This window comes from Terrabacter sp. Soil810 (genome assembly GCF_001429645.1).
In the GTDB taxonomy this organism is placed as follows: Bacteria; Actinomycetota; Actinomycetes; order Actinomycetales; family Dermatophilaceae; genus Terrabacter.
The window spans coordinates 1,797,618-1,855,288 of the sequence record NZ_LMSW01000011.1 but is presented as its reverse complement, the minus strand read 5'-3'; the positions used below and the strand labels follow the sequence as shown (position 1 = coordinate 1,855,288).

The window sequence follows — 57,671 nt, the reverse complement described above, 5'->3', positions numbered from 1 at the left end:
GCCGAGGTCACCGACTTCGACAAGCAGCTGCGCGTCCTCGTCAAGGACCTCGAGGACACCATGCTCGACGCGCCCGGCGCGGGCCTCGCGGCACCGCAGATCGGCGTCGGACTGCGGGTCTTCACCTACTGGGTCGACGGCGTGCTCGGTCACCTCGTCAACCCGGTGCTCGACCTCTCGACCGACGAGCAGGACGGGCCCGAGGGCTGCCTCTCGATCCCGGGTCTCGCGTTCGACACCAGACGCGCCCTGTCGGTCGTGGCGAAGGGTCAGGACATGTGGGGTGAGCCCGTCGTCCTCGAGGGCACGCAGCTGCTGGCGCGCTGTGTCCAGCACGAGACCGACCACCTCGACGGGATCCTCTTCCTCGACCGGCTCGACCCCGACGCCAGGCGGGAGGCGATGCGGGCCATCCGCGAGGCGGAGTGGTTCGCCGAGGACCCGCCTGAGGTGCGCATCAGCCCGCACTCGACCTTCGGCCGGGCGATGTGACATGAGAGTCGTCTTCGCAGGCACCCCCGAGGCGGCGGTGCCGAGTCTCGATGCCGTGGCGTCCTCGAGCCACGAGCTCGTCGGGGTCGTCACCCGGCCCGACGCACCCTCCGGACGCGGTCGCCGGCTCGAGGCCTCGCCCGTGCGACGCCGCGCCGAGGAGCTCGGGATCCCGGTGCTCACCCCGACGCGCGTCACGGACCCCGACTTCCTCGAGGCCCTCACGGCGCTCGCGCCGGACGCGTGCCCCGTCGTGGCCTACGGCAACCTCATCCCGCCCGCCGCGCTGACGATCCCGCGGCTCGGCTGGATCAACCTGCACTTCTCCCTGCTCCCCACGTGGCGCGGGGCGGCCCCGGTCCAGCACGCGATCATGGCCGGTGACGAGGTGACCGGTGCGTCGACGTTCGTCATCGAGCGCGGCCTCGACACCGGCCCCGTCCTGGGGGTCATGACCGAGACCATCCGAGCGACTGACACGGCGGGTGACCTGCTGGGTCGACTGTCGGCCGCCGGGGCGGGCCTGCTCGTCGCGACGCTCGACGGGCTCGAGTCCGGCGACCTCGTCGCTGTGCCGCAGCCGTCCGAGGGTGTCTCGCTCGCGCCGAAGATCGAGGTCGAGGACGCCCACATCGCCTGGACCCGACCGGCCACCGCGGTGGACCGGCTCGTGCGCGGCTGCACCCCGGCTCCCGGCGCGTGGACCACGTTCCGCGGGGAGCGCCTCAAGGTCTCGCCCGTGGCCCTCGTGCCGGTCGACGACGTCCCGGAGGGTGTCGCGCTGCGCGCCGGCGACCTCCGCGTCACGAAGAAGGCCGTGTTCGTCGGCACGGGCACCCAGCCCGTCCGCCTCGGCATCGTGCAGGCCCACGGCAAGAAGCCCATGTCGGCAGCCGACTGGGCGCGGGGCACGCGCATCGAGGCAGGGGAGCGGGTCGGCGATGAGTGACGAGCGACGAGGGCGCGGCCCGGGGGGCGAGGACCCCCGCGGCGACGGCGGACGCGGCGACGGCGGACGTGGCGACGGCGGTCGGGGAGACGGCGGTCGGGGAGACGGGCGACGCGGCGAACGCCAGCGCCCGCAGGCGCGCGAGCGCTCCGCCGGGCACCGTTCGGAGCAGCGTCCGTCGGAACGGGCCCGCCGCACCGACGCGCCGAGGCTGGCTGCCTACACCGCGATGCGAGAGATCGCCGACGGCGCCTACGCCAACCTCGCGCTGCCGAAGCTGCTGCGCGACAAGCGGATCAGTGGCCGCGACGCCGGCTTCGCGACCGAGCTCGTCTACGGCGCGACCCGGCTGTCCGGCCTCTACGACGCGGTCATCGCCTCGGCTGCGGGTCGGCCGGTCGACAAGATCGACGCCAACGTGCTCGACACACTGCGGCTCGGGGCCCACCAGCTGCTCGGCATGCGCGTGCCCAGCCACGCCGCCGTCGACGAGACCGTGGCCCTGGCCCGGCAGGTCAACGGCGCCGGGGCGGCGGGCTTCGTCAACGCCGTCATGCGTCGCATCAGCGAGCGGGAGCCGGACGCGTGGACCGACCTCGTGACCCACGACGTCGCCGACCCGGTCGAGCGGCTCGCCCTGCGCACCTCGCACCCGGTGTGGATCGCCAAGGCCCTTCGAGCTGCCCTGATCGGGCACGGCGCCGCCGGGCCCGGCGACGTCCAGGACTCCTTGACGGCCCTCCTCGAGAGCGACAACGCGGCCGCCAAGGTGTCGCTCGTCGCCCGACCCGGCCTCTGCTCGCTCGACGAGCTGGAGGACGCCGGGGCCGGGCGCTCCGGGCTCAGCCCGGTCGGGGCGACGCTGCCCGAGGGTGACCCCGGGGCCATCGCAGCGGTTCGGGACGGCCGGGCAGCCGTGCAGGACGAGGGCTCGCAGCTGCTCGTCCTCGCACTGGCCGGTGCCGGCGTCGAGGGTGAGGCCGCCCGGCACGAGCGGTGGCTCGACCTCTGTGCTGGCCCGGGCGGCAAGGCCGGGCTCCTGGCGGCCCTGGCCATCGAGCGACGGATCCCGTTCGTGGCCAACGAGATCAGCGAGCACCGCGCCGACCTCGTCTGGCAGACCCTTGCGGCCGCACGCGCCGAGGCCCGTGAGCTCGACACGAGCCTCAAGGTGCGTCACGGCGACGGTCGCGAGCTCGGTGAGCTGGAGCCTGGCGGCTTCAGCCGCGTCCTCATCGATGCGCCCTGCACGGGTCTCGGGGCCCTGCGACGACGCCCGGAGGCGCGCTGGCGTCGCGGTCCCGACGACGTGGCGGCCCTGGCCGGGCTGCAGCGTGAGCTCCTCGCGTCGGGCATCGAGGCCACCGCGACCGGCGGCCTCGTCGGCTACGCGACGTGCAGCCCGCACCTCAACGAGACGCGCTTCGTCGTCACGGACATCCTCAAGCGCCACGAGGACGTCGAGCTGGTCGACGCACGCCCGCTCTTCGTCGATGCGTCCGGTCGTCAGCTGCCGGGTCTCGGTGAAGGGCCCTACGTCCAGCTCTGGCCGCACGTCCACGGCACCGACGCGATGTTCTTCGCCCTGCTGCGCAAGCGGTAGGCGCCTGAAAACCGCTCGCGCGCGGACGGAGCGGTGGGCAGGGTGGGGCCGTGACGGCATACGCGATGGACGACCTCGAGCCCAACCCCTTCGACGAGCGCGTGGCTCCGACGTACGACGCGGGCTCGGCCCACATGTTCGAGCCGGCCGTCCTCGGACCGACCGTGGACGTGCTGTACGAGCTCGCCGGTGACGGTCGCGCGCTCGAGCTCGCGATCGGCACCGGTCGGGTGGCGCTGCCCCTGGCGGAGCGCGGTGTCGAGGTGCACGGCATCGACTTCTCCGAGGCCATGGTCGCGCAGCTGCGACGCAAGCCGGGTGGGGACCGGCTGCCGGTGACGATCGGTGACATGTCGACGACACGAGTCGGCAGCGGCTACCGCGTGGCGTACCTCGTCTACAACACGATCACCAACCTATTGACCCAGGACGAGCAGGTCGAGTGCTTCCGCACGGTGGCCGCCCAGCTCGCGCCGGGCGGGTCCTTCGTCGTCGAGGTGTTCGTGCCGCAGCTGCGGCGGATGCCGCCCGGGCAGACCGCGGTGCCCTTCCATGTCGGCAGGCGGCACGTCGGGTTCGACACCGTCGACGTCGTGACGCAGCGGTGCGTCTCACATCACTTCGTGCGGACGGAAGGGGACACCGACGCCGGCGGGAGGGGCGTCGCGACCTACTCCACCTCTGCGCACCGCTACGTCTGGCCGTCGGAGCTCGACCTCATGGCCCGGATCGCCGGCCTCACGCTGCGCGACCGCTGGGCGGACTGGACCCGAGCGCCGTTCACGGCGGACTCGTCGTCGCACGTGTCGGTCTGGACGAAGGCCGCTGCCTGACGGCGTCGCCACGCCCCTAGGCTGTGCGCGTGCAGATCTCACCGAGCATCCTCTCCGCCGATTTCGCGAACCTCGAGGCGGAGCTGGGGCGCATCGCGAACGCCGACTGGGCCCACGTCGACGTCATGGACGCCCACTTCGTCCCGAACCTCACGCTCGGCCTTCCCGTCGTCGAGGCGCTGCTGAAGGTGAGCCCGATCCCCATCGACGCGCACCTCATGATCGAGGACCCCGACCGGTGGGCGCCGAGCTACGCCGAGGCCGGGTGCCAGTCGGTGACGTTCCACGTCGAGGCCGCACGGGATCCGCGGGCGTTGGCCCGGACGCTGCGCGCCGCCGGCTCGCGCGCAGCGATGGCGCTCAAGCCCGGGACCGCGTTCGCGCCCTACGAGGACCTCCTGCCCGACCTCGACATGGTGCTCGTCATGACCGTCGAGCCCGGCTTCGGCGGCCAGTCGTTCATGGCCGACCAGATGCCCAAGGTGCGCCAGGTGCGCGAGGCCGTTCGCCGCCACGGCGGCGAGATCTGGATCCAGGTCGACGGTGGCGTCAGCGCCGACACCATCGAGCAGTGCGCCGACGCCGGGGCGGACGTCTTCGTCGCCGGATCGGCCGTCTACGGGGCCGAGGACGCCGCCGCAGCGGTCGACGAGCTCCGCACGCTGGCCCGGGGGCACGGGCACTGACCGCGCGGTCACGCCGAGCGGTCCACCGGTCGCTCGCGCTCCGGGCTCCGCCGTGTGGAGACGGAGTACGCCGAGAGCCCGGCAAGGAGGCCGGTGCACCCCTCGAGTGCCGCGAGCCACCAGTCACCCCGGGTCGCGGACAGGACGGCGTTGACGATGAAGACGAGCCCCGCGACGACCCACGGGAGGGGTTGTTCGGTCGCGGATCGTCCGAACCTCCTCGACCACGCCGCCCGCCCGGGTTCGCTCGGGTCGGGCCGACCGGTCTCATCGCGCATCATTGTTGCTCGCACGTGCCGGCGTAGTCGACGGTGAATCGGTAGCCGCAGCTGGCACCGAATGACTCGTACTCGGTTCCGGACGGGCTCACGGCATAGAGGACGTCGCAACTGAGACCGTCGCCGTCCGAGCACTCCAGGGTCAACTGGTCGAGGATCTGGATGCAGGCGCCGTCGTCGCCCTGCGCGCACGCGTCGACCAGTCCCTGGACGGGGTCGGCGCTCGGCAGGCTGTCCACGTCGTCGAGACGTAGCGAGCCCGCGGCCACCTGGGTGGCCCGGGGCGGCGGCGCTCCGCCGTCCATCCTGAGGTTGACGGTCAGCTGGGTCGGCGCGGGCGTGGGCACCGGCGAGGTCCCATCCCTGGACGCACCGACGTAGACGCCCCCGACCGCGGTGACCACGGCCGCAACCGCGGTCAGGATGCCGGGAACGGTCGAGAGGAACCCGACGAAGCCCCTCGACCGTCGCTGCTCTCCGCTCGCGCTGTCACTCACTGGACTGCCCCCTCGTTCTCGGTCGCCGGCCCGGCCTCGGCTCCCGCGCCGACTCGGTCTTGGAGCCGCCCCTGCGTCAGCCTGGTGACTCCTACGGGACGGAGTCGCGCATCGGGAGCCGTGATACGAGCACCGACGAGCAGCGACGGGCACCGACGGGCACCGACGGGTGGTGGCCGTCACGCGGGCGCGGCGTGCGCCCGGCGGCGACCCAGGTGCATACTGGCTGTACGTGCTCCGGGGTCGGTGTAATTCCGAGCCGGCGGTTACAGTCCGCGACCCGACCGCATCCAGCGGCCGGTTGACCTGGTGAAATTCCGGGACCGACGGTGAAAGTCCGGATGGGAGGCAGCACGAAACAGGCCGTCGTGGCCTGGGCCGTCGGCGTCGTCCGACCCGGCCCGGATCGCGTGGGCGTGTGGAGGTACCCCGGAGTTCGTCCGTGCCACGACGAACGACCAAGGACGAACACCACATGCAGGCACTTGCTCTGGCCGACGAGACGAAGAACGTCTTCCAACAGGCCATCGACGCGACCATCCCGATCGGCCAGTACCAGCTGCACTGGCTCGAGCTGATCGGCGTCCTCATCGGGCTCGCCTCCGCCTACCTCGGCATGCGCCGGTGGGTGTGGGCCTGGCCCGTGGGGATCCTTGCGAACATCATGCTGTTCTTCGTCTACCTGGGCGCCGTCTTCGGCGCCGACGAGCGCATCCCGCTCTTCGGGCAGGCAGGGCGGCAGGTCTTCTTCATCATCACGAGCATCTACGGCTGGTGGCGCTGGTCGCAGGTGCGCCGGCTCAACCACGCCGACGACTCGAGCGGTGTCGCGATCACCCCGCGCTGGGCCACGACCCGCGAGCGCGTCGCCGTCGTCGCCTTCTGGCTCGTCGCCACGGTCGTCGTGCACCAGGCGTTCGTCTGGCTGTGGAACCTCTCGCCGAACCCGTTCTTCACGCCCGAGTGGTGGTTCTACTGGTGCGACGCGTGGATCTTCGTCGGCTCGATCGTCGCGACCTACGCCATGGCGCGAGGCTGGAACGAGTTCTGGCTCGCCTGGATCGCCGTCGACCTCGTCGGCGTGCCCTTCGCCTTCGCGACCGACTACGTGCCGACCGGTGTGCTCTACACGTTCTACGGCCTCTTCGTGATCTACGGCTTCACCCAGTGGGTCAAGGCGTCTCGGGTCAGCGAGCGCGACGTCGAGCCGCAGCTGACCGGCGCGTCGAGCTGACCCATGGGTGACACGGCTGCCCCGGCCTGGATGCGACGAGCCCTCCAGCTCGCCGCGTCCGGGCCGTGGCCCGACCCCAACCCGAGGGTCGGCTGCGTCGTCGTGGCCGCCGACGGGACCGTCGTGGGCGAGGGGCACCACCACGGCGCCGGTACGCCGCACGCGGAGATCGAGGCCCTGCGCGCGGCAGGTGCCGGGGCCCGGGGAGCGACCGCCTACGTGACGCTCGAGCCGTGCTCGCACACGGGGCGCACCGGCCCCTGCGCCGAGGCGCTCGTCGTGGCCGGCGTGGCGCGGGTCGTCTTCGCGCAGTCGGATCCCAACCCGGATGCGGCGGGAGGCGCCGAGGTGCTGCACGCCGCCGGTATCCACGTGACCGGAGGTGTGCTCGCCGACGAGGCGGCCGCCCTCAACGACCGGTGGGCGCGCAGCGTGGCCCTCGGTCGCCCGCTCGTCACGTGGAAGCTCGCCACGACCCTCGACGGCAGGAGCGCGGCTGCCGACGGCAGCAGCCAGTGGATCACGGGAGAGGCGGCGCGAGCCGACGTCCACGCGCTGCGCGCGACCCGTGACGCCGTGCTCGTCGGGACCGGGACGGTCCTCGCGGACGACCCTCGCCTGACCGTGCGTATGCCGGGTGGCGCGCTCGCGCCGCACCAGCCTCTCCGCGTCGTGATGGGGGAGCGCGAGGTCCCGCCGGGTGCGCGACTCCACAGCGCCCCGGGCCCGGTCGTGCACCTGACCACGCGGGACCCCCGTGAGGCGTTGGACCTCCTGTGGCACCGGGGAGTCCGAGACGTGTGGCTCGAAGGAGGGCCCACGCTGGCCGCGGCGTTCCTGCGGGCCGGCCTCGTCGACGACGTGTACGCCTACGTCGCACCCGCCCTGCTGGGCGCGGGTCGGGCCGCGGTGGCCGACCTCGGTATCGCGTCCATCGACGACGTGCGCCGGCTCGACCTCGTCGACGCGAGGGTCGTCGGGGGCGACGTGCGCATCCACGCCGTCCCGACCGCTGTCGTACGGCCCACCGACATTCCGACCAGCGATGCCCGGACACCTGGCGTCCCGACCACTGATGCGCCGGACGGTTCCGGCGCGCGCGTGCACGCAGAACCCTGAGGAGACAGACATGTTCACCGGAATCGTCGAGGAGCTCGGCACCGTCGCCTCCGTCGAGCACGGCAGCGACTCTGCGGTGCTGCGCATCGACGGCCCGCTCGTCGTCAGCGACGCCACGCACGGGGCCTCCATCTGCGTCAACGGGGTCTGCCTCACGGTGACCGAGTTCGACGCCACGGGCTTCGCCGTCGACGTCATGGCCGAGACCCTCGACCGCAGCAGCCTCGGCGCCCTGGCACCCGGCGACCGCGTCAACCTCGAACGTGCCATGCCGGCCGACGGCCGGTTCGGCGGCCACGTCGTCCAAGGTCACGTCGACGGCACCGCCACGATCACGGCGCGCACGCCCGGGGACCGTTGGGAGACGGTCGACTTCACGCTCCCACCGGGCCTCGCGGCATACGTGGTCGAGAAGGGGTCCATCACGGTCGACGGCGTGTCGCTCACCGTCGCGCACGTCGGCGACGACGCGTTCGGCGTCTCGCTCATCCCCACGACGCTCGCGCTGACGACGTTGGGGCACAAGGGAGTCGGCGACGTCGTCAACCTCGAGGTGGACGTCATCGCCAAGTACGTCGAACGACTGCTCAGCCATCGGGGCACGGACCGGCAGGAGGTCGGCTCATGACCACCCTCTCGACGGTGGAGGCCGCGCTCGAGGCCCTCCAGGCGGGACGCCCGGTCCTCGTCCTCGACGACGAGGACCGCGAGAACGAGGGCGACCTGGTCCTCGCCGCCGAGACCGCCACCGAGGACTGGATGGCGTGGACCATCCGTCACTCGTCCGGCTACCTCTGCGCGCCGATGCCCGACGAGATCGCCGACCGGCTCGAGCTGCCCCTCATGGTGGCCGAGAACCGCGATCCGCTGCGCACCGCCTACACGGTCTCGGTCGACGCCGCCAGCGGTGTCACCACCGGGATCAGCGCCGCCGACCGCCTGCACACCGTCCGGGTGCTTGCGGACGTCGACTCGACGCCGGCCGACCTCATCCGCCCCGGGCACATCCTGCCGCTGCGCGCGCGCCACGGTGGCGTGCTGACCCGGCCCGGGCACACCGAGGCGGCGGTCGACCTGACGCGCCTCGCGGGCCTCTCACCCGTCGGCGTCATCGGCGAGCTCGTCCACGACGACGGGACGATGATGCGCTTCGACGCGGTCGTCGGCCTCGGGCGCGAGTACGGGCTGCCCGTCATCACCATCGAGCAGCTCATCGACCACCGCCAGCGGCTCGACCGGGTCGAGCGGCTCGCCACGACCCGCATCCCGACGGTGCACGGCACCTTCACCGCCCACGGCTATCGCGACACCCTGACCGGCGACGAGCACGTCGCCCTCGTGAGCCCGCGCGGGCTGCACGGGCGGAGCATCACCGGTCCCGTCCTCACCCGCCTGCACTCCGAGTGCCTGACGGGCGACGCCTTCGGCTCGCTGCGCTGCGACTGCGGGCCCCAGCTGCAGGCGTCCCTCTCGCGCGTCGGGAGCGAGGGCGGTGTCGTCGTCTACCTCGGCGGGCACGAGGGCCGAGGCGTCGGCCTCGTCGACAAGCTCCGCGCGTACTCCCAGCAGGACCTCGGCGCCGACACGGTCGACGCGCAGACGGCCCTGGGACTTCCCGTCGACGCACGGGAGTACGCCGCAGGAGCGGCGATCCTGCACGACCTCGGCGCGACCCAGGTCGTGCTCCTGACGAACAACCCCAACAAGGTCTCGGCGCTGCGTCACCTCGGCCTCGACGTCGTCGCGGTCGAGCGGCTGCACGGGCCGATGGGCGCGGACAACGAGCAGTACCTCATCACCAAGCGCGAGCGCATGGGCCACGACATCCCGGTCACGACCGACCGGCACGGCAAGGAGACGGCATGAAGGACGGCGCCCCCACCATCACGACCGACGGCAGCGGGCTGCGGGTCGCGGTCGTCGCCGCGAGCTGGCACGAGCAGGTCATGGGTGGCCTGCTCGACGGCGCCCGCCGCGGTCTCGCCGACGCCGGGGTCACGTCCGTCGACGTCGTCCGCGTGCCCGGGACGTTCGAGCTGCCCGTCGCGTGCGCGTCCCTCGCGGGGCGCTACGACGCCCTCGTCGCCCTCGGCGTCGTCATCCGCGGCGGCACCCCGCACTTCGACTACGTCTGCCAGGCCGCGACCGTCGGGATCACCGACGTCTCGGTCCGCACGGCGACGCCGATCGGCTTCGGGGTGCTCACGTGCGATGACGAGGCCCAGGCGCTCGACCGTGCCGGCCTGCCCGGGTCGGCCGAGGACAAGGGCCACGAGGCCGCGTCGGCGGCCGTCGCGACCGTCGTCGCCCTCCGTGGCGTCGCCACGACGTGAGCACCGTCCGGACCGCGGCCTAGCGGCCCGTAGGCTGGGGCACCGTGAAGAGCTTTGAGCAGCTGTACGCCGAGCTGGCCGAGAAGGCGCAGGCGCGACCCGAGGGATCGGGCACCGTCGCCCAGCTCGACGCCGGCGTCCACGCCATCGGCAAGAAGATCGTCGAGGAGGCGGCCGAGGTGTGGATGGCCGCCGAGTACCAGTCGAACGACGAGGCCGCCGAGGAGATCAGCCAGCTCCTCTACCATCTGCAGGTCCTCATGCTCGCCAAGGGCATCTCGCTCGACGACGTCTACTCCCACCTCTGAGGACCTCACTGCCCATGCTGCGAATCGCCGTGCCCAACAAGGGCTCCCTGTCCGACGCGACCGTCGACCTGCTGCGCGAGGCGGGCTACCGCACGCGCCGTGACACCAAGGAGCTCGTCGTCACCGACGTCGAGAACGACGTCGAGTTCTTCTACCTGCGCCCTCGCGACATCGCCGTCTACGTCGGGTCGGGCACCGTCGACGCCGGCGTCACCGGCCGCGACCTGCTGCTCGACTCGGGGTCCGACGCCGTCGAGGTCATGTCGCTCGGCTTCGGCGCCTCGACCTTCCGGTATGCCGGCAAGCCCGGTCACGTGGCCACCGTCGAGGACATCGCGGGCAAGCGCGTCGCGACGTCGTACGCCGGCCTCGTGCGCTCGGACCTCGCGGCCCGCGGGCTGTCGGCCGACGTCGTGCGGCTCGACGGCGCCGTCGAGACGGCCATCACGCTAGGGGTCGCGGACTGCATCGCCGACGTCGTCGAGACGGGCACGACGCTGCGGCAGCAGGGTCTCGAGGTCTTCGGTGAGCCGATCCTGCGCTCCGAGGCCGTCCTCATCCGCGGCGACCGCCCGGGCGAGGCCCAGGCCATCGAGGTGCTCCAGCGACGCATCGCCGGCGTCATCACGGCCCGCACCTACGTCATGCTCGACTACGACTGCCCGAAGGAGCTCGTCGACCGCGCCTGCGAGCTCACGCCGGGCCTCGAGTCCCCGACGGTCTCGCCGATGCAGGACGACGCGTGGGTCGCCGTGCGCGCCATGGTGCCCCGCATCGGCCGCAACCGGCTCATGGACGAGCTCTACGACCTCGGCGCGCGGGCGATCCTCGTGACCGACATCGCCGCCTGCCGGCTGTGAAGCACGACGGCGGACGACGGACGTGACCCGATGACGCAGCAGCCCCCGTCCCAGCCGGCACCCGATCCGTCCGCGGACTCGGCGGCGTGGGCGCCCTTCCGTCCCAAGCGTGGTCGGGCCGTTGCGCTCGGCGTGGTGTGGTCCTCGCTCGCCGTCTTCGGCGCCATCGCCGTCGTCATGCCGGCGCAGGTCGACGGTCGGTGGGGGCTGGGCGACCGCCTGATGTTCTTCGGGCTGGGCGTCGTGATCGCCTTCCTCGCCTGGCGGTACGCGTCGATCGCCGCCGTACCGAGCCGCGCCGGCCTCGTCGTGCGCAACCTCGTGCTCACCCGCACGCTCGAGTGGCCCGAGGTCGTCGGCATCCAGTTCGGTGGGGGAGAGCCCTGGGTCACCCTCGACCTCGAGGACGGCGACACCGTCGCGGTCATGGCGATCCAGAAGGCCGACGGTCCGCTCGCCGGTCGGGAGGCGTCCCGGCTCGCCGCGCTCGTCCAGGCGTTCGGCGAGGCGCGTGAGCCCGACCGTCCCCAGGACCTGACGTGACAGGCGAGCCGACCCCGGAGCGGATGCGCCACGCGCTCGGCCACTTCGCCACGGGCGTGACGATCGTGACCGGGTTCGCCGATGGCGGGCAGCCGGTCGGGTTCGCGTGCCAGTCCTTCGCGTCGGTGTCCCTGCACCCGCCGCTCGTGCTCTTCTGCGCCGACCACCGCGGTCGGTCATGGCCGCGGATGCGCGACGACGGTCGCTTCACCGTGAACGTGCTGCGGCACGACCAGCGTGACCTCATCGCTCGCTTCGGCTCGGCGGGTGGCGCGCGCTTCGACGCGCTGGACTGGGAGCCGTCGGTGCACGGTGGCCCGAGCCTGCCCGGCGTGCTCATGCGGGTGCACTGCTCGGTCGAGCAGGTCCACGTCGCCGGCGACCACGACGTGGTCGTCGGTCGGGTCCTCGACCTCGAGGACGGCGAGTCCGGCCGGCCGATGCTCTTCTACCGCGGACGCCTGACCGTGACCGAGCGGCGTACGTCGGCGGGGACCGACGAGGGCCCTGCGGCGATGGACGACTACTGGGGCTGAGGCCCCGTGCCCGCCGCCCGGTCGCACGCCTCGGGACGTCCAGGCCCCCAACACACCGAGTAGGTCACAACCCACCGGGATCGGATCGCGGTGGGTTGCGACCTACTCGGTGTGTTGCGAGGGACGGGAGTCGGTGCCGTCGACGAGGCCGTCCCACGACCAGCGCGGCACCGTCAGGCCGTCGGGCACCTGGTCGGCCGACCCGTGGTAGGTGCCCATGTAGCCGGTCGCCCAGGTGAAGTACGCGACGAGCGCGTCGCGTACGTCCGCGTCGCCGGAGAGGCCGGCGTCCTCCACGGCCCGCTCGAAGCACTCCACCGCCCGCGCGTCCATCTCCTGGTGCGGGCCGTTGCCCGAGTGCATCCGCACCACCTCCGACTCGCTCGCGACGGAGGTCGTGAAGGCCGGTGGCCCGCCGAGGGCCTCGGCCCAGTACGCGGCGAGCCGCTCGGTGTGGTCGGGGTGGTAGCCGTGCGAGAAGGCGTGCGACACGACCGGGTCGGCGAGCACCCGCTCGTGCCAGGCGTGCGCGAGGGAGACGAGCGCGGGCATCCCGCCGACGGCGTCGTAGATCGTCCGGGTCACCGTGGCAGGCTCCCACCCGGCGGACGGCGCGACAAGGCCTCGGGACCGACCGGGGTCCCGAGGCGTCGCCGTCAGCGGAAGTGGATGAAGTTCGACGGCCAGGAGTAGCTGCCCCGCTCGAGGATGCGGCGACCGCTCATCGAGGTGTAGGTCGCACCGAGGACCGTTCCGCCGTAACCGCTCTCGGAGATCGCGACGGTGTCGCCGTCGGCGCTGACCCAGTCCACGTACGCGACGTGGTTGGAGTTCCACTGGGCGATGTCGCCGACGCGGGGCTTCTGGTCGACGGCGAAGCCCTTGGCCCGGGCGTTCGTGTCCCAGCTGGTGGCGTTGCCGAGGTTGCCGGGGTTCTTCACGCCGTCACGGGAGAGCCGGTAGGCCGAGAAGTTCGTGCAGTTGTTTCCCCACGGGTCGACGGGGTAGCTCCACGCGCGCTGCCCGTAGTAGCCGAAGCGCTCGATGCAGTCCTGGGTGGCGCGCGAGTAGCACTTCCAGCTCGACGGGGCAGGACCGCCGGTGATCGCCCACGTCACGGTGGTGGACCGGTAGACGGCGACGTTGGCGTTGCCGAGCACGCGCACGACGGAGCCGCTCCCGCTGGTCCCGGTCGACCACAGCGTCACGCCGCGCGAGCTGCGCACGACGAGGTTGCCGTCGGTCTGCATCGTGGCCGTGCTGCCGGTCCCCGTCGTGAAGGTCGCCCACTGCCGCACGCCGGTGGACGACGTCAGCACGAGGTTGCCGTCGGTGCGCATCGTCAGCTGCCACGCCTTGCTCGTGGACAGGATCGACTCCCCGGCCCGCAGCACCTGGCCCGGCAGCATCCGGTCGTAGCGGTAGCCGCGGTGGTCCCACACCGTCGTCGTGCCCTGGCGGACCTGGAGCAGGCCGTCATTCGTCAGGGTGAGCAGGCCTCCCGTCCAGCCGCCGGTCCCGCTCGACCACGCGACCGTGCCGTTGGTGCGCAGCATGACGACGTTGCCGTCGGCCCGGACCTGGAGACGGTTGCCGGCGCCCGGCGTGCCGCTCGTCCAGCGGCGGACCCCGGCCGACGTCGTGACGACGAGGTTGCCGTCCGCCTGCATAGTGGCGACATAGGCCCCCGTGGACGACCGGAGCGCCGTCGCGGACGAGAGCCACTGGCCCGTCCGGAGCGTTGCCCCCGCGACGTAGGTGAAGCCGTCGGTGCGCACGACGGTGCCGGCGCGGGTGGTGACCCGGATCGGGATGCTGCCCGTGGCGATCCGAGCCGGCACGACCGCGGTCAGCTGCGTCGCGGAGACGCGGGTGAAGGACGTGGCGGCGACACCGTTGAAGAGCACCCCGCGGACGTCCGTGAAGGACGTGCCGCGCAGGGTGACCACGGTGCCGCCGGCCAGGGGCCCCGAGGCGGGAGAGACCGAGGCGACGACCGGTGCGTCCTGGAAGGTGAAGCGCCCGGCGGGGACCACGAGCGACGTGCCACCGGGCGTGGTCACGCGCACATCGACGTCGCCCTCCGCGTGGGCCGGCAGGGTGACGCGCAGCTGGCTGGCGGAGAGGCGGGTCACGGCCGTGGCGGCGACGCCGCCGAACGCCACCGACGACACCCGGTCGTATGCCGTCCCCGTCAGGGTGACCGTGCCGCCGCCCTTCGTGGGGGCGAGGGTGGGGGAGACGGCGGTGACGGTCGGGACGGCCTGGTAGGTGAACCGGGCGGCCGGCACGACCGGGGAGACGCCGCCGGGCGTCGTGACGCGGACGTCGACGGTGCCGACGGTCCGCGCGGGGGCGGTGATCCGCAGGGTCGTGTCGGAGACCCGGACGAGCCCGGTGCCGGGCACGCCGCCGAAGTCCACGCCGGTCGCCAGACCCAGACGTGTGCCCGTGACGGTCACGACGACGCCGCCGCGGAGCGGGCCTGCCAGGGTCGAGAGCGCGGACACGGCGGGCATGCCGACGTAGGTGAACCGGCCGGTCGCTGACTCGGGGCTGGTCCCGTTGGGGTTGGTGACGCGTACGGCCACGGTCCCCTCGGCCTGGGCGGGGGCGGTGACCCGGAGGGTGCCGTCCGACACGCGGACGAGCCCGATGGCGGCGACGGTCCCGAAGCGCACCGAGGTGGCGTCGGCGAGGTGCGCACCCGAGATCGTCACGACCGTGCCGCCGCGCAGCGGGCCGGCGGTGACGGACAGCCCGGTGACGACCGACGGCGATCCGTAGGCGAAGCGGGCGTCGGCTCCTGCGGCGGAGGTGCCGCCCGGCGACGTGACCTGGACGTCGACGGGGCCGGAGGCGTGGCGCGGCGTCGTGGCGCGCACCGTGGTCGCCGAGACCCGGACGACGTCGGTCGCGGCGACCGAGCCGAAACGGATGGCCGTGGCCCGTTCCAGACCCCTGCCGGTCAGGGTCACGACGGTGCCGCCGGCCGGCGGGCCCGTCTGGGGGGACAGCGACGTGATGGCCGGGACGGGGTCGAAGGCGAAGGTGCTCGACGAGTGCTCGGGGACGTGCCGTACGCGGTCGTGACGGTGACGGCGACGACCCCGGCCGTGTGAGCGGGCGCCGTGGCCCGGATGCTCGTGGCCGACAGGACGGTGAAGCGGGCTGCCATGGCGCCGAAGGCGACCCGGGTCGCGCCCGTGAACCGGGAGCCGGTCAGCGTGACGACCGTGCCGCCGCGCACCGGGCCGGCCGTCGTCGACAGGGACGTCACAGCGGGGAGCGCCTGGTAGCCGTAGCGGGCTCGTGAGGTGGCGGCCGAGATGCCACCCGGCGTCGTCACGCGCACGTCGACGGTGCCCACCGGACGTGCCGGGGTGGTGACGCGCAGCGTGCTCGCCGAGACCCGCACGACCTTGGTCGTCGTCGTGGAGCCGAACTGGGCGGCGGTCGCCCTGCCGAGGCCGGTGCCCGTCAGGGTCACGGTGGCCCCACCGGCCGTGGGACCCGAGGTGGACGAGATCCCGGTGAGGGTCGGGACTGCCTCGTAGGCGAAGGCGTTCGCGGAGTAGCCGAACGAGATGCCGGAGGCGGTCCGGACGCGCACGTTGACGAGTCCGGCCGGTCGGGCCGGCGACGTGACGCGCAGCTGGGTGCTCGACAGCACGGTGAACCGGGCCGCGGTCGCCCCGAAGGTGACCGTGGTGGCCCCCGTCAAGCGGGTCCCCGACACGACGACCGTCGTCCCGCCCCGCACCGGTCCTGCCGCGACGGAGAGGCCGGTGACCGTCGGTCGGGTGACGACGGGCGCGACCGTGTAGGTGAAGCGGGCGGCGGAGACCACCGGCGAGGTGCCGCCCGGCGTCGTGACCCGGACGTCGACGACCCCGGCGGTGTGCGCCGGGACGGTGACACGCAGCTGGGTCGCCGAGAGTCGGGTGAGGCCTGCGGCCGGGGTGCTGCCGAAGCGCACCGCGGTGGTGCGGTAGAGCCCGGTCCCGGTCAGCGTCACCACCGTGCCGCCGCCCGTCGTGGCGGTGCGGGACGACAGCGCCGTCACGGTCGGGACCGCGTCGAAGGCGAAGCTCGAGCGCGACGAGACGGGAGACGTGCCGGCCGGGGTGGTGACGCGGACGCTCGCCACTCCCGCCGGGTGGGCCGGGGTGAGCACGCGGACCCGGGTGCTCGAGACCTTCGTGATGCGGGTGACGGCGGCGGAGCCGAACCAGGCCGTCGTCGTGGCTCCCACGCCCGTCCCCGACAGATCGACGGTCGTGCCACCGCTGGTCGGGCCGGCGACGACCGACAGGCTGACCGCCGCCGTCGGCGCGGTCCCGGTGACGGCGGCGGTGGCCGGTGCGGCGGTGGCGAGCGACGGGGCCGCGGTCGCCGGCTGCGCCGTCGCGAGGCCGGGTACTCCGGCGAGGAGAGCCGCCACGACGAGGGCAGACCCCAGGCGCCCGGTCCTGCGTCGTTCGACGTCGCGGTCAGGCTCGGCCAGCGGGGTGGGGCGGGGCAGCATTCGTCCGTCTCCTTGCAGTCAGCACGTCCGGCGAGCATTCTGCACAGGCAAATCGTCCCTTGTACGCCGTTTCGCCCGAATTGGGTCGACCCAAGCGCACCACGAGCCCCAGCCGTGGGGTTCGGGACCCGTCAGTCGACGCGGCGCAGGTCGGGGCGCAGGCGCTGGACGACGAAGATCTGCACGACCCCGATCGCGGCGAGGATGCCCCAGACGAGAGACAGGCTGCCGGTGACGTCGCGCACCAGTCCCATCGCGATCGGTCCCATCGAGGCGAGGCCGTAGGAGATGAGGAACGCCATCCCGGTGAGACGTCCGCTCGCCTCCGGGGTCCGGGCGTAGCGCACGAGCAGGACGAGGGCGAGGGAGAACGCGGCCCCCTGGCCGAGCCCGGTGACGACCGCCCACACCCACGGCGCCGAGAGGGGTGCGACCCAGATCCCGACCGAGCCGGCGATCCCGAGCACCGCGGCCGGCCACAGGAGCCGCCTCATGTCGCGGGTGCGGTCGCTGACGACCGGACCGAGCAGGCCCGAGACGATCTGGGCCCCGCTGAAGACCGCCGCAAGATAGCCCGCCGACGCGCGGGACCAGCCGTGCTCGACGTAGGTCGGGGCGAGCCACGTGACGGCCGAGTAGAAGCACCACGACTGCAGGGTGAGGTAGCCGGCGACGAGCCAGGCCGTGCGGTGCCGCCACGGCAGCCGGCCCGGACCCTCCTCGTCTGGCGTGTGGTGCGGGTTGGCCCGCATGGTGAACGGCGCCCACGCGAGGGCCCCCACCAGGGCGACGACCGACCACGAACCGAGCGAGGCCTGCCAGCTGCCGAGTCGGTCGGCGAGGGGCACGGCGACCGCCGAGCTGAGGGCCGCGCCGCCCATCATCGCCAGCATGTAGAGGCCGGTGACGAGACCGGTGCGCTCGGGCGGGAAGAAGGTCTTGACGAGCCGGGGCAGCAGCGTGCCGGCCACGGCGATCCCGACTCCGCACAGGAACGTGCCTGCGTAGAGCACGACGACGTGCTCGCCGGCGAAACGGCTGGCCGTACCGACGACGATGCTGATGACCGCGCCCAGGACCGCGGCGGCCGCCCCGGTGCGGTGGGCGATCCGGCTCGCGACCGGGGCGAAGAGGCCCATGCAGAGGACGGGCAGTGTCGTGAGCGCCCCGGCCGCGGCGTGGCTCAGGCCGAGGTCCGCGGAGATCGCGTCGAGGAGCGGAGGGACGCTCGTGATCGCGATCCGGAGGTTGGCGGCGACCGCGACGAGAGCCAGGGCCATGACCCAGACGGGCGGCAGGGGGCGGAGCGGTCGGTCTCGTCGAAGCACCATCAGAGCCTAGATGTGTCGAGGACGAGGTCCGCGCGCTCCCTCGTCGCGTCGGCACTGAACAGCGCCGTCTCCTGGTCGGCCCACCGCTGCCACTGCGGTCGGTAGGCCTCTCCGTCGCGCTCGATGCCCCGGCGCATCCGGAGCGCGACGTCGGCGTCCACGAAGACGGCCACGGCGGCATACGGCCCGGCCGGCCCCACGCTGGAACCGCACCCCTCGACGACGAGGAAACGGCACGCGGGCACCTCGCGTGTGCCGCTCCACTCGTCGCGCACCCAGCTCCACAGCCGGTAGGTGGCCCGCCCACCGCGCGCGAGCGGCTCGAGGACCTGTTGCGTCAGCAGTCCGGGTGCCTGCGACAGGCCGTCCCAGCCCGGGTAGAGGTGGTCCATGTGCACGACGGCCACGGGACCCGTCGGCTCGAGCGCCAGCTCGATCCCGCGGGCCAGCGTCGTCTTGCCGGCGCCGCTGGGCCCGTCGAGGGCGACGACGACGACGTCGCCACACCGGGCGTCGGCGGTGAGCGCCAGGGACACGACGGCCGCGACGTGCTCCTCGCGCGGCGGCCGCGTCACCTCGTCCCACATGGGCGCGACCCTACCGATCCACGGCCCGCTCCCGGGCTGGCCTAGATTTGTCGCATGCCCGTCGCCACGAGAGTCATCGCCTGCCTCGACGTCGACGCCGGGCGCGTCGTCAAGGGCGTCAACTTCGAGAACCTCCGTGACGCCGGCGACCCCGTGGAGCTCGCGAAGCTGTACGACGACCAGGGCGTCGACGAGCTGACCTTCCTCGACGTCACGGCCAGCAGCGGTGACCGCGAGACCACCTACGACGTCGTGCGCCGGACCGCCGAGCAGGTCTTCATCCCCCTCACCGTCGGGGGTGGCGTGCGCACCGTCGACGACGTCGACCGCCTGCTGCGCGCCGGCGCCGACAAGGTCGGGGTCAACACCGCCGCCATCGCCAGGCCCGAGCTGATCTCCGAGATCGCGGCCCGGTTCGGCGCGCAGGTGCTCGTCCTGTCGGCCGACGTCCGCCGGCGCATCGGTGATGACGGGCGGCCCACCGACGACTTCGTCATGACGACGCACGGAGGGCGCACCCCGGTCGACCTCGATGCCGTCGAGTGGTGCGCCCGGGCCGCGGAGCTCGGGGCGGGCGAGATCCTGCTCAACTCGATGGACGCCGACGGCACGAAGGACGGCTTCGACCTCGAGCTGATCCGGCGCGTGCGGGCGGCGGTGTCCGTGCCCGTCATCGCGAGCGGCGGCGCCGGACGCGTCGAGCACTTCGCGCCCGCCGTCGCCGCCGGGGCGGACGCCGTGCTCGCCGCGAGCGTCTTCCACTTCCGCGAGCTCACCGTCGGCGACGTCAAGGACGCCATGCGGGCAGCCGGTGTGACGGTCCGCTGAGTGCGGGTCGGCCGCGGTCAGCTGATGCCGAGGTCGGTCTTCTGGAGCGCCGCGATGTCGTCGGCGTCGCCCTCGAACTCGACGCGCGCCACGCTCTTGCGGCCGTAGGCGTAGAGCACGAGCTCGGCGGGCGTCCCGCGGAGCACGACGGTGCCGTGCTCGTCGGGCAGCTTGGCGGCGTAGCGGCCCTGGCCCTCGGCGATGAGCACGATCCCCGTCGGCGCCTTCCGGAACATCAGGCGTGACGAGCGCTTGAGCGCCGACCAGAGCTTGCCCGACAGCTGGGGCGACAGCTCGCGCGGCTCCCATCCGGGCTGGGCGCGGCGGGCGTCCTCGTGGTGGACGAAGAACTCGATGAGGTTGGTCACCTCGTCGACCTTGGGGTGCGCCATGGGGTTCCACACCGGGGCGCCCCGGCGGACGCGGTCGACGAGCGCCGTGTAGTCGCCGTGCGCGATCTTGCCCTGCTCCTTCTCGAGGTGACCCGCGAGAAACGGGATGAAGCGACCGGCCGTCAGGTCGGGCCGGTGCTCGCGGACCAGCAGATGGGCTGCCAGGTCACGCGTGTCCCACCCCTCGCACATCGTCGGCTGGTCGGGTCCGAGCCGGTCGAGCTCGTCGCAGAGCAGGAGGCGTTCGGACTGGGCGTGGCGCGTCATGACGCCATCCTCTCAGGGCGTCGGCCACGACCGAATCTCGGTGGCCCGGGCGGAGGTCTGTGCCTAGGGTCGGACGGTGATCGAGCTCGTGCGCCCCACCGTCGACCTGTCCGACTCGTGGTGGGAGATGGTCGACGACTTCGCCGTCACGACGATCCACGGCTCGAGCTACCGCTCGGGCGACCGCGAGCTGCTGCGCGACCGCGAGGCCTTCGAGGAGTGGGTCGACTGGCTCGGCCGGATGGAGCGGTCCGACGAGGCCCTCCCGCAGGGCCGGGTGCCGTCGTCGAACCGGTGGATCGTCCGCGACGGTCGTGTCGTCGGCACCATCGCCGTGCGCCACGCGCTCACCCCGTCCCTCGTCGCCGAGGGTGGGCACATCGGGTATGCCGTGTCGCCGGCTGTCCGACGCCAGGGGATCGCCCGCGCCGCGCTGGGTCTCGCGCTCCGCCTCGCCGCGTCCCGCGGGATCGACCCCGTCCTCGTGACGTGCGACGCGACCAACACGGCCTCCGCGCGGACCATCACGTCGTGCGGCGGCGTCCTGGAGGACGAGCGGGAGGGCGTCCTGCGGCACTGGGTCCGGACCGACGCCCCGGCGCAGCCGATCGGCCGGGGACCGATCGAGACACGGGACGCGAGGCTCGTGCCGGTGACGTCCGAGGAGGCCGCGGCGATGCGCGCGGGGGAGCGGCGGGCCGACTGGGCGACGGGCTACCCGCGCGAGGACGACCTCGACGCCGTCGGGATGATGCCCTCCGGCCCCGACGCGTGGACCCCGCGCCACATCGTGCGCAGGAGCGACGGGCTCGTCGTCGGCTCGATCGGCTGCTTCGGGCCACCGGACCAGGGCGTCGTCGAGGTCGGCTACGGCCTTGTCGCGGACGCCCGGCGAGGAGGCCTGATGACCGACGTCCTGTCCGGCTTCGTGCGCTCGCTCGAGGCGGCCGGACTCTCCGTGGTCGCGCACACCGACCCCGACAACGTCGCGAGCCACCGCGTCCTGGCGCGCCTCGGCTTCCAGCGGCACGCAGCGCAGGACGCCGCCGACGGCGCCGAGTGGCTCTGGGTCAGAGGGACTGGTGGCGAGGGTGTCGCCGACGCGTGAGAGGCTGAGGGGTCGACCACAGAGCACGTCACCAGGGGAGCAGCACACCGTGAACGTCCCGCCCACCTCGACCCTTCGGGAGGGTCTCGCCGTCATCGGCCGGGGCATCAAGGGCCAGCCGCGCTGGTTCTCCCTCGCCGTGGTCGGCAGCGTCGTCTACGGCGTCATGACGAGCCTGACGGCGGCGGCCATCGGCTTCGTGGTCCAGCACGCCATCTCGCCCGCCATCGAGGCCGGATACGTCACCCCGTCCCAGCTGTGGTTCATCGGCGGTGTCATGGCCGCAGTCGTGCTCACGACGATCATCGGTGTCATCGGCCGCCGCATCGCCGGCGGCGTCGCGATGTACAACCTCGGCGCGATGTACCGCGGCCAGGTCACGCGCCAGTACCTCCGGCTCCCGCTCAGCTGGCACCACAAGCACCCGTCCGGTCAGCTGCTCTCCAACGCGAACGCCGACGTCGAGGCGACGTGGAACATCTTCGCGCCGCTGCCGATGGCCCTCGGTGTCGTCGTCATGCTCGTCTTCGGCATCGTCCAGATGGTCATCGTCGACCCCTGGCTCGCGCTCGTGGGGCTCACCGTCTTCCCGATGCTCTTCCTGGCCAACGTCGCCTTCCAGCGAGCCATGTCGCCGCGGGTCACGCGAGCGCAGCAGCTGCGCGCCGACGTCTCCGAGGTGGCCCACGAGAGCTTCGAGGCGGCGCTCATCGTCAAGTCGCTCGGCCGAGAGGACCACGAGGCCGAGCGCTTCCGCGTCGTCACCCACGAGCTGCGCGACGCCAACATCGAGGTCGGCCGCACGCGTGGCCGCTTCGACCCCGCCATCGAGGCCATCCCCACGATCGGGACGCTCGCCGTGCTCTTCGTCGGCACCCTCCGGGTGAGCAGCGGCCAGCTCACGGCCGGCCAGGTCGTCCAGATCGCCTACCTCTTCTCGATCCTCGCCTTCCCCGTGCGAGCCCTCGGGTGGGTCCTCGCCGAGCTGCCGCGCGCCGTCGTCGGGTGGAAGCGCGTCTCGGCCGTCCTGGACGCGACGGGCAGCATGACCTTCGGTGACCGTTCGCTGCCCCGGGGCACCGCGAGCCACCTGCAGGCCGAGCGACTCGCGTACGCCTATGAGATCGAGACCGAGACGGGCGAGGCCGACCGCAACCCGGCGGTCGTCGACGTCACCCTCGACGTCGCGCCCGGAGCGACGGTCGCGATCGTCGGGCCCACGGGCAGCGGCAAGTCGACGCTGACCAACCTCGTCATGCGGCTCGTCGACCCCGACTCGGGGGCGGTGCTCGTCGACGACGTCGACCTGCGCGAGGTGCGCCATGGCGGCATCAGCGACGTCGCTGCGCTCGTCGCGCAGCAGACCTTCATGTTCGACGACACCGTCCGCGGCAACATCACCCTCGGTGTCGAGCACGACGACGAGAGCGTCTGGCGCGCGCTGCACGTGGCGCAGGGCGCCGGCTTCGTCGAGAAGCTGCCCGACGGTCTCGAGACCCACGTCGGCGAGCGCGGCGCGAGCCTCTCCGGCGGACAGCGCCAGCGCATCGCCCTGGCCCGTGCCGTGATCCGTGAGCCGCAGCTGCTCATCCTCGACGACGCCACGTCGGCCGTCGACCCGAGCGTCGAGCAGGCCATCCTCGCCCGGCTCCGAGAGGCGAGCTCGGGCACCACCGTCCTCGTCGTCGCCTACCGCATGGCCACGATCCTGCTCGCCGACGAGGTCGTCTACCTCGAGGGCGGTCGGGTCGTCGACCACGGCTCCCACGACCAGCTCCTCGGCCGGTGCGTCGGCTACGAGCGGCTCGTCACGGCATACGCCCGCGAGGCCGCGGAGCGCGAGGCCATCGCGGCCGCCGAGGAGCGCGACGAGCCCGGGCTCGGCGCCGACGCGGCCGAGGAGGTCTCCCGATGAGCATGCGGTCGCAGGTCCTCGTCGAGCACCACGGTGTCGCCACGGGCAAGGAGATGACGACGTGGCAGACGCTGCGTCGTGGTGTCGAGCTCTCACCCGAGCTGCGCAAGGGCATCTGGGTGACGGTGCTGCTCGCCGTGCTCTCGACCCTCGGCCGGGTGCTCGTGCCGTTCGTCGTCCAGCGCATCACCGACAACGGTCTCCTCGCCGAGGGCGGTCCCGACACCCAGGTCGTGGCCGTCTACATCGGCGTCGCCCTCGTCGGCGTCGCCGTGACGGCGGTCTCCGCCTACTTCGTCAACATCCGCCTCTTCCGGTCGTCCGAGAACGGCCTGGCGACGTTGCGTCTCAGGGCTTTCCGGCACATCCACGACCTCGCGATGCTCACGCAGAACACCGAGCGGCGCGGGTCGCTCGTCTCCCGCGTCACGTCCGACGTCGACACGATCTCGATGTTCGTGCAGTTCGGCGGGCTCATGCTCATGATCAACATCGCGCAGATCTCGCTCGCGACGGTGCTCATGGTCGTCTACAGCCCGCTCCTCGGCCTCGTCGTGTGGCTGTGCTTCGTGCCGCTCTTCGTCATCATCCGCAAGTTCCAGGGCATCGTCGGCCGGGCCTACACGAAGGTGCGCGAACGCGTCGGCGACATGCTCGGAGCCATCTCCGAGGCCGTTGTCGGGGCGCAGGCCATCCGCGCCTACGGCGTCGAGGACCGCACCGCCGAGCGCATCGACGCCGCGGTCGAGGCGCACCGCAAGGCGGCCATCGGCGCCCAGGCCCGCTCGGTCGTGGCGTTCACGTCGGGGCAGCTCGTCTCCGGACTCACCACGGCAGTCGTCCTCGTCGTCGGCACCGTGCTCGCAGCCCGCGGCAGCCTGACGCTGGGAGAGCTGCTCGCCTTCCTCTTCCTCGTCAACCTCTTCACGCAGCCGGTCCAGCAGGCCACCGAGATCCTCAACGAGATGCAGAACGCCGTCGCCGGATGGCGCCGGGTCATCGGCATCATCGACACCCCCGCCGACGTCTCAGACCCGGGCGACTCCGGCGTCACCCTGCCGCGCGGACCGATCACCGTGCAGTTCAACGAGGTCGGCTTCGCCTACCCCGGTGGCGCGCCCGTGCTCCACGACATCGACCTGACGATCGCGCCGCGCAGCCGCGTCGCGATCGTCGGCGAGACCGGGTCGGGCAAGTCGACCCTCGCCAAGCTGCTCACCCGGCTCATGGACTCCAGCAGCGGTCAGGTGCTCCTCGACGGCGTCGACCTGCGCACGATCCGCTTCTCGTCACTGCGGTCCCGCGTCGTGCTCGTCCCCCAGGAGGGGTTCCTCTTCGACGGCACGCTGCTCGACAACATCCGCTTCGGCCGTCCAGAGGCGAGCGAGCAGGACGTGCGCCTCACCCTCACCGAGCTCGGTCTCGACCCGTGGGTCTCGACGCTCCCGCTGGGTCTGGCGACCGACGTGGGCCAGCGTGGCGAGTCGTTGTCGGCCGGCGAGCGCCAGCTCGTCGCACTGGCCCGGGCCTACCTCGCCGACCCCGACCTGCTCGTCCTCGACGAGGCGACGTCGGCCGTCGACCCGAGCACGGAGGTGCGGATCCAACGCGCCCTCGACTCGCTGACCCGCGGGCGCACCTCGATCGCGATCGCGCACCGGCTCTCGACGGCCCAGGCCGCCGACGAGGTGATCGTCGTCGATGCCGGTCGCATCGTCGAGCGCGGACACCACACCGAGCTCGTCCGACTCGGAGGCGTCTACTCCCGGCTCCACGAGTCCTGGGTCGCCCAGCAGCAGGCGGTCTGACGGCGAGACCGAGTGCCGGGTTCGGTCCGGGCGGCGGCAGAATGGGCGGGTGACCGACGCCCTCGACCCGACGCCAGCTGCCACGCCCGACCCCTCGACGCTCGACCCGCAGATCGCCGAGCTGCTCAAGCGCGACGAGCACGGCCTCGTGGCCGCCGTGGTGCAGCAGCACGACACGGGCGACGTCCTGATGGTCGGCTGGATGGACGACGAGGCCCTGCGCCGCACCCTCGGAGAGGGCCGGGTGACGTTCTGGTCGCGCAGCCGTCAGGAGTACTGGCGCAAGGGCGACACGAGCGGCCACGTGCAGTGGGTCAAGGGCGTGCGCCTCGACTGCGACGGCGACGCCCTCCTCGTGAGCGTCGACCAGGTCGGTGCGGCCTGCCACACGGGGGACCGCACCTGCTTCGACGCGCGCGTCCTCCCCGCCACCGTCGGCGAGCCCACCCCCACGGCCTGAACCCCGGCTCCAGTGTGCGCTCCGTCCCACTCGAGGGTGGTGGGGAGCGGCGGCCGCGTGTTCGACGGGTGAGGCGGGGCCACGGCATACGACGGCGTGGGCCAGAATGGCTCGGTGCCCGACTCGAACACCTCGCTCGCCGCCGCGCCCGCGCCACACGCCGACCTCGCGTGGGGCCGCACGTGGCCGAGCCTCGAGGTCTTCACCGAGCTCGCGCTCGAGCACCGTCGCGTCATCCCCGTCGTACGCCGTGTGCTGGCCGACGCCGAGACGCCCGTCGGCGTCTACCGCAAGCTCGCGAAGGACGCGCCGGGCACCTTCCTGCTCGAGTCCGCCGAGCACGGCGGCGTGTGGTCGCGCTACTCCATCGTCGGGGCCCGCAGTGCGGCGACGCTGACCGAGAAGGACGGCCGCGCGCACTGGATCGGCGAGCCGCCGGTCGGGCTGCCCACCGACGGAGACCCGACCGCGGCCGTCCGCGACACGGTCGCCGCCCTCGCGACGCCGCGGACGCCGGGGCTGCCGCCGCTCACGGGTGGTCTCGTCGGCGCCATCACCTACGACGCCGTCCGGCGCTGGGAGAAGGTGCCCGACGGCGGTCGCGACGAGCTCGACCTGCCTGAGGTGGCGATGATGCTCGCCACCGACCTCGCGGTCTTCGACCACAGCGACGGGTCGCTGCTGCTCATCGCCAACGCCGTCAACCACGACGCCACCGACGAGCGCATCGAGGACGCCTGGGCCGACGCCGTCAGCCGTCTCGACCGGATGACCGACGAGCTCGCAGCCCCCGCGCCGAGCACCGTGGCCACCATCGAGCCCATCGACAGCCATCCGACGAGCAGCCACACGCAGGCCGAGTACGAGGAGATGGTCGAGGAGGCCAAGGAGGCGATCCGGGCCGGCGAGGCCTTCCAGATCGTCGTCTCGCAGCGCTTCACCGTGCCGTGTCGTGCCGACGCCCTCGACGTCTACCGGGCGCTGCGGGTCAGCAACCCCAGCCCCTACATGTACCTCCTGCGGCTCCCGCACCCCGACGGCACGGCCTACGACATCGTCGGCTCGAGCCCCGAGGCCCTCATCAAGGTGACGGGACGCCAGGCGATCACCCACCCCATCGCCGGCTCGCGGCCCCGTGGCAAGAGCCCGGACCACGACGCGCACCTCGCCGAGGAGCTGCTCGGCGACGCGAAGGAGCGGGCCGAGCACCTCATGCTCGTCGACCTCGCCCGCAACGACCTCCAGCGCATCTGCCGCGCCGGCACCGTCGACACGGTCGACTTCATGTCGATCCGACGCTACAGCCACATCATGCACATCGAGTCGACGGTCGTCGGTGACCTGCGCGACGACCAGAGCGCCTACGACGCGCTCGTCGCGACGTTCCCCGCCGGCACGCTGAGCGGGGCGCCGAAGCCGCGCGCCATGGCGCTCATCGACGCCTACGAGGGGCTGCGCCGCGGTCTCTACGGCGGCGTCGTCGGCTACCTCGACTTCGCCGGCGACCTCGACATGGCCATCGCGATCCGCACCGCGCTCATCAAGGACGGGCGTGCCCACGTCCAGGCCGGCGCCGGCATCGTCGCCGACTCGGTGCCCCACCTCGAGTACGAGGAGACGGTCAACAAGGCGGCCGCCGCCCTGCGTGCCGTGGCCGCCGCCGCGGGCCTGCGTCCCCTGGGGGACCACCGCCCATGACCTCCCGCCTCCGTCCCGGCGCCCTCGACAAGAAGCGCGCGGCCCTCGTCGTCCTCGTCCCCGCGGCCCTGCTGCTCGGCCTCACGACCCGTGCGTGGGCGGTCGGTGAGTCCAGGGACGTCCTCAGCCAGGCGATCACCGAGGTGACCGGTGGCACCGCGGCACCGGGCGTCGTCGGCCTCACCGCCGTCTGCATGGTGGCCCTGCTCGGCCTCATGACGGGCGGCCGCGTCATCCGGGCCGTCGCCGCGGCCGTCATCGTGCTGGCCTCGCTGGGCGCGCTGGCGATGACCGTCCTCGTCGCCCTGCGGCCGGTCGACACGGTGGCCGACGCCGTCGCCCGCGAGCTCGCCCGCACGACCGCCCCGGCCGCCACGGGCTCGAGCACCGCGGGGGTGTGGCTCGCCGTCGTCGCGGCGGTGCTGCTGGCCGTCGGGTCCCTGCTCGCGGCCGTGTCGAGCCGCACCTGGGCCGGGCTCTCCGGCCGCTACGAGCGGGGCGGCAAGCCCGAGAGCGGCCCGCGCGGAGAGGTCCGCACGACCTGGGACGAGCTGTCCGAGGGGCGGGACCCGACCCTGCGCGACGCTCCTGACGAGACCTGACAGAATGAACCCCGTCGGCCCGCACGCGAGTGGAGCCGATCGGACCAGAGAGGACCCCATGGAAGAGCAGCACGAGGACCACGGTCACAGCACCGCCGCCTGGACCGGGGTCGGGATCATCCTGCTCGGCACGGCCATCGCGTCCGTCGCCGTCGTCATCCCCAGCCTGGTCCTCGGCATCATCGGTGCCGTCGTCATCGTGGCCGGTGTCGCCGCGGGCAAGACGATGTCCATGGCCGGCTACGGCAACGACGGGCACCACGCGCAGGCGGGCTCGATCGTCGACGCCCCCGACGAGACGGGCGCCGACACCGTCGGCAAGAGCTGAGCGCAGTGCCGACGGTTCTCGACGGGATCATCAGCGGCGTCCGCGAGGATCTCGGACGCCGTCGTGCCGCGCTGCCGCTCGCTGAGCTCGAGGCGCGGCTCGCGACCGTGGGCCCGGCGCTCGACCCGATGCCGGGCATCCGTTCCGCCGAGGGCGTCGCCGTCATCGCCGAGGTCAAGCGCTCGAGCCCGAGCAAGGGCGCGCTCGCCGAGATCCCCGAGCCCGGCCTGCTGGCGCGGTCGTATGCCGCCGGGGGAGCGAGTGCCATCAGCGTGCTCACCGAGGAGCGGCGGTTCTCAGGCAGCCTCGCCGACCTCGACGAGGTGCGCGCGGCGGTCCGGACCCCCTTGCTGCGCAAGGACTTCATGGTCGACGCCTACCAGGTGACCGAGGCCCGCGCCCACGGCGCCGACCTCGTCCTCCTCATCGTCGCAGCGCTCGACGACGCGCTCATGCGTGACCTGCACGACCAGGCGCTCGCGCTCGGCATGACCGCCCTGATCGAGGTGCACGACGCCGCCGAGCTCGACCGGGCCCTCGCCCTCGACCCCGTCCTCGTGGGCGTCAACGCCCGCAACCTCAAGACCCTCGAGGTCGACTCCCGCACCGTCACCGACCTGCTGCCGCGCGTGCCCGCGGGCGTCGTCGGGGTGGCCGAGTCCGGTGTCGGTGGTCCCGACGACGTGGCCGCCTACGTGCGCGCCGGCGCGGGTGCCGTGCTCGTCGGCGAGGCCCTCGTCAAGAACGGCGCCCCGGAGGCCGCGATCCGCGGCTTCATCGACGCCGCGACCGCGGTCCGGGCCCCGGCCCGCCCCGGCGCGGCAGGAGAGTGAGCATGACCACGACATCCAACGTGCCGGCATACGGCCGCTTCGGGGGTTTCGGCGGACGCTACGTCCCCGAGGCGCTCGTCCCCGCCCTCGAGCAGCTCGAGGAGGTCTGGCGCAAGGCCGTCGTCGACCCGGAGTTCGTCGGTGAGCTCGAGCGCCTCCAGCGCACCTACACGGGCCGGCCGAGCATCATCACCGAGGTGCCGCGCTTCGCCGAGCACTGCGGGGGTGCCCGCGTCATCCTCAAGCGCGAGGACCTCAACCACACCGGCTCGCACAAGATCAACAACGTGCTGGGCCAGGCCCTGCTGACCAAGCGGATGGGCAAGACGCGCGTCATCGCCGAGACCGGCGCCGGCCAGCACGGAGTCGCCACGGCGACCGCGGCCGCCCTGCTCGGGCTCGAGTGCGTCGTCTACATGGGCCGCAAGGACACCGAGCGCCAGGCGCTCAACGTCGCCCGGATGCGCCTGCTCGGCGCCGAGGTCGTCCCGGTCGACAACGGCAGCAAGACGCTCAAGGACGCCGTCAACGAGGCGTTCCGCGACTGGGTCGCCAACGTCGCGACGACGCACTACGTCCTCGGCACCGTGACCGGCCCGCACCCCTTCCCCGAGATGGTCCGCGACTTCCACCGCGTCATCGGGGTCGAGGCGCGCCAGCAGGTGCTCGACCTCGTCGGGCGCCTGCCCGACGCCGTGCTCGCCTGCGTCGGCGGCGGCTCCAACGCGATGGGCATCTTCCACCGCTTCATCGACGACGAGTCCGTCCGGCTCATCGGCTTCGAGGCGGGCGGCGAGGGCGTCGAGTCGGGCAAGCACGCCGCGCGCTTCTCCGCCGGCATCCCCGGGGTGCTCCACGGCGCCTTCACCTACGTCATGCAGGACGAGGACGGCCAGACCGTCGAGTCGCACAGCGTCTCGGCCGGTCTCGACTACCCCAGCGTCGGCCCCGAGCACGCCCACCTGCTCGAGTCGGGGCGGGCCGAGTACCGCCCCGTCACCGACGTCGAGGCGATGGAGGCGTTCTCGCTGCTGTCGCGCACCGAGGGCATCCTCCCCGCGATCGAGAGCGCGCACGCCCTCGCCGGTGCGATGAAGGTCGGGCGCGAGCTCGGCCCCGACGCCATCCTGCTCGTCAACCTGTCAGGGCGCGGCGACAAGGACGTCCACACGGCTGCCGAGTGGTTCGGCCTCATCGCTGACGACGGGTCGCCCCGGCTGCCGGACGACGACGGCGCCAAGGGCATGGGGGAGCAGCAGTGAGTGTCGGTCTCATCATCGAGAAGTGCCGCGCCGACAACCGCGCAGCCCTCATCGGCTACCTCCCCGTCGGCTTCCCGTCGGTCGAGGGGTCGATCACCGCGATGAAGGTCCTCGTCGAGTCCGGCGTCGACATCATCGAGATCGGGGTGCCCTACAGCGACCCCGTCATGGACGGCCCGGTCATCCAGGACGCCGCCGTGCGCGCCCTCGCCCGTGGTGTCCGCCTTGGCGACATCTTCACCGCCGCCCGCGAGGTCTCCGGCGCCGGAGCCGGTGCGCTCGTCATGACGTACTGGAACCCCGTCCTGCGCTACGGCGTCGAGCGTTTCGCCACCGACCTCGCGGCGGCCGGGGGAGCCGGGCTCATCACGCCCGACCTCATCCCCGACGAGGCCGGTGAGTGGATCGCCGCGGCAGACGCCCACGACCTCGACAAGGTCTTCCTCGTCGCGCCCAGCTCGACACCCGAGCGGCTCGCCGCCGTGACCTCCCAGTGCCGGGGTTTCGTCTACGCGACCGCCGTCATGGGCGTGACCGGTGCGCGGGCCAGCGTCGGCGAGGCGGCCGACGCGCTCGTCTCCCGCACCCGCGAGCACACCGACCTGCCGGTCTGCGTCGGGCTCGGTGTCTCGACCGGTGACCAGGCTGCCGAGGTCGGGCGCTACGCCGACGGCGTCATCGTCGGATCGGCGCTCGTGCGCTGCCTCACCGAGGCCGACTCCGAGGAGCAGGGGCTCGAGGCGCTCGGCGCCCTGGCCCGCGAGCTCGCCGACGGCGTCCGTCGGGGCCGGTCGTGAGCGTGCTCGCCGGCGTGCCGACCGCGCTGGGTGCCGCCCTCCCGGCCGACATCCCGTCGCCCAGCGTCGGCGTCTGGCACCTCGGTCCACTGCCGATCCGCGGCTACGCCATGTGCATCCTCGCCGGCATCGTCGTCGCCGTCTGGCTGACGCAGAAGCGCCTCGAGGCCCGAGGGCACCGCAAGGGCATCGCCATCGACATCTCCGCGTGGGCCGTGCCGTTCGGCATCGTCGGCGGACGCCTCTACCACCTCGTCACGACGCCGCAGCCGTACTTCGGCGAGAACGGCGACCCGTGGAAGGCGTTCGCCATCTACGAGGGTGGTCTCGGCATCTGGGGCGCCGTCGCGCTGGGAGCCGTCGGCGCGTGGATCGGCTGCCGCAAGAACGGCGTGGCCTTCCGTGACTTCGTCGACGCAGCGGCACCCGGGCTGGCGATCGCCCAGGCCATGGGTCGCTTCGGCAACTGGTTCAACAACGAGATCTACGGTGCGCCCACCGACCTGCCGTGGAGGCTGCGCATCTACGAGTGGGACACCTCCCTCGGCCGCGCCGTCGTCGACGCCCAGGGCAACCCGGTCGTCAAGGGCTACTTCCACCCGACGTTCCTCTACGAGGCGCTCTGGTGCCTGCTGCTCGCGGCCTTCCTCATCTGGCTCGGCCGCCACCGTCAGCTCAAGGCCGGCCAGGTCTTCGCCGCCTACGTCATGGGCTACCCCGTCGGCCGCATCGTCATCGAGAACATGCGCACCGACTCGGCCAACCTCATCCTCGGACAGCGCGTCAACACCTGGGTCTCGATCCTCGTGTTCCTGCTGGGCGTCTACCTGTGGCGGCACTTCGGCCGCATGGAGCAGCCCCCCGCACCGACCCCTCCGGACGACACGGTCGACGACGCGTCGGGCGAGCCGGACGAGCCGGACGAGGCCACCTCGGCCACCCAGGCGGGCGACACCGACGACGACGTCGTCGAAGATCCTTCGGCGGAGACCGTCGCAGACCGGCCGAACGACACCGTCCCCGGCGGCACGAAGGTGGACCGTCCGGCGCAGTCCTGATGCGTCCTTCCTCACGTCCCGACCGTCGACGTGAGCACGGCGTCTCACGATTCGGAATCCGCTGTATCAACAGGTAGGACGAGCGGTCCCTCCGATATCGTCGTCAGCAACGCCTGTGGCCAGTGCCGTCCACATGCCCTCAGTCATGTCGCGTGGCCCCGTCGCGGTCGCCCGCCTGGGACCCAGCAGAAGGACGGTGAAGATGCCGCCGCACACCCGCACCCGTGCCCTCTTCAGTGCACACCCGGAGAACTCCGGTCTCTACCGACGCGAGTTCGAGCACGACGCCTGCGGTGTCGCCCTCATCGCGACGATGCGGGGCACGGCGGGTCACGACATCGTCGACCACGCCCTCACGGCGCTGCGCAACCTCGACCACCGTGGCGCCACCGGCGCCGACCCGCTCGTCGGTGACGGCGCGGGCATCCTGACGCAGATCCCCGACGAGTTCTTCCGGTCCAGCGTCCCGTTCACGCTCCCCAACAACGGGGCGTATGCCGCGGGCATCGCCTTCCTGCCGCAGAACCCCATCGAGCGGGCCGCGGCCAAGGCCCGCATCGAGGAGATCGCGGTCGCCGAGAACCTCAAGGTGCTCGGCTGGCGCGAGGTCCCCGTCGAGGACGACCTCGTCGGCACCGTCGCGCGCGAGTGCATGCCGTTCTTCGAGCAGCTCTTCGTCAGCAGCTCGATCGGGCGGCAGGTGGCGCTCGGTCTCGACCGGCTCGCGTTCTGCCTGCGCAAGCGCGCCGAGCACGAGGTCGACGTCTACTTCGCCTCGCTCAGCTCCCGAACCATCGTCTACAAGGGCATGCTGACGACCGGCCAGCTCGAGCCGTTCTTCCCCGACCTGTCCGACCCGCGCTTCAAGAGCGAGCTCGCCCTCGTGCACTCGCGCTTCTCGACGAACACGTTCCCGTCGTGGCCCCTCGCGCACCCCTACCGCTTCATCGCCCACAACGGCGAGATCAACACCGTCAAGGGCAACCGCAACTGGATGCACGCCCGCGAGAGCCTGCTGACGTCCGACATCATCCCGGGCGACCTCGAGCGCATCTTCCCGGTCTGCACGCCGGAGGCGTCCGACTCGGCGAGCTTCGACGAGGTGCTCGAGCTGCTCCACCTCGGTGGGCGCTCGCTCCCGCACGCCGTGCTGATGATGATCCCGGAGGCGTGGGAGAACCACGCCACGATGGACCCGGCCCGCAAGGCGTTCTACGAGTTCCACTCGACCTTCATGGAGCCGTGGGACGGTCCGGCCAACGTCTGCTTCAGCGACGGCACCCTCGTCGGCGCGGTGCTCGACCGCAACGGCCTGCGCCCCGGCCGCTACACCGTCACCGACGACGGCCTCGTCGTCCTGGCGTCGGAGTCCGGCGTGCTCGAGCTCGACCCCGCGACGATCGTCCAGCGGGGACGCCTGCAGCCGGGCAAGATGTTCCTCGTCGACACCGAGCACGGCCGCATCGTCAGCGACGAGGAGATCAAGAGCCAGCTCGCCGCGGCGAAGCCGTATGCCGAGTGGCTGCACGCGGGCCTGATCCGCCTCGAGGACCTCCCGGAGCGCGAGCACATCGTGCACACGGCGGCCTCGGTCGCTCGCCGCCAGCAGACCTTCGGCTACACCGCGGAAGAGCTGCGCATCCTGCTGACGCCGATGGCCCGCTCCGGTGGCGAGGCGCTCGGCTCGATGGGCACCGACACGCCCATCGCCGTGCTGTCGTCGCGTCCACGGCTGCTCTTCGACTACTTCACCCAGCTCTTCGCGCAGGTGACCAACCCGCCGCTCGACGCGATCCGCGAGGAGCTCGTCACCTCGCTCGGCACCTACATGGGCCCGGAGGGCAACGCCCTGTCGGCCTCGCCGTCGCACGCGCGACAGCTCGTCCTCGACTTCCCGGTCATCGACAACGACGAGCTCGCCAAGATCGTGCACATCAACGCCGACGGTGACCTGCCCGGCTACGCCACGCACGTCGTCCGCGGGCTCTACGACGTCACGGGCGGAGCGGCCGCCATGCGCGACCGCCTCGAGGAGATCTTCGCCGAGGTCTCGCAGGCCATCTCGCGCGGCGCGCGCTTCGTCGTGCTCTCCGACCGCGACTCGGGCCGCGACCTCGCGCCCATCCCGTCGCTGCTCCTCACCGCCGCCGTGCACCACCACCTCATCCGCGAGAAGACCCGCACCCAGGTCGGTCTGCTCGTCGAGGCGGGCGACGTGCGCGAGGTCCACCATGTGGCCCTGCTCATCGGCTTCGGAGCGGCCGCGGTCAACCCCTACCTCGCGATGGAGACCGTCGAGGACCTCGTCCGCGCCGGCGAGATCGAGGGCGTCACGTCCGAGACGGCCGTCGCCAACCTCATCAAGGCGCTCGGCAAGGGTGTCCTCAAGGTCATGTCCAAGATGGGCATCTCGACCGTCGCGTCCTACCGCGGCGCCCAGGTCTTCGAGGCCATCGGCCTCGCCCAGCCGCTCGTCGACCGCTACTTCACCGGCACGGTCAGCCAGCTCGGCGGCGTCGGCCTCGACGTCATCGCCCGCGAGACCGCCGAGCGCCACGCGCGGGCCTACCCGCCGGACGGAGTCCACCAGCCGCACCGCACCCTCGAGGTCGGCGGCGAGTACCAGTGGCGCCGTGAGGGCGAGCCGCACCTCTTCGACCCCGAGACGGTCTTCCGCCTCCAGCACTCGACGCGCCAGCGCCGCTACGACATCTTCAAGCAGTACACCGGGCGCATCGACGACCAGACGTCGCGCCTCATGACGCTGCGCGGCCTCATGGCCTTCCGCCCGACGGGGGTCACCGGGCGTCTGCCCGTGCCGATCGAGGAGGTCGAGCCGGTCAGCGAGATCGTCAGGCGCTTCAACACCGGCGCGATGAGCTACGGCTCGATCTCCAAGGAGGCGCACGAGACGCTCGCGATCGCGATGAACCACCTCGGCGGTCGGTCCAACACCGGTGAGGGCGGCGAGGACATCGACCGTCTGCTCGACCCCGAGCGACGCTCCGCCGTCAAGCAGGTGGCGTCCGGGCGGTTCGGCGTGACGAGCCTCTACCTCACCCACTCCGACGACATCCAGATCAAGATGGCCCAGGGCGCCAAGCCCGGCGAGGGCGGGCAGCTGCCCGGGCACAAGGTCTACCCGTGGGTCGCCAAGACGAGGCACTCGACGCCCGGTGTCGGCCTCATCTCACCGCCACCGCACCACGACATCTACTCGATCGAGGACCTGGCGCAGCTGATCCACGACCTCAAGAACGCCAACCCGTCGGCCCGCATCCACGTCAAGCTCGTGTCCGAGATCGGCGTCGGCACGGTCGCCGCGGGCGTGTCCAAGGCGCACGCCGACGTCGTGCTCATCTCCGGCCACGACGGCGGCACGGGAGCCTCGCCGCTCACGTCGCTCAAGCACGCCGGTGCCCCCTGGGAGCTCGGTCTCGCCGAGGCCCAGCAGACCCTCGTGCTCAACGGCCTGCGCGACCGCATCGTCGTCCAGGTCGACGGGCAGCTCAAGACCGGTCGCGACGTGGTCGTGGCGGCCCTGCTCGGCGCCGAGGAGTTCGGTTTCGCGACCGCGCCGCTCGTCGTCTCGGGCTGCATCATGATGCGCGTCTGCCACCTCGACACGTGTCCGGTGGGCATCGCGACACAGAACCCCGAGCTGCGCTCGCGCTTCTCGGGCAAGCCGGAGTTCGTCGAGACCTTCTTCGAGTACATCGCCGAGGAGGTGCGCGAGCACCTGGCCTCGCTCGGGTTCCGCTCGATCGAGGAGGCCGTCGGCCAGGTCGGCAGCCTCGACCTCGACAAGGCCATCGCGCACTGGAAGGCGTCCGGCCTCGACCTCAGCCCGATCCTCGCCGTCGCCGACAACCCGACCGGCGGCACCCTGTACCAGTCGGCCACCCAGGACCACGGCCTCGACAAGGCGCTCGACAACGAGCTGCTGAGCCGAGCCCTGTCGGCCATCGAGAGCGGCGAGCCGGTGCGCACCGAGATCGCCGTGCGCAACGTCAACCGCACGGTCGGAACCATGCTCGGGCACCACGTGACCAAGGCGCACCCGCACGGTCTCGCCGACAACACGATCGAGCTGACGATGACCGGCTCCGGTGGGCAGTCCTTCGGGGCCTTCCTGCCCGCCGGCATCACGATGCAGCTCTTCGGCGACGCCAACGACTACGTCGGCAAGGGCCTGTCCGGCGGGCGCGTCGCGGTGCGTCCGCACCGTGACGCGGCCCTCGTGGCCGAGCAGAACGTCATCGGCGGCAACGTCATCGCCTACGGCGCCACGACCGGGCAGCTCTTCCTGCGCGGTGTCGTCGGCGAGCGGTTCTGCGTGCGCAACTCCGGTGCCCACGCCGTCGTCGAGGGCGTCGGCGACCACGGCTGCGAGTACATGACGGGCGGGACGGCCGTCGTGCTCGGCCGGACCGGGCGCAACTTCGCGGCCGGCATGTCCGGTGGCGTCGCCTACGTGCTCGACCTCGACGCCGACCTCGTCAACCGCGAGATGGTCGACCTGCTGCCGCTCCGGGCCGACGACGAGGAGCCGCTCCGCGAGCTGCTCGAAGGCCACGTCGGGTGGACCGAGTCGCCCGTCGCCCGCGCGCTGCTCGACGACTGGGCGGCTGCGCGCGAGCGCTTCACGCTCGTGCTCCCGCGCGACTTCCAGCGTGTCCTCGACGTCCGGGCCGAGGCCGAGGAACAGGGCCTCGACCTCGACGGACCCGAAGTGTGGAACCGGATCATGGAGGCTTCCCGTGGCTGACCCCCAAGGCTTTCTCACCACCCGTGAGCGCGAGCTCCCGGCCCGCCGTCCCGTCCCCGTGCGCATCCGGGACTGGAAGGAGGTCTACGAGGAGCAGGAGCTCGGGCAGCTCCAGCGCCAGGCCGGTCGCTGCATGGACTGCGGCATCCCGTTCTGCCACTCCGGCTGTCCGCTCGGCAACCTCATCCCCGAGTGGAACAACTTCGCGTGGCGCGGTGACTGGTCCGATGCCATCGAGCGGCTCCACGCGACCAACAACTTCCCCGAGTTCACCGGACGGCTGTGCCCGGCACCGTGCGAGACCGCGTGCGTGCTCGGCATCAACCAGCCGGCCGTGACGATCAAGCAGGTCGAGGTCACGACGATCGAGCGCGCCTTCGACGAGGGACTCGTCCAGCCGCTCCCGCCCGAGCGACTGTCGGGCAAGACCGTCGCCGTCGTCGGGTCGGGCCCGGCCGGTCTCGCCGCGGCCCAGCAGCTGACGCGCGCGGGTCACACGGTCGCCGTCTTCGAGCGGGCCGACAAGCCCGGGGGGCTGCTGCGCTACGGCATCCCCGAGTTCAAGATGGAGAAGTCGGTCCTCGACCGCCGTCTCGAGCAGATGGCCGCCGAGGGCACGCGCTTCCGCAACGGCATGGACGTCGGTGTCGACATCACCGGCCGCCAGCTGCGCGACCGCTACGACGCCGTCGTGCTCGCCCTCGGGGCCACGGTCCCGCGCGACCTCGACGTGCCGGGGCGGCAGCTCGGTGGCATCCACCAGGCCATGGACTACCTCCCGCAGGGAAACCGTGCAGCGCTGGGCGAGCAGGTGGAGGGCCAGATCCTCGCCACCGACAAGCACGTCATCGTCATCGGCGGCGGTGACACCGGCGCCGACTGCATCGGCACCGCCCACCGCCAGGGCGCGGCGTCCGTCACGAGCCTCGAGATCATGCCGCAGCCGGGGGAGGAGCGTCCGGGCAACCAGCCGTGGCCGACCTACCCGATGCTCTACCGCGTCGCGAGCGCCCACGAGGAGGGCGGCGAGCGCCTGTATGCCGTCAGCACGACGGAGTTCGTCGGCGACGACGACGGCAACGTCTCGGCGCTGCGCCTCACGGAGGTCGAGCTCGTCGACGGCCGGCTCACCCCCAAGCCGGGCACCGAGCGCGAGATCCCCGCGCAGCTCGTCCTCTTCGCGATGGGCTTCCTCGGTCCCCAGGGCCCGGGTGTCGTCGAACAGCTCGGGGTCGCCCTCGACGAGCGCAGCAACGTCGCGCGCGACAAGAACTTCATGAGCTCGGTCCCGGGCGTCTTCGTCGCCGGCGACGCCGGTCGTGGGCAGTCGCTCATCGTCTGGGCGATCGCCGAGGGCCGGGCCGCCGCAGCGGGCGTCGACGCGTGGCTCACCGGCTCGAGCTCGCTCCCGCGCCCGATCGGCCCGAGCGACCGCCCGGTCACCGTCTGACCGCGCCGGCCGGCATCCGACCACCCCGCCACACCCCGGCGTATGCCGTGTCGCCACCTCAGCGACACGGCATACGCTCATGATCACCCTGAGCCACAACGGAGCCCGCGCCGACGACGCCGCGGGGCGTCCCACTGGACGAACCCTCGTGGTGACCCACGTCACAGCACCCATAAGGTTGAAGCATGCGTCGCGCCAAGATCGTCTGCACGATCGGACCCAAGACCTCATCGCCCACCCAGCTCCGCGCCCTCGTCGACGCCGGCATGGACGTCGCCCGCCTCAACCTCTCCCACGGTGACCACTCCGTGCACGAGCAGGTCTACCGCGACTGCCGCGCCGCCAGCGACGCGTCCGGACGCGCCGTCGGCATCCTCGTCGACCTCCAGGGCCCCAAGATCCGCACCGGCCGCTTCTCCGGCGGTCCGGTGACCCTGAGTCCCGGCCAGCGCTTCACCATCACGACGCGCGAGGTCGACGGCGACGACACGATCGTCGGGACCACCTACGAAGGCCTGCCCGGTGACGTGACTCCCGGCGACCTCCTGCTCATCGACGACGGCAAGGTCATGCTCCGCGCGGTCGAGGTCACCGACACCGACGTGCTCACCGAGACCGTCATCGGCGGCCAGGTGAGCAACAACAAGGGCATCAACCTGCCGGGGGTGGCCGTCAGCGTGCCCGCCATGTCCGACAAGGACCGCGAGGACCTCCGTTTCGCGATGCGGCTCGGCGTCGACATGATCGCGCTGTCGTTCGTGCGCTCCGCCGACGACATCGTCGACGTCCACGCCGTCATGGACGAGTTCGGCGAGCGCATCCCCGTCATCGCCAAGATCGAGAAGCCGCAGGCTGTCGACAACCTCGAGGGCATCGTCGCGGCCTTCGACGGCATCATGGTCGCCCGTGGTGACCTCGGCGTCGAGATGCCGCTCGAGGACGTGCCCCTCGTGCAGAAGCGCGCCATCGAGCTCGCGCGGCGCGAGGCCAAGCCGGTCATCGTCGCCACGCAGGTGCTCGAGTCGATGATCGAGAACCCCCGCCCGACGAGGGCCGAGGCCTCCGACGCCGCCAACGCGGTGCTCGACGGCGCCGACGCGCTCATGCTCTCGGGCGAGACGTCGGTGGGTGCCTGGCCGATCGACTCGGTGCGCACCATGGCGCGCATCATCGAGTCCACCGAGGTCCACGGCCACGACAAGATCGCGCGGATGAAGACCAACCCCAAGACCGTCGGGGGCACGGTGACCAAGGCCGCTGCCGAGATCGGCGAGGTCATCGGGGCGAAGTTCCTCATCACGTTCACCGAGACCGGTGGGTCGGCGACCCGGATGGCCCGCATGCGTCCGCGGCTGCCGATGCTGGCCTTCACCTCCGACCCCCGCGTGCGCTCGCGCCTCGCCCTCGTCTGGGGGATCGAGACCTACCTCGTGCCGCGCATGCACCACACCGACCAGTTCGCCATGCAGGTCGACCTCAAGCTCATGCCCGAGGGTCGCGTCACCGAGGGTGACCGCGTCGTCATCGTCGCCGGCTCGCCTCCCGGCATCCCGGGCTCGACGAACGCGCTGCGCGTCCACCGGGTCGGCGACGCCGTCAACCGGGCGGCCCCGGCCTACCGGCCGGAGGAGGTCACGAGCTGAGCTCGGCCCGCATCGCACGACCGAGTGACCACGTACGCCGCCGGCACCCCCGGCGGCGTTCGTGTCCTCGCGGGTATGCTGGCGCGGCACTCCGGCCGGGGTGGTGGAATGGCAGACACGGGGCACTCAAAATGCTCTGGCCGCAAGGCCGTGCGGGTTCGAGTCCCGCCCTCGGCACCCTTTGCCGCCGCGCTCACGAGCGGGGTGGCCGCCTGCACGGACCCGCCCGGCCCGATCGCGACGCGGGGTTGACGGTCCCGAAACGCGCCGGAAACGTGGCCCCGGCTACGCTTTGCCCCGTGAGCACTGACGAGAGCACGACCCCCAGGCCGACACCCGCCACCGCCGCCGAGGCCTCCGGGTCACCCGCGTCCCCGGCCGCGTCCGAGGGGCTGTCGGCACCTGAGGACGCCACCGACACGGCGGCGCCGGTCACCGGGGCGACCCGCATCCTCGTCGCCGAGGACGAGGCCCTCATCCGCCTCGACCTCGTCGAGATGCTCGGCGAGCAGGGCTATGACGTCGTCGGCCAGGCGAGCAACGGCGAGCAGGCCGTCGAGCTCGCGAAGGAGGTCAGGCCCGACCTCGTCATCATGGACGTCAAGATGCCCGTCCTCGACGGGCTCTCGGCCGCCGAGCAGCTGCACGAGGCCAAGCTGTGCCCCGTCATCATGCTCACCGCCTTCTCCCAGACCGAGCTCGTCGAGCGCGCCCGCGACGCCGGCGTCATGGCCTACATCGTCAAGCCGTTCACCGCCGACGACCTGCGCCCCGCCATCGACATCGCCACCTCCCGCTGGCAGGAGCTCAAGGCCCTCGAGGCCGAGATCGCCGACCTCGGTGAGCGGCTCGAGACGCGCAAGCTCGTCGACCGCGCCAAGGGTGTGCTCATGACCCAGCTCAAGCTGAGCGAGTCCGACGCGTTCCGCTGGATCCAGAAGACCGCGATGGACCGTCGGCTCGGGATGAAAGAGGTCGCCGAGGCCGTCATCAACGGCTTTCCGGCGTCCTGACGCCCCGGACGCCGCACATCGTCCGGGAGCACGCCCGAACAGGTCACGACACGGTCACTCATCGCGAGTTTCTCGTGACCACGGTGCAGGGTGGGGCTTAGTCTCCAGTCAGCCCTCGACCGAGGGATGTGTGACATCAGGAGGACACCCGTGCGTTCTACCCTCAAGTTCGCTGTGCCGCTCGCGGTCGCAGCGCTTGCCCTCGGCGCCTGTGGCACCAAGGGGGGCGACACCGCCACACCGCCCGCCAGTGGTGGCGCTGCAGCCTGCGGCAACTACAAGATCGGCATGTTCGGTGCCCTCACCGGCCCGAACGCCAACCTTGGAATCTACATCCAGAACGGCGTGAACCTCGCCCTCGACGACTACAACAAGAAGCACGCGGACTGCAAGGTCACGCTCGAGAACTACGACTCGCAGGGTGACCCGACGCAGGCCCCCGCCCTGGCCAAGAAGGCCATCGACGACAAGAAGGTCGTCGGCATCGTCGGCCCGGCGTTCTCCGGTGAGTCCAAGGCCGCCGACCCGGCGTTCAACGAGGCCGGCCTCGTGACGATCACGCCGTCGGCAACCAACCCGAAGCTCGCCGACAACGGCTGGAAGACCTTCTTCCGCGCCCTCGGCAACGACGCCACCCAGGGCCCCGCGGCCTCCAAGTACATCAAGGACACCGTCAAGTCGACCAAGACGTTCGTCATCGACGACGCGTCCGAGTACGGCAAGGGCCTGGCCGACATCGTCCGCTCCGACCTCGGCGCACAGGTCATCGGCAACGACACCATCCAGCAGAAGCAGACCGACTTCAGCGCCTCCGTCACGAAGGTGACGAGCTCGGGCGCCGACGCGCTCTTCTTCGGTGGCTACTCGCCCGAGGCCGCGCCGCTCATCAAGCAGCTGCGCGACGCCGGCTGGAAGGGCACGTTCGTCGTGGCCGACGGTGTCAAGGACCAGTCCTTCATCGACAACGCCAAGGACGCCGCCGAGGGCACGATCATCACCTGCCCCTGCGTCCCCGCGGACGTGGCCCCGGACTTCCAGACCGCCTACAAGGCGAAGTACAACGAGGACCCCAACACCTACTCCGGTGAGGGCTACGACTCGGCCACGATCCTGCTCGACGGCATCGCCGCCGGCAAGGACCGCGCGAGCATGGTCGACTTCGTCAAGGCCTACGACAAGAAGGGCGTCACGAAGCAGCTGAAGTTCGACGCCAAGGGCGAGTCGGCCGACATCAAGGTGTTCGCCTACAAGGTCGAGGGCGGCAAGATCGTCTCCGTCGGCGAGATCAAGTAACGCGTTCGTCAACGAAGGGGGGCGGTCGGAGCAGTACGCTCCGACCGCCCCTCGTTCGGTTGGCGCTCGAGCCCTGATCCCGCCCACCGCACCCGGCCCAGGAGGTCTTGGATGCAGAACCTCATCGACAACTTCTTCGCCTACACCATCACGGGCCTGACGATCGGCGCGGTCTACGCGCTCGTCGCGCTCGGCTACACGCTCGTCTACGGCGTCCTTCGCCTCATCAACTTCGCCCACTCCGAGGTGTTCATGTACGGCACCTTCGCGGCACTGTGGGTGGTCATGCTCCTCGGTGGTCGTCCCGGTGCCGGGGTGGGGCAGGTCATCTTCTGGGTCGCGATGATGTTCGTCGCGGCCATGGCGATGTCCGGTTTCATCGCCGTGCTGCTCGAACGGGTGGCCTACCGGCCGCTCCGCAAACGCAACGCGCCACCCCTGATCGCGCTCATCTCGGCGATCGGCGCCTCGTTCGTCCTCGCCGAGATCATGGGCCTGCGCAGCCGCATCACCAGCTGGGTCGGCCTGGACGACAACCTGCGTGACTACGTCCGCAACTCGCGCAACAACGCGGGCATGCCGACGATCATCGCGCCGCAGCCGATCTTCACGATCGGTGGCTACCACGTCACGAACGTCGACGTCTTCGTCATCGTGGGCGCCATCGCCATCATGGTCCTCCTCGACCAGTTCGTGAAGCGCTCGCGCCTCGGCCGCGGCATCCGCGCCGTCGCGATGGACCCCGAGTCCGCCGCACTCATGGGCGTCAACCGCGACCGCGTCATCCAGGTGACGTTCCTCGTCGGTGGCGTCATGGCCGGCGCCGCTGCCGTCTTCTACATGCTGAAGATCGGCATCACCCGCTACGACGCCGGCTTCATCCTCGGCGTCAAGGCGTTCACCGCTGCCGTCCTCGGCGGCATCGGCAACCTGCGCGGCGCACTGCTCGGCGGCTTCATCCTCGGACTGGCCGAGAACTACGGCTCCGCCGTCGTCGGCTCGCAGTGGAAGGACGTCGTGGCTTTCGTCCTCCTCATCCTCATCCTGCTCTTCCGACCCACCGGCCTGCTCGGTGAGTCCCTCGGAAAGGCGCGCGCATGAGCACCACGACGTCGACCCCCGCGGCACGCAAGCCGACCTCACCGGGCTTCAGGGAGCGGGTCACCAACCTGCCGAAGGCCGTCAAGATCCTCCTCTGGGTGCTCTTCGCGATCTTCCTGTTCCTCCTCCCGCTGCTCAACATCCCGTTCATCACGACCGAGGGCTCCGACTTCGGTGGCGTCCTCTTCACGGTCGCGACGTACGTCCTCGTCGCCCTCGGCCTCAACATCGTCGTCGGCTACGCCGGACTGCTCGACCTCGGTTACGTCGGCTTCTATGCGATCGGCGCCTACACCATCGGTGTGCTGACCTCGGAGCACGCCCACATGTCGTGGGTCGTCGTCGTGCCCATCGCGATCGTCATCGCCATGATCTCGGGCATCATCCTCGGTGCGCCGACCCTGCGCGTGCGCGGCGACTACCTCGCCATCGTGACGCTCGGGTTCGGTGAGATCGTCCGCCTCACCCTCGTCAACTCCGAGTGGCTGGGCGGGGCGCAGGGCATCTCCGACATCCCGAAGCCGCCCGGCTTCGAGCTGTTCGAGGTCCCGAGCATCGACTGGAGCAGCGGAGCGCCGGTCGTCGACCTCGACACGACCTCGACCTTCCTCAAGTTCGGGATCAACGACTTCGTGCCCTACTACTGGCTCGCCCTCGGCATCATCTCGCTCGTCCTGCTCTTCGACATCCTCGTCAAGAGCAGCCGGGTGGGTCGTGCGTGGGAGGCCACGCGTGAGGACGAGGACGCCGCCGAGCTGATGGGCGTGCCGACCTTCCGGTTCAAGCTCCTCGCGTTCGCCCTCGGTGCCGCCATCGGTGGCCTGTCGGGTGCGCTCTTCGCGACCAAGGCGGGCTTCATCTCGCCCGACAGCTTCCAGCTGTTGCTCTCGATCCTGTTCCTGGCAGCCGTCGTCGTCGGTGGCGCCGGCAACCGCTGGGGTGTCATCGTGGGTGCGATCGTGGTCAGCTACTTCCCGGAGCGCTTCCGTGAGTTCGCGGACTTCCGCGTGCTCGTCTTCGGTCTCGCGCTGATGCTGCTCGCGATCTTCCGCCCCCAGGGCCTGCTGCCCCCGCGGCGCACGGTCCGCGCCAAGCGGGCGGACGAGAGACAGGCCGTCCTCGAGGAAGGAGAAGCCAGTGTCTGATCCCACTCAGCCCACATCCGGCGACGACCCGACCGCGGCCGCGGCCACGCCCGACCCGGCCGGCACGAGCGCCGGCACGAGCTCGGTTCCGGTCGAGCCGACCGGAGAGCGCGCGCTCGCCGACCCGGCCGACGAGGTCACCGACATCAACCCCGAGGTCGACATCGCTCCCGAGGACATCGGTGTCCCTGTCGTGTCCGAGGGCGAGCGGCTGCTCGAGGTCGACGAGGTCACCCTCCGCTTCGGCGGTGTGGTCGCCCTCAACGAGGTGAGCTTCCACATCAACAAGGGGGAGATCCTCGGCCTCATCGGCCCGAACGGTGCCGGCAAGACGACGTGCTTCAACGTCATGACCGGCGTCTACCAGCCGACCTCGGGTGGTGTCCGCTACCTCGGCAAGCCGCTGGGCAAGCGCAAGAAGTTCCAGATCACCAAGCTGGGCATCGCGCGCACGTTCCAGAACATCCGGCTCTTCGCCAACATGACGGCGCTCGAGAACGTCCTCGTCGGGGTCGACGCCCACCACTCGACGGGTGTGGTCTCGGCGATGTTCCGCCTGCCGAAGCACCGCAGGGAGGAGGCGCAGGGCTACGCCCGCGCCCTCGAGCTGCTGACCTTCATGGGGCTCGACGGCAAGGCCGACGAGCTGGCCCGCAACCTCCCGTACGGCGACCAGCGCCGTCTCGAGATCGCGCGCGCCCTGGCCACGAGCCCGCAGCTGCTCTGCCTCGACGAGCCGGCGGCCGGCTTCAACCCGGCCGAGAAGGCCAAGCTGATGGAGCTGATCCGCACGATCCGCGACCAGGGCTACACGGTCCTGCTCATCGAGCACGACATGAAGCTCGTCATGGGCGTGACCGACCGGATCGTCGTGCTCGAGTTCGGCCGCAAGATCGCCGAGGGCTCGCCCGCGGAGATCCGCGACAACCCGGCGGTCATCGCCGCCTACCTGGGAGTTGATGAGGAAGATGCTTCTTGAGGTCAACGGCCTGTGCGTCAACTACGGACGCATCGAGGCCATCCGCGACATCAGCTTCACGGTCGAGGAGGGTGAGATCGTCACCCTCATCGGGGCCAACGGTGCCGGCAAGACGACGACGATGAAGACGGTCTCGGGACTGCGTCCGGTGCGAGCCGGCTCGGTCGTCTTCGACGGCAAGGACATCACGCACATGCCGTCGCACGAGCGGCCGGTCCTCGGCATCTCTCAGTCGCCCGAGGGCCGCGGGTGCTTCGTCGGCATGACCGTCATGGAGAACCTCGAGATGGGCACGTATGCCCGTCCGGACCGCAAGAGCAAGGCCGTCAAGGACGACCTCGAGCGCGTCTTCGAGCTCTTCCCGCGGCTCAAGGAGCGCAGCAACCAGGCTGCGGGGTCGATGTCGGGTGGTGAGCAGCAGATGCTGGCGATGGGCCGCGCGCTCATGGCCAAGCCGAAGCTGCTGCTCCTCGACGAGCCGTCGATGGGTCTCGCGCCCAAGCTGATCAAGCAGATCTTCGACATCGTGACGGAGATCAACAGCCAGGGCACAACGGTGCTGCTCGTCGAGCAGAACGCCGCCCAGGCGCTCAAGAGGTCGCACCGCGCCTACATCCTCGAGACGGGCGAGATCGTCCGCGAGGGCACGGGCAAGGACCTCGCCGACGACCCGGCCGTCAAGGCGGCCTACCTCGGCGGCGACGTCTAGGCGGGCCGTTCCGACCGACGGTCGGAACGCCGTTCCGGGCGCAGAGCGCGAGCTCCAGGAATCCGAAGGCGGGGCGTCACGACCACGGTCGTGGCGCCCCGTCCGGCACGGGTGCTCCGGGGTGTTCCCCTTCCGCCGCGGCCCTGTTGGTCGTAGTGTCTGCCGGGTGACCTCGGGGCAGGAACGGGAGGGATGATGGGTCGAGCAATGGTCTCGGTGCGGCGGGTCGACGAGGGCCTGCACTCGCAGTTCATCGAGCTGTGGATCACGCACCGGATCGAGGGTGGCACCACCCCGGAGGCGGCTCAGCGGCTGGCGCTCGACGGCACCCTGCGAAATGCCTTGCAGCGCAACAACATCTGCGCCTTCATCGCGTTCACCGACGGAAGCCCCGCCGGTTATGTCGTCCTCGCCGACTCGACCCGCAGCCTGCTCGTCGACTCACCCTGCGTGTCGATCGACATGCTCTTCGTCCACCCCGACTTCCGCCGCCAGGGCGTCGGTCGCTCACTGCTCACGGCGGCGGGGCGCTACGCGGACCGCCAGGGCTGCGAGCACCTCGCGAGCTCGGTGCCGGCAGGGGACCGCGAGGCGAACCGCTTCTTCGCCCGCCTCGGCTTCGCCCCCGAGACGGTGCGTCGTGTCGCATCGGCCGCGACGCTGCAGCGCAAGCTGGCGGGGGAGCCGCGGCCCCAAAGGGTCTCGCTCGACCTGCTCCAGCGCCGTCGCGACCTGCGCGCCGCCCGGGCGCCGCGCCACGACCCCAAGATCGCGGGCTGAGTCCTCTCGAGGCGGTCGACCCGACGTCAGGCCCCCGGGGCCGCGTCGCGCAGCAGGCAGGTGATCCGTGACGTGCAGACGCGCCTGCCGTCCTCGTCGGTGACGACGACGTCGTAGCTGACGAGCGTCCGCCCGGCGCTGAGCAGCGTCGCCGTGCCGGTCACGACGCCCGATCGCGCGGCGCGGTGGTGCGTCGCGTTGATGTCGAGCCCGACGGCCACGCGTCCCGGACCGGCGTGGATCTGGGCGCCGATGGAGCCGAGGGTCTCGGCGAGCACGACGCTGGCTCCGCCGTGGAGCAGGCCGTACGGCTGGGTGTTGCCGGCGACAGGCATCGTCGCGACGAGGCGCTCGGGAGAGACCTCGGTGACCTCGATGTCCATCCGCTCGATGAGGGTCCCCTCGGCCATCGACCGCATGTCGTCGAGGGTCCCGCCTGCCGCCTGCGTCGAAGAGTCAGTCATGCCGGGATCGTATGCCGCCTCCCGCGCTGCCGGTGGCCCGGTGGCCGCCGGTGCCCCGGCTCACGTCGTCGGTGGCCGCCACTAGGGTTGCCCCGTGAGCCGACTTCTCCTCCTCGACGGACACTCGCTGGCCTACCGTGCGTTCTTCGCGCTCCCGGCCGAGAACTTCTCGACCAGCACGGGGCAGCACACCAACGCCGTCTACGGCTTCACCTCGATGCTCATCAACATGCTGCGCGACGAGGAGCCGACGCACGTCGTCGTGGCCTTCGACAAGGCGCGCCAGTCGTTCCGCACCGAGGAGTACGCCGAGTACAAGGCGGGCCGGGCGCGCACGCCCGACGAGTTCCAGGGCCAGATCCCGCTCGTCAAGGAGATCCTCGACGCCCTGCGCATCAGGTACGTCGAGCTCGACGGCTACGAGGCCGACGACATCATCGCGACGTTCGCGACCCAGGCCGAGGCCAAGGACATCGACGTCCTCATCTGCTCCGGCGACCGCGACACCTTCCAGCTCGTCTCCGACCGGGTGACGATCCTCTACCCGGTCCGCGGTGTGTCCGAGGTCTCGCGGATGGGACCGACGCAGGTCGAGGAGAAGTACGGCGTCCCGCCGACCCGCTACAGCGACCTCGCGGCCATGGTGGGCGAGTCGTCCGACAACCTCCCGGGCGTGCCCGGCGTCGGCCCCAAGACCGCGGCGAAGTGGATCACCCAGTACGGCGACCTCGACGGCATCGTCGCGAGCATCGACAAGATCCCGGGCAAGGCCGGCCAGTCGCTGCGCGACCACCTCGACCAGGTGCTGCGCAACCGCCGGCTCAACCAGCTCGTCAAGGACAGCCCCGTCGGCATCGAGGTCGAGGACCTCCAGCGCACCCAGTGGGCCCGTGAGGAGGTGCACACGGTCTTCGACGGGCTCGAGTTCCGCGTCCTGCGCGACCGTCTCTTCGCCACCGTCGAGGCCGCCGCGCCCGAGGCCGAGGAGGGCTTCGACGTCGACGGAGAGCTCGTCGCGCCCGAGGCCGTGCCGGCCTGGGTGGCCGAGCACCTCGCGTCCGACCAGCGTGCCGGACTGTCCGTCGCCGGCACCTGGGCCCGGGGCACCGGCGACGCGAGCGGTGTCGCCGTGGCCGCTCCCGACGGCAGCGCTGCGTGGATCGACCTGGAGACCCTGACGCCCGAGGGGGAGGCCGCGCTCGGTGCCTGGCTCGAGGACCCCGCACGCCCCAAGGCCATGCACGACGCCAAGGGCCCGATCGAGGCGCTCGGCGCCCGGGGCTGGACGCTCGCCGGGCTGACCAGCGACACCCAGCTCGCGGCCTACCTCGTCAAGCCCGACCAGCGCACCTACCACCTCGACGACCTCGTGCTGCGCAACCTGCACCGAGAGCTGAGCGGTGCCGCGCCGACCGACGGCCAGGGCATGCTCGACTTCGGTGGCGACGCCGACGAGGTCGCGGCCCAGAAGGAGATGGTGCGGGCCACCGCCGTGCGCGACCTCGCCGACGTGCTCGACGAGCAGGTCGGCGCCACCGGGGGCGAGCAGCTGCTCGCGGAGGTCGAGCTTCCGCTCGTCGGCGTGCTCGCCCGGATGGAGCGCACCGGCATCGCCGTCGACGTGCCCGGGCTGGATTCCCTCGAGGGCGACTTCGCCGCCAAGGTCGGCCAGGCGCAGGAGGACGCGTGGGACGCCATCGACCGGCGCGACGTCAACCTCGGCTCGCCGAAGCAGCTGCAGGAGGTGCTCTTCGGCCAGCTGGGCCTGCCCAAGACCAAGAAGACCAAGACCGGCTGGACGACCGACGCCGACGCCCTGTCCGACCTCTACACCAAGACCGAGCACCCGTTCCTCGAGGCGCTGCTGCGTCACCGCGATGCCGCGCGTCTGCGGGTCACGGTCGAGGGGCTGCAGAAGTCGGTGGCCGACGACGGCCGCATCCACACGACCTACCTGCAGACCATCGCCGCCACGGGGCGGCTCAGCTCGACCGAGCCCAACCTCCAGAACGTCCCGATCCGCACCGAGGAGGGGCGCCGCATCCGTGAGCTCTTCGTCGTCGGTGACGGCTACGACGCTCTCATGTCGGCCGACTACTCCCAGATCGAGATGCGCGTCATGGCGCACCTGTCCGGCGACGAGGGGCTCATCGAGGCGTTCCGCACCGGTGAGGACCTCCACAGCTTCGTCGGTTCGAAGGTCTTCGGCGTCGAGCCCGACGAGGTCACCTCGGCCATGCGCTCCAAGGTCAAGGCGATGTCCTACGGCCTCGCCTACGGCCTGTCGGCCTTCGGACTCTCCAAGCAGCTGACCATCAGCACCGAGGAGGCCCGGGGCCTGATGGACGGCTACTTCGAGCGGTTCGGCGGCGTCAGCGACTACCTCAAGGAGATCGTCGCCGAGGCGCGCGGGACCGGCTACACCGCGACGATGTTCGGCCGCCGGCGCTACCTGCCCGACCTGACGTCCGACAACCGCCAGCGCCGCGAGATGGCCGAGCGGATGGCCCTCAACGCCCCGATCCAGGGCTCGGCGGCAGACATCATGAAGGTGGCCATGATCGGCGTCGATCGTGCGCTCACCGACTCGGGTGCCAGGTCGCGCGTGCTGCTCCAGGTCCACGACGAGCTCGTCCTCGAGATCGCCGCCGGTGAGCGCGACGACGTCGAGAAGCTCGTCCGCCACGAGATGGGCCATGCCGCCGAGCTCGACGTGCCGCTCGACGTCAACGTCGGCGTCGGTCACTCCTGGCACGACGCGGCCCACTGACCCCTCGCACCTGACGGCCGGGGCCGGGCTCTGACGCGGCCGCCGTCCCGTCAGAGCTGGGCGACGGGCTCCGCGGCCCGCGTATCGAGCCCGTCGAAACGGTCGCGCTGGGTCACGTCGTCACGCCGGGTGATGACGACGAGGGCGGTGAGCAGCGCGAGGTCGACCACGCACACGAGGGTGAGCAGGCCGGTCCCGGTGTGCACGAGGAGCGACCCCGCCGAGATGGCGACGAGCGCGACCCAGAGCAGCCCGATCGACCGTTGGTGTCGTCGGGCCAGCGCGCTGTAGACGAGCAGCTGGACGGCGGCGAGCACCGTGCCGACGGCGGCGAACGCCCACAGCGAGCCGGCGACCTCGGCATAGGCGCGCCCACCGACGAAGACCACGGCGACCCCGGGCAGCGCGGCCGCGACCAGGGACACGACGCCGCCCACTGCGAGGACGACGCCGAGCCCCCACAGGTGCAGCCGGTGGTCGGCTCCGTGCCGGGCCATCGCCGGGAACGCGATGACGATGACGAACTGGGGGAGGAAGAGCACAGCCTTGGAGAGGATCAGCCCGGCGGCATACAACCCGGCCTCGTGCTCGTCGAGGACGACGCGGGCGACCACGACGTCGACCGTCGACAGGGCGAAGAAGGCGAAGAGGGCGTGCGCGCTGAGGACGACCTCGCGCAGCACGCGGGAGTGCGTGCGGCCCGTGGCCGGCGTGGCCGGCGTGGTCGGCGTGCCGGCGACCGCCGTCCGGCGGAGCGCGACGGCGCCGACCGCCAGAGGGACGACCGCGGCGACGGCGATGCCGCCGAGCGTCGCCGAGAAGGGGGTCGCCGAGACCGAGATCGCGACGCTGCCGATCACGATGCGAGCCACGCCGAGCGAGACGAACACGGCGGCGAGCGGCAGCCAGCGTCCCTCACCCTGCAGGATGCCGGCCTGCCCGCCCATGACGGAGAAGCAGAACGCCGGCACCGCGAGCAGCGCCGCCGTCAGCCACGAGTCGAGGGAGAGCACCCGGGCGACGAGCGGGGAGGCCGCGAGGCACACGACGGCGAGCGCGATCCCACAGCGCACCGAGACCGCCATGACCCGCGCCTCGATGACGCCACGGTCGCCCGGAGCCGCCGCGACGCGACGGGCGCCGGTCGCCTGCAGGCCGAGCGAGACGACGTTCACGACGATGACGAGGCCGAGCATCGCCGCGAACGCGCCGTACCCGGTGGGCCCGAGACGGCGGGCCCCGATGAGGGTGAAGCCGTAGGTCGCCGCGTTCATCAGCCCGGTGGCGACAGCGATGACGAGGCCCCCACGGATGGCGTCGCGGCGTCGCGAGCGGTCGGTCACGGGCCGAGGATAGCCCCTACCTACCCGTCAGTACGGGTCGAACGGCCCGACGTGACCGAGTCGACGCGCGACGGCGCCCAGTCGCAGACGGAGCAGCACCTTGAGGCCGACGTTGCGCAGCCACCACGGCAGCTGTGCGACGAGACGGCGACGGTCGGCGCCGCTGGGGGAGGCGACCTCGAGCAGCGCCAGGGACCCCACCCGGCCTGTGAGGCGCAGGCGCCGCGACGGAAGGACGTGGACGAGCAGGCTCGTCGTCACGCCGATGCTCGAGAAGGCGTCGTGCACGAGGCACCGGCCGTGCGGTGGAAGGTGCTCGCTCCAGCGGAGGTCGTCGCTGCACGTCCAGTAGTCGTGCTTGCCGTCGACCCAGAGCAGGTCGATGGGCTCGGACCACCGGGACCGGACGTCCTGGCTGCGGGCTGCCACGACGTCGACGACCGCGGTCACGCCGGCCTGCTCGAGGTGGGCCGCGAGGACGTCGCGGGTGGCCGTGCCGCCGTAGCGGGGGCCGTCCACGAAGGCGTCGACGGCGGTGAGCCGGCCACCCGACCGGGCGAGGGCGCGGGCGAGGACGACCGTGCTGCGCCCCTGGTGCGAGCCGATCTCGACGACGTGCGCACCGGGCGGCAGGTCGGCCGCGGCGTCCCAGAGGGCGCGAGCCTGGTCGCGGGTCAGCCAGCCGCCGATCGGGTCGGCGAGGGCGAAGGCCTCGTCGAACCCGTCGCCGCCGGGGTCTGCGGCAGCCGTGGGCGCGTCGCCGCCGATCGACTCGCTCACGAGGTGCCTCCGGGGTGTTCTAGGGTGGGTCGGCCCAGCGTAGAGGGGCACGACACCGGCATCGTGGTGAGGCGGCGCGGCCCGGTCGACGGAGGGAGGCGCATGGACCCGCGACCCCGGGCTGGTCGGCTCGTGCCGGCCGCTCTCGACCTGTGGGTCGCCGCCCTCACGGTGCTGCTCCTCTGGCCGCTGCTCACCGAGGCCGGTCACCCGCTCGCGCGGGACCTCGTCTTCACCCCGCACCAGCCGTTCCGCCTCGCATGGCTCGGCCTCGGCGACTCGCCCGCCCGCGCCGTCCCCCTCGATGCCCTCGTCGCCGCGGCCGACCTCGTCGTGGGCGGGGCGCTCCTCGCCCGGGTCGCGCTGGTCGGGATCCTCGTCCTCGCCGGGTGCGCCGCCCACCGGCTCCTGCGGGACGCCCATCCCGCATCGCGAGCGGCCGCGGCCGGCTTCGCGCTGTGGAACCCCTTCGTCGTCGAGCGGCTCGCGCTGGGGCAGTGGGCCCTGCTCGCCGCGTATGCCGCGTGCTTCGTCGTCGTCGCTGCCGCGGTCCGCCTCCGCCGCGTCTCGGAGCAGGGGAGGGGCGCCCGGACCCGTGCCGCTGCCGGGCTGCTCGTCGGAGCGGCCCTGGCCTCGATCACGCCTACCGGGGCGGTCGTGGCGGGCGGGCTCGCGGCCGTCCTGGCCTGGACGCGTGGGACGCGTCGGCTCGCCGTCGCGGTCGCCGTGATCGTGCAGCTGCCGTGGCTCGTCCCGGCCCTGCTGGGCGCCAGTGGTTCCGTGGGCGACCCGAACGCCGTGGAGGCGTTCGCGGCCCGGGCCGAGCGCCCCGGTGGCGCGCTGTGGAGCCTGCTCGGGCTCGGCGGGATCTGGGACTCGGGCTCGGTGCCACCCAGCCGTGGCGGCGTGCTCGGCCACGTCGGGACCGTCCTCGTCGTCGGCGTGGTCGTCTTCGGGTGGCCGCGCCTGCGCCGGCTGCTCCCGGAGGCGGCGCCCCGTCTCGCTGTCGCCGCGGCGGTCGGCCTCGGGCTCGCTGTGGTCGCCGCTGTGCCGGGCGGATCTGCCGGCGTGCGCCTGCTCGTCGAGAGCGTCCCGGGGGCGGGCCTGCTGCGCGACGGGCAGAAGTGGCTCCTGCCCGCGGTCGTCCTCGCCGTCCTCTCTTTCGGCGCGGTCACCGACCGGGCACTCAGGGCGGCTCGGACGCGGTCCCCGGGGCTCCTCGCCACGGTGGGCACAGCTGCGCTGCTGCTGCCGCTGGCCGTTCTCCCCGACGCCACGCGGGTCGTCTGGCCCACCGTGCGCCCGGTCGACTACCCCGTCGACTTCGCACGGGTGGCTGACGTCGTCGACGGGTCCGACGGGTCGATGGCATCGCTGCCGTGGGCCCCCTACCGTCTCTACCCGTGGGGCGCCGCCTCCGCCGTCTACGACCCTGCGTCGCGCTGGTTCGACGTCGACGTCGTCATGTCCGACCGGCTCTCCGTCGGGCCGCTGACCCTGGGCGGGGAGAGCGTCCGGTCCGCCACCGTCGGGGCAGCCCTGGCCCGTGCCGGGCAGCCCGGAGGCACGCCGGCGGCTGCCGCCGACCTGCGCCGGCTCGGCGTGCGCTGGCTCCTCGTCCAGGCCGACGCCGCGACGCGGCCCGCCCTTCCCGCCGGCTACGTGGAGCGCTTTCGCGGAACGCATCTGGAGCTCTACGAGTCCGCGGATCCCGTTGCGCCGCAGCCGAATCCGGGGATGTCGCGGATCGCGACAGTGGTCGGGACGGATGCGCTCGTGGCCGCGCTCGTGCTGGCCGCCATGGTCCTCGTGACGCGCGACCGGTTCATCCGTCGGCGGGGGCTACCCGCTGGTATGCTGCCCCGGACCCAGAGAGGGAGTTGAGGATGCTCACGAAGGTTGTCGGCCCCATCGTGGCCGGTGCCGTGCTTGCCGGTGTCGGACTGTTCGGTCTCGTGTCGTCGCAGACGGCGCCGCCCGAGACCAACCCCGCAAGCCAGGAGATCATCACCTACGGCGACCGCTGACGCGGTCCACGCCGACCTCGCCGAGCGCTTCCTCGAAGCGCTCGGCGCTGTCGTCCCAGTCGAGCAGCCGCGCGCGGCGGGTGCCCTCCACCGACAGCCGCGTCCGCAGCACGTCGTCGGCGAGCAGCCGGCGCGTCGCGGCGAGGAACTCCGAGCGGTCCGAGACGAGCAGGCCCGTCACGCCGTCGACGACGGACTCGCACAGGCCCCCGCTCTGGCGGTAGCCGATGGTCGGCGTCCCCTGGGCCGCGGCCTCCGTGACGGCGATGCCCCACCCCTCCTTGACCGAGGGCAGCAGCATCACCCAGGCGGTCGCGAGCAGCTCGTCGCGAGTCGGGTCGTCGACGTGTCCGTGGAAGGTGACGCAGTCGGTCACGCCCAGTCGGCTCGCCTCGTCCACGAGCTGACTGCGCCACCACCCGTCGCCGACGACATCGAGCCGTAGCCCGGGCACCTCCGCGCGCAGCTGCGCCAGCACCCAGAGGGCGTGCTCGATCTGCTTGTGGGGGACGAGCCGCGCGAGGACCACGAGGCGTGGCGAGGTCGACCTCGGGACGGTCGGGGGCCGGCGACCGTGGTCCAGCCCGTTGCGGACCACGGTGACGCGCGCGCGTTCGACGCCGATCCGTGCGAGGTCCGCCGCCGAGTGCTCCGACACCGTCACGACCGGGACGGCGCGGTAGAGCAGTGGCGTCACGCGCGACTCGACGAACCAGCCCAGGCGTCCTCGCCAGTCCGGGTAGATGATCGCCCACTGCTCTCGGTGCAGGTGGTGCACGAGCGCGAGCACGCCGTGGCGGCGCAGCAGCGGTGACGCGAAGGGCAGGCCGTTGATGACGTCGACGACGACGTCGCGGTCGCGCCCCTCGCGCGTCAGCAGGTGGGCGAGCCCACGGACGTACACGGTGAGCCGCCCGCCGGACCGGCGGTGCGCGACGCCCGCGACGGTCTCGCGAGCCGGGGCCCCGGCATACGCCGCACTGCGCACGGTGACCTCGTGGCCGCGGGCCGCGAGCCGCCGAGCGATCTCCTCGACGTAGACCTCGGAGCCGCCCCCGTCCGGGTGTCCCGGGTCCCGCCAGGTGAGGAAGGTGACCTTCACGCGCGGGCGTCGGCCAGCAGGCGGTGGCAGAGGTCGAGGGGCAGGCCCTGCTGGCGGCTCATGGTCACGCCGAGCTTCTCGAACGTGCGGGTGCCGTAGAACGACGGGGAGATGCTCCCCGGTCGGGCGTCCCAGCTCGCGTCCCACTCGATGTAGGGGACGTATCCGACGAAGCCGCCCGGGGTCGACGTGACCTCGGCGAACCCCAGGTCGGTCGCGACGCCGATGCCCACGCGGAAGGTCGAGTCGCGGTAGACGGCGAACCATCCCCCGGCGTAGTTGCCGTCCTTCGTCGTGATGACGACACGGGCGTAGTTGTCGTCCTGCGTCTCGAGGTAGACGTGCCGGTCGACGGTGCCGTGGACGGTGAAGAGCAGCACGCGACCGTGACGCAGCCGCTCGCCGACCCGCACCTCGACGACCTGGGGGCGCGCCTCGACGACCACCCACGGCTCGTACGCGTCGCCGGTGTTGAGGTAGAGCGCGTCGCAGTCGCCGAGGACGTGGAGCTCGTCGGTGGCGCCCCGCGCGGGCAGGTCGTCCGACTGCGTGACCCGCCGGCTGAGGGCGGAGCCGGGTCCGCCGCTGACCGTGGCCTGGGTGGCCACGAACTCGCGCAGGTCCTCGCCGCGGTGCGTCGTCGCCGCGGTCGCCACCCCGGTGAGCATGTTGGCGGCGATGCCGAAGCAGGCCAGGACCGCGGTCGCGGTGAGCGCCGTGGCGCGCACGACCCGGGGGAGCCGTTCGAGCAGCCCCGTCAGGCCCCACAGGCCCACGGCGCCGGCCATGACGAGGACGGGGACGAACTCGCTCGTGTAGCGGTACGCGACATAGCCGTAGGCCATGACGCCACCGGTGACGAGCAGCCCGGCGAGCACAGCCGGGCGCAGCGCCCGCCGCTCGATGCTCTCCGTGCGGCGCAACAGCACGGGGAACGAGGCGAGCGTGAGCAGCAGCAGGAGCGGCATGAAGGCCGTGACGCTGCCCGTCCGGTAGAACTGGTCGAGGTACGCGCCGCCGTAGGCCCGCGCCGGCTCGCCGGGCAGCGTGACCCACGGGAAGTAGTCGACGAACCGCACCCCGTCGGGCCGGAAGTAGTTGACGAGCGAGGTCAGGAAGAACTGCGGTCCCGTGATGGTCCCGCCGTTGGCCGCGAGGGCGTCGCGCCGGTGCTCGTTGACCGAGGTCCACACCTGGTCCTGCAGCGGGAAGAGGTAGGGGTGGTCGAACTTCAGCTGGTTGTACGCGACCGCGACCGCGAGCGGCACCGCTCCGGCGAGGGCGACGATGCGCCAGGCCGGACGGCGCTCGGGCCCGTAGCGCCCGAGCGCGAGCCAGGCGCCGATGCCGAGGACCACGATGCACACGGCCCAGCCACCGGTGGTGCGGGTCAGGGCGCTCGCGAGGGCGAAGCCGCCGAGCCACAGCACGTGGGTCCGCGTCGGCTCGAGGACCGTGCGCACGATCCAGTAGAGGGAGCCGACGACGAGAGCCACCGCCCAGAGGTAGACCTCGTGGTAGACCCACGGGAGCGCCGCGTCGAACGTGAGCACCGTGCCGCCGGTCGCCGCTGCCAGGAACACGGCGGCGGCCACCGCTTCGAGGACCGTCACCGGACGCGTGCCCCGCAGGCACCGGTGCACGAGCCACAGCAGCAGCACCGTCATCACGGCGAGCAGCACCCAGGCCAGGCACATCGAGACGAGGCTGAGCCGGCCGGTGAACGCCTTGGTCAGCAGCAGCACCGGCACGCGGAGCAGGGCCGGGAACGGCGGGAAGTACATGTAGGTGCGGTCGTCGATGACGAAGCCCTCGATGCCCAGGCTGCCCCGGGGTACGTCGACCCGACCGTCGAGGAACGCCTGGGCCTGGAGGTCGAAGAAGTTCGACGCGTAGCCGAGGCTGACGGCCGTACGCGTCGGGTCGAGCCGGAAGTCGAACAGCGTGAGGTAGAACGCCAGGCCCCCGACGACGAGCCCGACGGCGGTGGCGACCTGCGCGCGCCGCTGTCGTAGCGCTGAGGTCAAACCCGCTCCAGGACGTAGAGGAACTGGTAGCCGAACAAGGTCGGCCACACGCGCGTGGCCGCGCGGTCGGTTGCGGCGACACCCTGGGCGACGGCGCCGACCGTGGTGTCCTCCCGGCCCCGTGCCAGGACGTCGACGGGTGAGCCGACGGTGTCGCGTGCCACGACACGCAGCCCGTTGGCGGTGACGAGCCGTTCGAAGCTG

Annotated in this window: 52 protein-coding genes, 1 tRNA gene and 1 riboswitch (1 of these 54 only partly in view); of the genes, 40 read left to right on the top strand and 13 right to left on the bottom strand. The window is 71.9% G+C overall.

What is annotated here, in order from left to right:
- The 5 genes in view from def to rpe are tightly spaced (at most 50 nt apart) and all read left to right on the top strand, a layout consistent with a single transcriptional unit that may run on beyond the window.
- On the top strand, positions 1-492 hold the 3' portion of the coding sequence (gene def, locus ASG96_RS14505) for a peptide deformylase (protein ID WP_056757419.1). It extends 54 nt beyond the left edge of the window; only the last 492 of its 546 coding nucleotides appear in the window; its start codon lies beyond the left edge, outside the window; the stop codon is at positions 490-492.
- A gap of 1 nt (position 493) precedes the next feature.
- On the top strand, positions 494-1,441 hold the full coding sequence (gene fmt / locus ASG96_RS14500; RefSeq protein WP_057588297.1) for a methionyl-tRNA formyltransferase: 948 nt from the start codon (positions 494-496) through the stop codon (positions 1,439-1,441).
- On the top strand, positions 1,434-3,044 hold the full coding sequence (locus ASG96_RS14495; protein ID WP_057588296.1) for an RsmB/NOP family class I SAM-dependent RNA methyltransferase: 1,611 nt from the start codon (positions 1,434-1,436) through the stop codon (positions 3,042-3,044). The genes fmt and ASG96_RS14495 overlap by 8 nt, the downstream gene beginning before the upstream one ends.
- A gap of 50 nt (positions 3,045-3,094) precedes the next feature.
- The gene (locus tag ASG96_RS14490) at positions 3,095-3,877 is read left to right on the top strand and encodes a class I SAM-dependent methyltransferase (RefSeq protein ID WP_235509159.1); all 783 of its coding nucleotides are present in this window, start codon (positions 3,095-3,097) and stop codon (positions 3,875-3,877) included.
- Positions 3,878-3,906: 29 nt separating this feature from the next.
- Positions 3,907-4,563 (top strand): ribulose-phosphate 3-epimerase, encoded by a 657-nt coding sequence (gene rpe, locus ASG96_RS14485; protein ID WP_056757745.1) that lies wholly within the window; start codon positions 3,907-3,909, stop codon positions 4,561-4,563.
- Between the two features lie 8 nt (positions 4,564-4,571).
- Here rpe and ASG96_RS14480 read toward each other — a convergent pair whose 3' ends face one another.
- Positions 4,572-4,841: a hypothetical protein gene (locus ASG96_RS14480; RefSeq protein WP_157610853.1), complete on the bottom strand. Its 270-nt coding sequence runs from the start codon at positions 4,839-4,841 to the stop codon at positions 4,572-4,574.
- Positions 4,841-5,338, bottom strand: a complete 498-nt coding sequence (locus ASG96_RS14475) for a hypothetical protein (RefSeq protein WP_057588294.1) — start codon at positions 5,336-5,338, stop codon at positions 4,841-4,843. The genes ASG96_RS14480 and ASG96_RS14475 overlap by 1 nt, the downstream gene beginning before the upstream one ends.
- Before the next feature lie 228 nt (positions 5,339-5,566).
- Positions 5,567-5,697: riboswitch (FMN riboswitch) on the top strand.
- 116 nt (positions 5,698-5,813) lie between these two features.
- Here ASG96_RS14475 and pnuC point away from each other — a divergent pair.
- Genes pnuC through ASG96_RS14430 form a run of 9 tightly spaced genes read left to right on the top strand, consistent with a single transcriptional unit; the run spans position 5,814 to position 12,271 of the window.
- Positions 5,814-6,572: a nicotinamide riboside transporter PnuC gene (pnuC, locus tag ASG96_RS14470; RefSeq protein WP_056757400.1), complete on the top strand. Its 759-nt coding sequence runs from the start codon at positions 5,814-5,816 to the stop codon at positions 6,570-6,572.
- 3 nt (positions 6,573-6,575) lie between these two features.
- The gene (gene ribD / locus ASG96_RS14465) at positions 6,576-7,691 is read left to right on the top strand and encodes a bifunctional diaminohydroxyphosphoribosylaminopyrimidine deaminase/5-amino-6-(5-phosphoribosylamino)uracil reductase RibD (protein ID WP_235509158.1); all 1,116 of its coding nucleotides are present in this window, start codon (positions 6,576-6,578) and stop codon (positions 7,689-7,691) included.
- Between the two features lie 10 nt (positions 7,692-7,701).
- The gene (locus ASG96_RS14460) at positions 7,702-8,319 is read left to right on the top strand and encodes a riboflavin synthase (protein ID WP_057588293.1); all 618 of its coding nucleotides are present in this window, start codon (positions 7,702-7,704) and stop codon (positions 8,317-8,319) included.
- Positions 8,316-9,557: a 3,4-dihydroxy-2-butanone-4-phosphate synthase gene (ribB, locus tag ASG96_RS14455; protein ID WP_057588292.1), complete on the top strand. Its 1,242-nt coding sequence runs from the start codon at positions 8,316-8,318 to the stop codon at positions 9,555-9,557. Before ASG96_RS14460 ends, ribB begins: the two co-directional genes overlap by 4 nt.
- Positions 9,554-10,024 carry a 6,7-dimethyl-8-ribityllumazine synthase gene (gene ribH, locus ASG96_RS14450; protein ID WP_057588291.1) on the top strand — a complete coding sequence of 157 codons (471 nt, stop codon included), beginning with the start codon at positions 9,554-9,556 and terminating at the stop codon, positions 10,022-10,024. Before ribB ends, ribH begins: the two co-directional genes overlap by 4 nt.
- Before the next feature lie 44 nt (positions 10,025-10,068).
- Positions 10,069-10,332, top strand: coding sequence for a phosphoribosyl-ATP diphosphatase (locus tag ASG96_RS14445; RefSeq protein WP_057588290.1), 264 nt, complete (start codon positions 10,069-10,071; stop codon positions 10,330-10,332).
- 14 nt (positions 10,333-10,346) lie between these two features.
- Positions 10,347-11,192, top strand: a complete 846-nt coding sequence (hisG, locus tag ASG96_RS14440; RefSeq protein ID WP_056757387.1) for an ATP phosphoribosyltransferase — start codon at positions 10,347-10,349, stop codon at positions 11,190-11,192.
- Between the two features lie 30 nt (positions 11,193-11,222).
- Positions 11,223-11,735 (top strand): PH domain-containing protein, encoded by a 513-nt coding sequence (locus tag ASG96_RS14435; protein WP_057588289.1) that lies wholly within the window; start codon positions 11,223-11,225, stop codon positions 11,733-11,735.
- Positions 11,732-12,271 carry a flavin reductase family protein gene (locus tag ASG96_RS14430; protein WP_057588288.1) on the top strand — a complete coding sequence of 180 codons (540 nt, stop codon included), beginning with the start codon at positions 11,732-11,734 and terminating at the stop codon, positions 12,269-12,271. Before ASG96_RS14435 ends, ASG96_RS14430 begins: the two co-directional genes overlap by 4 nt.
- A 102-nt stretch (positions 12,272-12,373) precedes the next feature.
- Here ASG96_RS14430 and ASG96_RS14425 read toward each other — a convergent pair whose 3' ends face one another.
- The 5 genes from ASG96_RS14425 to ASG96_RS14405 form a co-directional block, all read right to left on the bottom strand.
- Entirely contained in the window at positions 12,374-12,856 is a 483-nt protein-coding gene (locus ASG96_RS14425) for a group II truncated hemoglobin (RefSeq protein WP_082591780.1), read from the bottom strand.
- Between the two features lie 71 nt (positions 12,857-12,927).
- Complete coding sequence (locus tag ASG96_RS14420; protein ID WP_057588287.1) at positions 12,928-15,249, bottom strand: IPT/TIG domain-containing protein; 2,322 nt, start codon at positions 15,247-15,249, stop codon at positions 12,928-12,930.
- The gene (locus ASG96_RS14415; protein WP_057588286.1) at positions 15,246-16,799 is read right to left on the bottom strand and encodes an IPT/TIG domain-containing protein; all 1,554 of its coding nucleotides are present in this window, start codon (positions 16,797-16,799) and stop codon (positions 15,246-15,248) included. The genes ASG96_RS14420 and ASG96_RS14415 overlap by 4 nt, the downstream gene beginning before the upstream one ends.
- Before the next feature lie 131 nt (positions 16,800-16,930).
- Positions 16,931-18,127 (bottom strand): CynX/NimT family MFS transporter, encoded by a 1,197-nt coding sequence (locus ASG96_RS14410; protein ID WP_235509157.1) that lies wholly within the window; start codon positions 18,125-18,127, stop codon positions 16,931-16,933.
- A 2-nt stretch (positions 18,128-18,129) separates the two neighbouring features.
- Positions 18,130-18,717 (bottom strand): uridine kinase, encoded by a 588-nt coding sequence (locus ASG96_RS14405; protein WP_057588285.1) that lies wholly within the window; start codon positions 18,715-18,717, stop codon positions 18,130-18,132.
- Positions 18,718-18,771: 54 nt separating this feature from the next.
- On the opposite strand from ASG96_RS14405, the gene hisF reads away from it, so the two are divergent.
- Positions 18,772-19,545 (top strand): imidazole glycerol phosphate synthase subunit HisF, encoded by a 774-nt coding sequence (gene hisF / locus ASG96_RS14400; protein WP_057588284.1) that lies wholly within the window; start codon positions 18,772-18,774, stop codon positions 19,543-19,545.
- Between the two features lie 17 nt (positions 19,546-19,562).
- Here hisF and ASG96_RS14395 read toward each other — a convergent pair whose 3' ends face one another.
- Positions 19,563-20,204, bottom strand: a complete 642-nt coding sequence (locus ASG96_RS14395; RefSeq protein ID WP_056757370.1) for a TIGR03085 family metal-binding protein — start codon at positions 20,202-20,204, stop codon at positions 19,563-19,565.
- A 76-nt stretch (positions 20,205-20,280) separates the two neighbouring features.
- On the opposite strand from ASG96_RS14395, the gene ASG96_RS14390 reads away from it, so the two are divergent.
- From ASG96_RS14390 to ASG96_RS14285, 22 genes are all read left to right on the top strand, one after another.
- Entirely contained in the window at positions 20,281-21,312 is a 1,032-nt protein-coding gene (locus ASG96_RS14390; protein ID WP_057588283.1) for a GNAT family N-acetyltransferase, read from the top strand.
- Positions 21,313-21,361: 49 nt separating this feature from the next.
- Positions 21,362-23,227 (top strand): ABC transporter ATP-binding protein, encoded by a 1,866-nt coding sequence (locus ASG96_RS14385; protein ID WP_057588282.1) that lies wholly within the window; start codon positions 21,362-21,364, stop codon positions 23,225-23,227.
- Positions 23,224-25,035 carry an ABC transporter ATP-binding protein gene (locus tag ASG96_RS14380; protein WP_057588281.1) on the top strand — a complete coding sequence of 604 codons (1,812 nt, stop codon included), beginning with the start codon at positions 23,224-23,226 and terminating at the stop codon, positions 25,033-25,035. The genes ASG96_RS14385 and ASG96_RS14380 overlap by 4 nt, the downstream gene beginning before the upstream one ends.
- 49 nt (positions 25,036-25,084) lie before the next feature.
- Positions 25,085-25,495 carry a phosphoribosyl-AMP cyclohydrolase gene (gene hisI / locus ASG96_RS14375; protein WP_056757356.1) on the top strand — a complete coding sequence of 137 codons (411 nt, stop codon included), beginning with the start codon at positions 25,085-25,087 and terminating at the stop codon, positions 25,493-25,495.
- Between the two features lie 114 nt (positions 25,496-25,609).
- A complete protein-coding gene (locus ASG96_RS14370; protein ID WP_056757353.1) occupies positions 25,610-27,193 on the top strand; it encodes an anthranilate synthase component I in 1,584 nt (527 codons plus the stop codon).
- The gene (locus ASG96_RS14365) at positions 27,190-27,795 is read left to right on the top strand and encodes a Trp biosynthesis-associated membrane protein (protein WP_057588280.1); all 606 of its coding nucleotides are present in this window, start codon (positions 27,190-27,192) and stop codon (positions 27,793-27,795) included. The genes ASG96_RS14370 and ASG96_RS14365 overlap by 4 nt, the downstream gene beginning before the upstream one ends.
- A 58-nt stretch (positions 27,796-27,853) precedes the next feature.
- Complete coding sequence (locus ASG96_RS14360) at positions 27,854-28,123, top strand: HGxxPAAW family protein (protein ID WP_235506634.1); 270 nt, start codon at positions 27,854-27,856, stop codon at positions 28,121-28,123.
- Between the two features lie 5 nt (positions 28,124-28,128).
- A complete protein-coding gene (gene trpC / locus ASG96_RS14355; protein ID WP_057588279.1) occupies positions 28,129-28,956 on the top strand; it encodes an indole-3-glycerol phosphate synthase TrpC in 828 nt (275 codons plus the stop codon).
- A gap of 2 nt (positions 28,957-28,958) precedes the next feature.
- Positions 28,959-30,218: a tryptophan synthase subunit beta gene (gene trpB / locus ASG96_RS14350; protein WP_056757342.1), complete on the top strand. Its 1,260-nt coding sequence runs from the start codon at positions 28,959-28,961 to the stop codon at positions 30,216-30,218.
- Positions 30,215-31,015 (top strand): tryptophan synthase subunit alpha, encoded by an 801-nt coding sequence (gene trpA / locus ASG96_RS14345; protein WP_057588278.1) that lies wholly within the window; start codon positions 30,215-30,217, stop codon positions 31,013-31,015. Before trpB ends, trpA begins: the two co-directional genes overlap by 4 nt.
- Positions 31,012-32,073: a prolipoprotein diacylglyceryl transferase gene (lgt, locus tag ASG96_RS14340; RefSeq protein WP_057588277.1), complete on the top strand. Its 1,062-nt coding sequence runs from the start codon at positions 31,012-31,014 to the stop codon at positions 32,071-32,073. Before trpA ends, lgt begins: the two co-directional genes overlap by 4 nt.
- Before the next feature lie 202 nt (positions 32,074-32,275).
- Positions 32,276-36,841 (top strand): glutamate synthase large subunit, encoded by a 4,566-nt coding sequence (gene gltB, locus ASG96_RS14335; protein ID WP_057588451.1) that lies wholly within the window; start codon positions 32,276-32,278, stop codon positions 36,839-36,841.
- Entirely contained in the window at positions 36,834-38,291 is a 1,458-nt protein-coding gene (locus ASG96_RS14330; RefSeq protein ID WP_057588276.1) for a glutamate synthase subunit beta, read from the top strand. Before gltB ends, ASG96_RS14330 begins: the two co-directional genes overlap by 8 nt.
- A 185-nt stretch (positions 38,292-38,476) precedes the next feature.
- Positions 38,477-39,934 (top strand): pyruvate kinase, encoded by a 1,458-nt coding sequence (gene pyk / locus ASG96_RS14325; RefSeq protein ID WP_056757328.1) that lies wholly within the window; start codon positions 38,477-38,479, stop codon positions 39,932-39,934.
- Positions 39,935-40,028: 94 nt separating this feature from the next.
- Positions 40,029-40,111 (top strand) — tRNA-Leu (locus tag ASG96_RS14320).
- A 122-nt stretch (positions 40,112-40,233) separates the two neighbouring features.
- Complete coding sequence (locus ASG96_RS14315; RefSeq protein ID WP_082588720.1) at positions 40,234-40,947, top strand: response regulator; 714 nt, start codon at positions 40,234-40,236, stop codon at positions 40,945-40,947.
- A gap of 150 nt (positions 40,948-41,097) precedes the next feature.
- Positions 41,098-42,240, top strand: a complete 1,143-nt coding sequence (locus ASG96_RS14310) for a branched-chain amino acid ABC transporter substrate-binding protein (protein WP_235506633.1) — start codon at positions 41,098-41,100, stop codon at positions 42,238-42,240.
- Between the two features lie 111 nt (positions 42,241-42,351).
- Entirely contained in the window at positions 42,352-43,341 is a 990-nt protein-coding gene (locus ASG96_RS14305; RefSeq protein ID WP_056757322.1) for a branched-chain amino acid ABC transporter permease, read from the top strand.
- Positions 43,338-44,486: a branched-chain amino acid ABC transporter permease gene (locus ASG96_RS14300; RefSeq protein ID WP_056757319.1), complete on the top strand. Its 1,149-nt coding sequence runs from the start codon at positions 43,338-43,340 to the stop codon at positions 44,484-44,486. Before ASG96_RS14305 ends, ASG96_RS14300 begins: the two co-directional genes overlap by 4 nt.
- Positions 44,479-45,465, top strand: a complete 987-nt coding sequence (locus ASG96_RS14295; protein ID WP_369793605.1) for an ABC transporter ATP-binding protein — start codon at positions 44,479-44,481, stop codon at positions 45,463-45,465. Before ASG96_RS14300 ends, ASG96_RS14295 begins: the two co-directional genes overlap by 8 nt.
- On the top strand, positions 45,455-46,174 hold the full coding sequence (locus ASG96_RS14290) for an ABC transporter ATP-binding protein (RefSeq protein ID WP_056757316.1): 720 nt from the start codon (positions 45,455-45,457) through the stop codon (positions 46,172-46,174). The genes ASG96_RS14295 and ASG96_RS14290 overlap by 11 nt, the downstream gene beginning before the upstream one ends.
- 192 nt (positions 46,175-46,366) lie before the next feature.
- On the top strand, positions 46,367-46,954 hold the full coding sequence (locus ASG96_RS14285; protein WP_056757311.1) for a GNAT family N-acetyltransferase: 588 nt from the start codon (positions 46,367-46,369) through the stop codon (positions 46,952-46,954).
- A gap of 26 nt (positions 46,955-46,980) precedes the next feature.
- On the opposite strand, the gene ASG96_RS14280 is transcribed toward ASG96_RS14285, so the two are convergent.
- On the bottom strand, positions 46,981-47,418 hold the full coding sequence (locus ASG96_RS14280; RefSeq protein WP_056757309.1) for a PaaI family thioesterase: 438 nt from the start codon (positions 47,416-47,418) through the stop codon (positions 46,981-46,983).
- A gap of 94 nt (positions 47,419-47,512) precedes the next feature.
- Here ASG96_RS14280 and polA point away from each other — a divergent pair, with 94 nt between their 5' ends.
- Positions 47,513-50,188, top strand: coding sequence for a DNA polymerase I (polA, locus tag ASG96_RS14275; protein ID WP_057588275.1), 2,676 nt, complete (start codon positions 47,513-47,515; stop codon positions 50,186-50,188).
- A 50-nt stretch (positions 50,189-50,238) separates the two neighbouring features.
- On the opposite strand, the gene ASG96_RS23300 is transcribed toward polA, so the two are convergent.
- Both ASG96_RS23300 and ASG96_RS14265 read right to left on the bottom strand, forming a co-directional pair.
- Complete coding sequence (locus ASG96_RS23300) at positions 50,239-51,531, bottom strand: lipopolysaccharide biosynthesis protein (protein WP_057588274.1); 1,293 nt, start codon at positions 51,529-51,531, stop codon at positions 50,239-50,241.
- Between the two features lie 27 nt (positions 51,532-51,558).
- On the bottom strand, positions 51,559-52,311 hold the full coding sequence (locus ASG96_RS14265; RefSeq protein WP_082588719.1) for a class I SAM-dependent methyltransferase: 753 nt from the start codon (positions 52,309-52,311) through the stop codon (positions 51,559-51,561).
- A gap of 102 nt (positions 52,312-52,413) precedes the next feature.
- Between ASG96_RS14265 and ASG96_RS14260 the strand changes: the two genes are divergently transcribed.
- Both ASG96_RS14260 and ASG96_RS23295 read left to right on the top strand, forming a co-directional pair.
- Positions 52,414-54,195: a hypothetical protein gene (locus ASG96_RS14260; RefSeq protein ID WP_057588273.1), complete on the top strand. Its 1,782-nt coding sequence runs from the start codon at positions 52,414-52,416 to the stop codon at positions 54,193-54,195.
- Between the two features lie 2 nt (positions 54,196-54,197).
- The gene (locus ASG96_RS23295; protein ID WP_157610851.1) at positions 54,198-54,338 is read left to right on the top strand and encodes a hypothetical protein; all 141 of its coding nucleotides are present in this window, start codon (positions 54,198-54,200) and stop codon (positions 54,336-54,338) included.
- Here the strand turns inward: ASG96_RS23295 and ASG96_RS14255 are convergent.
- Together ASG96_RS14255 and ASG96_RS24250 are read right to left on the bottom strand one after the other, a co-directional pair.
- Complete coding sequence (locus tag ASG96_RS14255; protein WP_057588272.1) at positions 54,319-55,440, bottom strand: glycosyltransferase family 4 protein; 1,122 nt, start codon at positions 55,438-55,440, stop codon at positions 54,319-54,321. The two genes, ASG96_RS23295 and ASG96_RS14255, sit on opposite strands and share 20 nt — an antisense overlap.
- On the bottom strand, positions 55,437-57,467 hold the full coding sequence (locus ASG96_RS24250; RefSeq protein WP_157610849.1) for a hypothetical protein: 2,031 nt from the start codon (positions 57,465-57,467) through the stop codon (positions 55,437-55,439). Before ASG96_RS24250 ends, ASG96_RS14255 begins: the two co-directional genes overlap by 4 nt.
- Positions 57,468-57,671 lie beyond the last annotated feature (204 nt).

Coding starts and splice junctions, on each gene's coding strand:
- hisG (WP_056757387.1), top strand. CDS start 10,347: ATGCTGCGAATCGCCGTGCCCAACAAGGGCTCCCTGTCCGACGCGACC.
- ASG96_RS14280 (WP_056757309.1), bottom strand. CDS start 47,418: ATGACTGACTCTTCGACGCAGGCGGCAGGCGGGACCCTCGACGACATG.
- ASG96_RS14380 (WP_057588281.1), top strand. CDS start 23,224: ATGAGCATGCGGTCGCAGGTCCTCGTCGAGCACCACGGTGTCGCCACG.
- ASG96_RS14260 (WP_057588273.1), top strand. CDS start 52,414: ATGGACCCGCGACCCCGGGCTGGTCGGCTCGTGCCGGCCGCTCTCGAC.
- gltB (WP_057588451.1), top strand. CDS start 32,276: ATGCCGCCGCACACCCGCACCCGTGCCCTCTTCAGTGCACACCCGGAG.
- ASG96_RS14480 (WP_157610853.1), bottom strand. CDS start 4,841: ATGCGCGATGAGACCGGTCGGCCCGACCCGAGCGAACCCGGGCGGGCG.
- ASG96_RS14405 (WP_057588285.1), bottom strand. CDS start 18,717: ATGTGGGACGAGGTGACGCGGCCGCCGCGCGAGGAGCACGTCGCGGCC.
- pnuC (WP_056757400.1), top strand. CDS start 5,814: ATGCAGGCACTTGCTCTGGCCGACGAGACGAAGAACGTCTTCCAACAG.
- pyk (WP_056757328.1), top strand. CDS start 38,477: ATGCGTCGCGCCAAGATCGTCTGCACGATCGGACCCAAGACCTCATCG.
- trpB (WP_056757342.1), top strand. CDS start 28,959: ATGACCACGACATCCAACGTGCCGGCATACGGCCGCTTCGGGGGTTTC.
- ASG96_RS14460 (WP_057588293.1), top strand. CDS start 7,702: ATGTTCACCGGAATCGTCGAGGAGCTCGGCACCGTCGCCTCCGTCGAG.
- ASG96_RS14290 (WP_056757316.1), top strand. CDS start 45,455: ATGCTTCTTGAGGTCAACGGCCTGTGCGTCAACTACGGACGCATCGAG.
- ASG96_RS14285 (WP_056757311.1), top strand. CDS start 46,367: ATGATGGGTCGAGCAATGGTCTCGGTGCGGCGGGTCGACGAGGGCCTG.
- ribH (WP_057588291.1), top strand. CDS start 9,554: ATGAAGGACGGCGCCCCCACCATCACGACCGACGGCAGCGGGCTGCGG.
- fmt (WP_057588297.1), top strand. CDS start 494: ATGAGAGTCGTCTTCGCAGGCACCCCCGAGGCGGCGGTGCCGAGTCTC.
- ASG96_RS14305 (WP_056757322.1), top strand. CDS start 42,352: ATGCAGAACCTCATCGACAACTTCTTCGCCTACACCATCACGGGCCTG.
- ASG96_RS14395 (WP_056757370.1), bottom strand. CDS start 20,204: ATGACGCGCCACGCCCAGTCCGAACGCCTCCTGCTCTGCGACGAGCTC.
- ASG96_RS23295 (WP_157610851.1), top strand. CDS start 54,198: ATGCTCACGAAGGTTGTCGGCCCCATCGTGGCCGGTGCCGTGCTTGCC.
- ribB (WP_057588292.1), top strand. CDS start 8,316: ATGACCACCCTCTCGACGGTGGAGGCCGCGCTCGAGGCCCTCCAGGCG.
- ASG96_RS14435 (WP_057588289.1), top strand. CDS start 11,223: ATGACGCAGCAGCCCCCGTCCCAGCCGGCACCCGATCCGTCCGCGGAC.
- ASG96_RS14495 (WP_057588296.1), top strand. CDS start 1,434: ATGAGTGACGAGCGACGAGGGCGCGGCCCGGGGGGCGAGGACCCCCGC.
- hisF (WP_057588284.1), top strand. CDS start 18,772: ATGCCCGTCGCCACGAGAGTCATCGCCTGCCTCGACGTCGACGCCGGG.
- ASG96_RS14415 (WP_057588286.1), bottom strand. CDS start 16,799: ATGCTGCCCCGCCCCACCCCGCTGGCCGAGCCTGACCGCGACGTCGAA.
- ASG96_RS14300 (WP_056757319.1), top strand. CDS start 43,338: ATGAGCACCACGACGTCGACCCCCGCGGCACGCAAGCCGACCTCACCG.
- ribD (WP_235509158.1), top strand. CDS start 6,576: ATGGGTGACACGGCTGCCCCGGCCTGGATGCGACGAGCCCTCCAGCTC.
- ASG96_RS14360 (WP_235506634.1), top strand. CDS start 27,854: ATGGAAGAGCAGCACGAGGACCACGGTCACAGCACCGCCGCCTGGACC.
- ASG96_RS14365 (WP_057588280.1), top strand. CDS start 27,190: ATGACCTCCCGCCTCCGTCCCGGCGCCCTCGACAAGAAGCGCGCGGCC.